The sequence below is a fragment of the Streptomyces sp. NPDC006450 genome (genome assembly GCF_040612195.1).
In the GTDB taxonomy this organism is placed as follows: Bacteria; Actinomycetota; Actinomycetes; order Streptomycetales; family Streptomycetaceae; genus Streptomyces.
In genome coordinates this window covers 1-57,105 of sequence record NZ_JBEXPT010000003.1, presented here as the reverse complement: position 1 = coordinate 57,105, position 57,105 = coordinate 1, and the positions used below count along the sequence as shown (strand labels likewise).

Genomic DNA, 57,105 nt, shown 5'->3' with positions numbered 1-57,105 from the left:
CTGGTGGAGCGGATCCCGGCGGGCGCGGTGGTCGTCGCGGTGGACCTGCCGAGCGGGGTGGACGCGGACACCGGGGAGGTGGCCGGAGCGGCCGTGACGGCTGACGTGACGGTGACCTTCGGGGCGTACAAGCAGGGGCTGCTGATCGACCCGGGCGCCTCCCGGGCGGGTGCGCTGCACCTGGTGGACATCGGGCTGGGCGAGGTGCTGCCCGCCCCCGGCGCGGAGGCGTTGCAGCACGCCGACGTGGCGGGCCTGCTGCCGGAGCCGACGGCGGCCAGCGACAAGTACCGGCGCGGCGTGCTCGGGATCGTCGCCGGGTCCGCGCGCTACCCGGGCGCCGCGGTGCTCGCGGTGGCGGGGGCGCTGCGGGGCGGCGCGGGCGCGGTGCGCTACGTGGGCCCCCCGGCGGTGGCGGACGCCGTACTGGCCCGCTACCCGGAGACGCTGATCGGGACCGGCCGGGTCCAGGCGTGGGTGGTCGGGCCCGGGCTGGGCGACGAGGGCGGCCCGGAGGTGCGGGAGGCACTCTCGCAGCCGGTGCCGGTGCTGGTGGACGCGGACGGGCTGCGCGGGCTGGACCCCGCGGAGCTGCGGGCACGGGCGGCCCCGACCCTGCTGACCCCGCACGCGGGGGAGGCGGCCGCGCTGCTGGGGGCCGCGCGCGAGACGGTCGAGGCGGGGCGGCTGGCGGCCGTACGGGAGCTCGCGGAGCGGTACGGGGCGGTGGCGCTGCTGAAGGGGTCGACGACCCTGATCGCCCCGGCCGGGCCCGGCCCCGTACGGGTGAACCCGACCGGGACCCCGTGGCTGGCCACCGCCGGGAGCGGGGACGTGCTGTCCGGGCTTGCCGGGTCCCTGCTGGCGGCGGGCCTGCCGGCCGTGGACGCCGGGTCGGTGGCGGCGTACCTCCACGGCCTGGCGGCCCGCCTCACCGGCGGCCCCCTCCTGGCCCACCAGGTGGCCGAAGCCCTGCCGTCGGCGTGGCGAGAGGTGGGGCGCCCGTAGCCCGGCTCCGACAGGGCCGCCGGACGCCCGGGCCCGAGGCGGCCCTGCCCGTTCGGCCCGGCGGGCGGGGCTCTGAGAGACTGTGGGGGATGAACGAGACAGCCGCGCGCGTGTACGCCGAGATCGATCTTGACGCCGTCCGGGCGAACGTACGGGCCCTGCGCGAGCGGGCGCCCCGCTCCGCCCTGATGGCCGTCGTGAAGGCTGACGCCTACGGGCACGGGGCCGTGGCCTGCGCCAGGGCCGCGCAGGAGGCCGGTGCGAGCTGGCTCGGGACCGCCACGCCCGAGGAGGCCCTCGCACTGCGCGCCGCCGGGCTCGAAGGGCCCGTCCTGTGCTGGCTGTGGACCCCCGGCGGGCCATGGCGGGAGGCCATCGAGGCCGGCATCGACGTGTCCGTCAGCGCGATGTGGGCCCTGGACGAGGTACGGGAGGCCGCACGCGCCGCCGGACTGACGGCCAGGATCCAGCTCAAGGCCGACACCGGCCTGGGCCGCAACGGCTGCCAGCCCGCCGACTGGGAGCCCCTGGTGACCGCGGCCGTCGCCGCGCAGTCCGAGGGGACCGTCCGCGTCACCGGCGTCTGGTCGCACTTCGCCTGCGCCGACGAGCCCGGACACCCCTCCATCCAGCTCCAGCTGACCGCCTTCCGCGACATGCTCGCGTACGCGGAGAAGGAGGGCGTCGAGCCCGAGGTCCGGCACATGGCCAACTCGCCGGCCACGCTCACCCTCCCCGAATCCCACTTCGACCTGGTGCGCCCCGGGCTGGCCGTCTACGGAGTCTCGCCCTCGCCCGAGCTCGGCACCCCCGCCCAGCTCGGCCTGCGGCCCGCGATGACGCTCAAGGCCACCGTCGCACTGGTCAAGACCGTGCCGGCCGGGCACGGGGTCAGCTACGGCCACCACTACGTCACCGAGCGGGAGACCACCCTCGCGCTGATCCCGGCGGGCTACGCCGACGGCGTCCCGCGGCAGGCGTCCGGGCTCGGACCGGTGCTCGTCGGCGGCCGCATCCGCACCGTCGCCGGGCGCGTCGCCATGGACCAGTTCGTGGTCGACCTCGACGGCGGGCACGCCCGCGTCGGGGACGAGGCCGTCATCTTCGGGGACGCGGAGCGCGGGGAACCCACCGCGGAGGACTGGGCTCAAGCGGCGCACACGATCGCCTATGAGATCGTCACCCGTATCGGGGGCCGGGTCCCCCGCGTGTACCGGGGCGGCTGAGTGAGGGCGGTCGACGTGAGCGAGAACTGGCGCAAGGCGGGCTGGGCGGGCGCCGCGATCGGCGTGATAGCCGCCGGGGCGGCGGCCGGGGTCGCGGTCGAACGGATCACCGTCGGCCGGGGCATGCGCATGAAGGCGCGCCTCGCGCTCGACGCGACCGGGGACTACGGATCCCTGCGCGGCGCCCCCGGCACCGCGCGGGCCGAGGACGGCACCGCGCTCTACTACGAGGTCGACGAGCTGCCCGAGGAGGGCAAGCGGCGCCGACTGCGCCGCAAGGCCCCGCTCCGGCCGACCGTGGTGTTCTGCCACGGCTACTGCCTCGGCCAGGACTCCTGGCACTTCCAGCGCGCGGCCCTGCGCGGCCTGGTCCGCGCCGTGTACTGGGACCAGCGCAGCCACGGCCGCAGCGCGCGCGGGCTGGCCCAGGCCGGGGGAGAGCCGGTCACCTTCGAACAGCTCGGCCGCGACCTGAAGGCCGTCATCGACGCCGCCGCTCCCGAGGGCCCGCTGATCCTGGTCGGTCACTCGATGGGCGGGATGACCATCATGGGACTCGCCCACGAGTTCCCCGACCTCGTCCGGGACCGGGTGGCCGGTGTGGCCCTGGTCGGCACCTCCAGCGGCCGGCTGGACGAGGTCACGTACGGGCTGCCCTCCCTGGGCTTCAGCACGGTACGGCGCCTGCTGCCCGGGGTGCTCAAGGCGCTCGGCTCCCAGGTGGAGCTGGTGGAGAAGGGCCGCCGGGCCACCGCCGACCTGTTCGCCGGCATGGTCAAGATGTACTCCTTCGCCTCGCGCGACGTCGATCCGGCCGTCGCACGCTTCGCCGAGCGGCTCATCGAGGCCACGCCCATCGACGTGGTCGCCGAGTTCTACCCGGCCTTCCAGGCGCACGACAAGACGGCGGCCCTCCAGCGGCTCGCGGACATCCCCGTCACCGTCATCGCAGGGGACCGCGACATGGTCACCCCGCCGGAGCACAGCCAGGCCATCAAGGACGCCCTGCCCTCCGCGGAACTGGTCGTCCTGGAGTCCGCCGGACACCTGATGATGCTGGAGCACCCGGACACCGTGACCCGGCTGCTCACCGAGCTCCTCGCGCGGACGGGGACGGTGTCCGTACCGGCTAACGTTGGCGGGCATGGAAGAAGTACCTGACACGGAAACGCACGTGACCGTCGGCTCGCCCGACGCCATGCAGGACCTCGGGCGCCGGATCGCCGGGCTGCTGCGCCCCGGCGACCTCGTCCTCCTGACCGGGGAGCTCGGCGCCGGGAAGACCACCCTGACCCGCGGGCTCGGCGAGGGCCTGGGCGTGCGCGGGGCCGTGACCTCGCCGACCTTCGTGATCGCCCGGGTCCACCCCTCGCTGACCGGCGGTCCGGCACTGGTGCACGTGGACGCGTACCGGCTGGGCGGCGGGCTGGACGAGATGGAGGACCTGGACCTCGACGTCTCGCTGCCCGAGTCGGTCGTCGTCGTGGAGTGGGGCGACGGCAAGGTCGAGGAGCTGTCCGACGACCGGCTGCACGTGGTGATCCGCCGGGCGGTCGGCCACGAGGAGGTCCTGGACGACGTGCGCGAGGTCGTCGTCCGCGGGGTCGGCGTCCGCTGGGCCGCCGGGGCGGGTCTGGAGAGCCTCGCGGGCGTCCTGTCGGAGTAGCCGCGCCGCCTGCGCGGCGGGGGCCCGGTGAGAAACGTTCCGACAAGTCGTCGGGAAGATGTTGCGCGGGCGGCGGGGCGCGTGGTCACATGGTACGGAGGGCTGGTTAGGCGTACCTAAGTGCGGGCTGGCCCCGGCCAGGAGGCAGCCATGTCGGCAACAGGAGCAGCGGGCGTCCCCCGCCCGTCCGCCGTGTCCATGGGAGTGCTGCTCGCCGCGGGCGCGGCCGCCAGCGCCGTGTCGACACCGCCCGCGCGCGAGCACGCCCCGGAGCCCGATCCCGTGCGGGACGGGGCGGAGGGCGGTGAACAGGCCGCCCCGGAGTCCGAAGCGGCCTGAACGCGGGGGACCGACCTGACGGCGGAGTCCCCGTACGAGTGAATTCGGCGTGTCGCGGCCGGGCCGGGAACGACTCCGGGGACCGGCTCGGCGGACCGGCGGAGGGCTAGGCTCGGGACCGGCTCAGGGAACGACGACGACCTTCGAGCCGATCGTCGCGAAGGCCCACATCGCGTCCCCGTCCGCGCGCAGCATGCGGACACCGCCGGTCTTCTTGGCCGGGTCGGGCGCCGGCAGCGTGTTGTCCACGCGGGCGCTGAAACCGACCGTGACCCCCTGCGGGCTCGCGAACCGCACGACGTGCTCGATCGGCACCCCGTCCGAGCCGGTCACCGCGCCCGTACGGCCGCCCACCGTGTAACTGCCGGGCGCCGGGTGCACCGTGCTCGGCACCACCGCGAAGGACTTCGGCTCCCCGGTGGCCCCCACCAGCCACACGCGCTTGGCACTGAGCGAGTACACGACGCGCACCCCGGTGCCGGACCTGGCCGGGAGGGCCGCCGGCTTCGCCGGGTCCGTCTTGGCGGCCCCGGCGTTGCTCGGAGCGGGCGCCGGGCTCTGCGCGGCGGCCTTCGGCGGGAGTTCGGGAGCGGAGGCGGAGGCCTGGTAGCCGAGGAAACCGACGACGGCGAGCGCCGCGACGGTGAGCCCGGCCACGATTCCCGAGCTGCTGCGTGCCACCTTGCTCCACCTCTCCGCATGGTCAGTCAGGTCAGTCGGGGTCAGGCGGACGATCACACCGGACGATCACACCTGACACCTGGTCCGAAGGTAGCAGCAGGGGTGCCCGCAGACCGGACGCAAGGGCCGGGGGCCCCGGAGTCGTAGGCTGTTCGCGTGCTCTTGCTCGCTGTAGATACCGCCACGCCCGCCGTCACCGTCGCCCTGCACGACGGCGAGTCCGTCCTCGCCGAGTCGAACCAGGTCGACGCCCGCCGCCACGGGGAGCTCCTGCTGCCCTCCGTCGACAAGGTCCTCGCCGAGGCGGGGGTCACGCTCGAAGCCGTCACGGGCATCGTCGTCGGCACCGGCCCCGGCCCGTACACCGGACTGCGCGTCGGCCTCGTGACCGCGTCCACCTTCGCCGCCGTCCTCGGCGTGCCCGTCCACGGGCTGTGCACCCTCGACGGTCTGGCCTACGCGGCCGGAGCGGCCGGGATCGAGGGCCCCTTCGTCGTGGCCACCGACGCCCGGCGCAAGGAGGTCTACTGGGCGCGCTACGAGGACCCCCGCACCCGGGCCGGCGAGCCCGCGGTGGACCGGCCGGCGGAGATCGCCGAGCGCGTCGCCGGACTGCCCGCCGTCGGGCAGGGCGCGCGGCTCTACCCGGAGGTCTTCACCGACGCGCGGGACCCCGAGCACCAGAGTGCCGGGGCGCTGGCCGCCCTGGCCGCGGAGCGGCTGGCGGCGGGGGAGGCGTTCCTGCCCGCGACCCCGCTCTACCTGCGCCGGCCCGACGCCGAGGTGCCGAAGAACTACAAGGTGGTCACCCCGCAGTGACAGCCACCTCAGCCGTCGTCCTGCGCGAGATGCGCTGGTGGGACATCGGGCCCGTGCTGGAGCTGGAGCACGAGCTGTTCCCCGAGGACGCCTGGTCCGCCGGGATGTTCTGGTCCGAGCTGGCCCATGCCCGCGGACCCGGCGCCACGCGCCGCTACGTCGTGGCGGAGGAGGCCGGCCGGCTCGTCGGTTACGCCGGGCTGGCCGCCGCCGGGGACCTGGCCGACGTACAGACCATCGCCGCGGCCCGCGACCAGTGGGGCACCGGGCTCGGCGCCCGGCTGCTGACCGAGCTGCTGCGCGCCGCCACCGCCTTCGAGTGCGCCGAGGTGCTGCTGGAGGTGCGGGTCGACAACGTCCGCGCCCAGAAGCTCTACGCACGCTTCGGTTTCGAGCCGATCGGCTTCCGGCGCGGCTACTACCAGCCCGGCAATGTGGACGCCCTCGTGATGCGCCGCATTTCCGACCCCGCACATCCCGACCCCGTGGACCCCGACCCCGCCCACTCCGACCCCGCATCCCTGCAAGGTGAGACGACCCATGGCTGACGAACCGCTCGTCCTCGGCATCGAGACCTCCTGCGACGAGACCGGCGTCGGCGTCGTCCGCGGCACCACGCTGCTCGCGGACGCCATCGCGTCGAGCGTCGACGAGCACGCCCGCTTCGGCGGGGTCGTGCCCGAGGTGGCCTCCCGCGCGCACCTGGAGGCGATGGTCCCCACCATCGAGCGCGCCCTGAAGGAGGCCGGGGTCAGCGCCCGCGACCTCGACGGCATCGCCGTCACCGCCGGCCCCGGCCTCGCGGGGGCCCTGCTGGTGGGCGTCTCCGCCGCGAAGGCCTACGCGTACGCGCTCGGCAAGCCGCTGTACGGGGTGAACCACCTGGCCTCGCACATCTGCGTCGACCAGCTGGAGCACGGGCCGCTGCCCGAGCCGACGATGGCGCTGCTGGTCTCCGGCGGGCACTCCTCGCTGCTGCTGGCTCCCGACATCACCTCCGACGTGCGGCCGCTCGGCGCGACCATCGACGACGCGGCGGGCGAGGCCTTCGACAAGATCGCGCGCGTCCTGCAGCTGGGCTTCCCCGGCGGACCGGTCATCGACCGGCTCGCACGCGAGGGGGACCCGAAGGCGATCGCCTTCCCGCGCGGGCTGACGGGCCCGCGCGACGCCCCGTACGACTTCTCCTTCTCCGGGCTCAAGACCTCGGTCGCCCGCTGGATCGAGGCGAAGCGCAAGGCGGGCGAGGACGTTCCGGTGCGCGACGTGGCGGCCTCCTTCCAGGAAGCCGTGGTGGACGTCCTGACGCGCAAGGCGATCCGCGCCTGCAAGGACGAGGGCGTCGACCACCTGATGATCGGCGGCGGCGTCGCGGCCAACTCCCGGCTGCGCTCGCTGGCCCAGGAGCGGTGCGACGACGCGGGGATCATCCTGCGCGTGCCGCGCCCGGGGCTGTGCACGGACAACGGTGCGATGGTGGCGGCGCTGGGCGCGGAGATGGTCAAGCGGAACAGGGCCGCCTCGGACTGGGACCTGTCGGCGGACTCCTCGCTTCCGGTCACCGACCCGCATGTTCCCGGCCATTCGCACGGCCATTCCGGTGGAGACGGCCACGGCCACGGGCACGGCCATGCGCACGACCACGACCACGTGCACGAGCTGAGCAAGGACAACCTGTACTCGTGAGCACCATCGCGCTGATGTGGGAGGCCCGGGCCGTGCCCGGGCGGGCCAACGAACTTCTGGAATGGGCCCGTTCGCGGATCCTGGCCCAAGACCCGGTGCGGCGCGAGGTGTTCAGCGCCCCGCAGGACCGGGTCCTCGTCATCACCTGGTGGGAGACCCCCGAGGGGATCGGCGCCGAACTGCCCGAACTTCCGGAGCCGGAGGCCGATTTGATCACGAGGGCGGTCCACCGCTGGCGCTTCGAATCGGTGGAGGTCGGGGAGCCGGACGGGAGCTGAGCCGGCGCCCAGAGGTCCGCCGGGACCCGTGGCGTGCGGTTATGGTCATGCGCATGCCCCGTGACCTGCCGCCGCCGCCCCCTCCCGCGCACCTGCGCGCCTGGTTCGACGAGCACGCCGTACGGGCCGTACGGGCCGACCGCGCCCGTTTCCTGGAGGAGCTCGCGCGGCGCAGTCTGGGCTTCGGCCGGCTCCTGCTCCTCTGGTCGGTCTCGGCGGTCTTCGCCCTGGGCTGGTCCTTCGTCGGCATGGCCCTGATGGCCGTCGAGACGCCGGACCCCTTCGCGTACCTCTTCGGCCTGATATTCGCCGCGCTCGGTGTGGGCGTGCTGATACCGGCCGGGTTCTGGTTCGCCTGGGGCGCCAAGCGGGACCGGCAGGTGCGCCTGCTGCTGTGCGCCTGGGCGGAGCTGGACCGGGACCCGCCCGTGGACGCCGCCGTACGTGCGCCGGCACGCAGCCTGATCTGGCTGCTGGCCTCCCTCGCCCTGGGCGGGACCGGACTCTGGGTGACCTTCGCGTCGGCGGCGACGGCCCGGCCCGGCGCCGACACCTACGGGGAGGTCGCCTACACCATGGGCCTCGGCATGATCCTGTGGATCACCGCCCTGCTGGGCGTCGGCAAGGCGGGCGCACACTACCGGTGGGCGCTGCGCGTCTTCGGGGGAGGCGGCCGCGGGCCCGGCGGACCGTCAGGGGCGGGCGGTCGGTGAGCCGATCAGCATCGAGGGGGCCCCGGCGACCCGGGTCAGGAACACCGTGGCGGAGTTCGGTCCCTGCGGCTTCACCTTCCTGCGCAGTTCCTCGGGCTCGATCGCGGAGCCGCGCTTCTTCACCGTGAGGATGCCGACCCCGCGTTCGCGCAGCAGCGCCTTGAGCTTCTTCAGCCCGAACGGCAGTACGTCGGTGATCTCGTACGAGGTCGCGTACGGGGTCTCGCGCAGCTCGTCGGCGGTGATGTACGCGATGGTCGGGTCGATCAGCCGCCCGCCCAGCTGCTCGGCGACCTCGGCGACGAGGTGGGCCCGGATCACGGCGCCGTCGGGCTCGTAGAGGTAGCGGCCGACGGGGCCGGCCTCGGGGTCGGGCAGTGGATCGGCGGTCGCCAGCGCGCGCGGGCCGGGCAGCAGGGTGGCGCGGATCTCGCCCGGGGCCGTCCCGAACCACAGCACGGCCTCCTTCACGTCCCCCTGGTCGGAGATCCACTCGGCCTGGGCCTCGGCGGGCACCGCCTCGTGCGGGATCCCGGGGGCGATCTTGATGGCGGCGACCTTCGCGGCGCGGGCGGTGGCGATCGCCCAGGACAGCGGCGGCGAGTAGGACTCGGGGTCGAAGATCCGGCCCCGCCCGCCCCGCCGGGCCGGGTCGATGAAGACGGCGTCGTAGCCCGCGGTGTCGACCTCCGTCACATCGGCTTCCCGGACCTCGATCAGGTCAGCCAGCCCCAGGGCTCCGGCATTGGCGCGCGCCACCGCGACGGTCAGCGGATCGTGGTCCACCGCCAGGACGCGGATGCCGAGCCGGGCCAGGGCGAGGGCGTCGCCGCCGATCCCGCAGCAGAGGTCGGCGAGGCTGCGTACGCCCAGCGCGGCGAGACGCTCGGCGCGGTACGAGGCCACCGAGGCGCGGGTGGCCATCTCCCCGCCGCCGGGGGTGAAGTACATCCGGTGGGCGTCCTCGGCCCCGAACTTCGCCACCGCGCGCTGCCGCAGCCGGGCCTGTCCGAGGGCGGCGGAGACCAGTGCGGCGGGGTGTTCGCGGCGCAGCCGGGTGGCGACGGCGAGCTCCTGGGCGGGGTCGTAGTCCCGGAGCGAGTCGAGGAGGGCGTGGCCCTCCGGGGAGAGGAGCGCGGCGAAGTCTTCGGGGGTCACGGGTCCATTGTCGGCCACGGTGGGCCACTCGGAGGAAGGCTGGATTCCCCTCGCGGTGTCGGCCCGGGTCCGTGCATGGCTGGTGTAAAGATGCCCAACTATGCAGCTAGTCCGACAAACGGTACATAAGACGCAACACGGTCACCGGATCGCGGCAGTCGCGCGCGGCCGGTTGGGTACGGCCGCGATGGCCGCACTGCTCCTCGCCGCACTCGGCACGGGGTGCGGAGCCGGTGGGTCCGAGACGCCGGACAAGGCCGCCAAGGCGAAGGCCGCCGCGGGCGCCGCCGGCGAGCAGGCCGGAGCGGCCGGGGCGCTCGGCACGTACGCCGAGAAGCTCAAGGCCCTCCAGCAGGCGCGGATCGTCGCCGCGAAGAAGTGGGGGCTGCTCAAGCCGCCGCTCGTGGCCCCGCAAGCGCCCAAGGAGAAGCCGGAGATCACCACCCGCGACGGCTTCGAGGTCGAGGGCCAGGACGAACTGCCGCCGGTCTTCACCACCGTCCCCACGGAGGAGAAGATCGTCTTCCTGACGATCGACGACGGCGCCGAGAAGGACCCCGAGTTCCTGAAGATGATGCAGGAGCTGAAGCTCCCGTACACCGCCTTCCTCAGCGACTACCTGGTCCGGGACAACTACCCGTACTTCAAGCAGATGCAGGCGGCGGGCGTCACGCTGAACAACCACACGCTCAACCACCGCTACATGCCGGCGCTCTCGTACGAGAAGCAGCGCCAGGAGATCTGCGGACAGCAGGACACGATCCAGAAGACGTTCGGAAAGCGGCCGACGCTCTTCCGGCCGCCGTACGGGAACTACAACGAGGACACGCTGCGCGCGGCCAAGTCCTGTGGGATCAAGGCCGTTCCGCTGTGGAACGAGGAGGCCTTCCCGAACCGGATGGACTGGCGGGAGTGGGACAAGGACCTGCACCCCGGGGACATCATCCTCACGCACTTCCGGGGCAAGGAAGACTGGAAGGGCAGCATGACTGACATGATCCGTCACGTCATGAAGACCGTCACGGCGAAGGGTTACGCCGTGGCCCGCCTGGAGGACTACTTGTGAAGCACGCGCGCCGGTTCGTAGCCGGAACGCTGACGGCCGGCGCGCTCGCGCTGTCCCTGACGGGGTGCGGGGACAGCGTGGACCCCATCGAACGGCTGGGGCGCAAGACCACGGAGGCGAGGGCGACTCCGTCGCCCTCGGGGGCGGCCTCCCCGTCCGCCGCGGGCAGGGGATCGGCGGCCGCGGCGGACGAGGCGTACAAGAAGTGGGGCCTCAGCGGCCCCCTCCAGTACGCGCCCAAGCCGACCGTCAAACCCCGGATTCCGCCGGCCGAGGCGGGCCGGGTCCAGGTCGTCGACCGAATACCCGTCCCGGCGGACGACAAGGTCGTCTTCCTGACCTTCGACGACGGAGCCGAGAAGAACCCCGAGTTCCTGAAGATGGCCGCCGATCTGAAGCTGCCGATCAGCATGTTCCTGACGGACACCATCGCCTCGTCGAACTACGGCCATTTCGAAAAGATCCGCGACAACGGCTCCGACAGCACGATAAACAACCACACCCTGACGCACCCGAATCTCCGGACCCTGTCCTTCGAGGCACAGAAGAAGGAGATATGCGGGCAGCAGGAACGCCTGGAGAAGCGCTTCGGCAAGCGGCCGACGCTCTTCCGCCCGCCGTACGGCAATCACAACGACGACACCCGCAGGGCCGCGCACGAGTGCGGGATATCCCAGCTCCTCCTGTGGCGCGTGTCGATGCAGATCAACAACTTCCAGTACGCCCAGGGCTCCGCCCTCGAACCGGGTGACATCATCCTGGCCCACTTCCGCGGCCCCTCGGAGCTCAAGGGTGCGACGGAGATCCAGATGGTGACCCGGATGCTCCAGCGGATACAGGAACAGGGGTACCGGATAGGGCGGCTGGAGGACTACCTCTAGGAACCCGCTGCCGCCATCACCGGCGTGATCGTCGTCTCCGCCGGGCCCCGGGCGTCCGCCTCGCGCTGTCTCTCGGTGCTGTCGGAGATGCGCAGCAGCAGGGCGATCATGATCCAGTTGGCGAGCAGGGACGAGCCGCCCGCGGCCAGGAAGGGCAGGGCCTTGCCCGTCAGCGGGATCAGCCCCGTGACGCCGCCCGCCACGATGAAGACCTGGAGGGCCAGGGCGGAGGACAGGCCGACCGCCAGCAGCTTGCCGAACGGGTCGCGCGCGCCCAGTGCCATCCGCAGCCCGCGCTGCACGAGGAGCGCGTACAGGATCAGGACGGCCATGACCCCGGCCAGGCCGAGCTCCTCGCCCACCGTCGTCAGGATGAAGTCGCTGCGGCCCGCGAACTTGATCAGCTCGGGATGGCCCATTCCCAGGCCCGTGCCGGAGATGCCGCCCGTGCCGAAGCTGAACAGCGCCTGCGCCGACTGGTCCGAGACGACGCCCGGCGGCCTGTCCTTCCAGTAGTACGACAGCGGGTTCAGCCAGGCGGCCACACGTGCCTTGACGTGCGGCTCCGTCGTGCCCACGACGAAGGCGCCCGCCGAGGCGAGGACCAGGCCGCACACGATCCAGCTCGTGCGTTCCGTGGCCACGTAGAGCATCACCACGAAGACGCCGAAGAAGAGCAGCGAGGTGCCGAGGTCGCGCTCGAAGACCAGCACGAGCAGCGAGACGATCCACACCGTGACGAGGGGGCCGAGCTGGCGCATCGGCGGCAGCCGCATGCCCAGGAACTTGCGGCCCGACAGGGCCAGCGCGTCGCGGTGGATCACCAGGTAGCCCGCGAAGAAGACCGCGATCATGATCTTCACGAACTCGCCGGGCTGGACCGAGAGCCCGCCGAGCTTGATCCAGCGCTTCGCCCCGTAGGTGTCCGCGCCGAAGAAGGCGGGCGCGATCAGCGCCACCAGCGCGACGACCATCGTGATGTAGATGAACCGCTGCAGCAGCCGGTGGTCGCGCAGCAGCCCCAGCACCGCGATGCAGGCCGCGACGCCGATCACCGTCCACATCAGCTGGCCGGGCGCCGTCGCCGGGGAGTTGTACCGCTCGATGTAGCCCTGGTCGAGGCGGTGGAGCAGCACCAGCCCCAGCCCGGTCAGCAGCAGGGCCAGCGGGAGGACCAGCGGATCCGCGTACGCCGCGAACCGGCGCACGGCCAGGTGCCCCACCAGTGCGAGCAGGGTCATGCTGACGACGAAGCCGGTGAGGCCGGGCGGGAGCTCGTCGTTCATCGCGAGGCCGGCGCACATGTGGCCGGAAATGGTCACGACGAGGACGAGGACGAGCAGCAGGGCTTCCGTGCGGCGGCGCGCCCCCGCCGTGGTCAGGGGTTTCAGTCCACGCACGGGACGCCGCCGCCGTCGATGGCGGGGGTTGAGCTGCTGCTCCGGGACGGCGCCGGCGCGGGCGCCGAGCTCCGGGGGGAGCTCTGGGCGGAGCCCTGCGGGACGGGCGGCGCGCCGCCCGGTGAGGAGGGAGCGGCGCCAGGCGCGCTCGGGCTCGCAGAGGCCCCGGGCCCGATCCGCTCGGCTATGAACCGCTTTATCTTCATATCGTCTACGACGTTTATCTCGGCGCCATGGTTCCGGTCGAAGCCCTCGATGGGAAGGGTCACAAACTCCACGTCGCCCCCGGACAGGTTCTTCGCCTGCTTCACGAACGACAGCAGGTCCCATCCCCGGTCGGTGACGACGTCCTGCTTCGCCGAGTCGATCAGCTTCAGCAGCTTCACCGGATCGGTGAAGGTCCCCGCCTGGTTCAGCTTGTACGTGGCCCCCGCCAGGAACGCCTGCTGCCGCTTCGTCCGGTCCAGGTCGCCCATGGCCAGTCCGTGCCGTTGCCGTACGAAGGCCAGCGACTGCTGCCCGTCGAGCGTCTGCCGGCCCGCCGGGAAGTCGGCTCCCGAGTAGCCGTCCTTCACCGGCCGCTTCAGACACACCGGCACGCCGCCCAGCGCGTCCGCGAGGTGGTAGAAACCGGCCAGGTTCAGCTCGGCGAAGTGGTCGATCGGCACGCCCAGGAAGGCGCGCACGGTGTCGAGCTCCGCCCTGCGGCCCGCCTCCCGCCCCTCGCGCTCCAACTGCCGCGGGTCCGCGACCCCCTGGGCGGCGAGCTGCTCCTCGACCGTGGCCTTCGCCCGCCCGTAGGCCTCCTTGATCTTGGCCTTGCCGGTGAAACCGGGCACGCCGCGCAGCTCGACGAAGTCGTCGCGCGGCACCGAGAAGGCCTTCGCCCGGCCCCCGTCGCCGGGGACGTGCAACAGGATCAGGGTGTTGGTGTTGTAGCCGCCCACGTCGGAGCTCGCGCCCGCGTGCAACGTGGCGAGGACCGCCGGGGGGAGGTCCTCGCCGTTCTGGTCCCGGCGGCTGTCCAGGCCCATCAGCAGGATGTTCACATCGCCGTACTTCGACTTCTCGGCGCCCTCCAGGGCCTTGGAGCTGCCGATGCTGGAGGCGAGGTCGTCGTACAGGTACCAGGCGGTCGCCGCAGCGAGCACCACGAGGGCGCAGCCGGACGCGAGCAGGGTGCGGGTGAGCCTGCGGCCGCGGCCGCGGCTCCGGCTCCGGCCGCGGCTGCGGGACGCGGGCACCGGGGACTTCGGTTCACGGGGCTTCCTGCGGTGGGCGCTCATGCCTGTCGATGCTGGGGGAGTCCTGCTGAAGAAACCCTGAGGGTCCTGAAGGCGCCTTCAGGGGCGGCCGGGCGCGGCGCTGTCGGGGATGCGCAGCACGAGCCGGGCGCCCCCGGCGGGCGCCGGGAGCGCGCGGACCTCGCCGCCGTGCGCCCGCGCGATCTCCCGGGCGATGGCCAGCCCCAGGCCGGTGCCGCCGCCGGCCCGGCCCCGGTCCGCGTCCAGGCGTACGAACCGTTCGAAGACCCGGTCCCGGTCCGCCTCCGGGATGCCCGGCCCGTCGTCCGTGACCTCCAGCAGCGCCCAGCCGTCCTCGGCGGAGGCCCGGACCACGACCCCGGTACGGGCGTACCGCAGGGCGTTGTCCACCAGGTTGGCCAGCGCCCGCTCCAGCCGCGCCGGATCCCCGGCGGCCGGTACGGGAAGCCGCGCGTCCAGCCGTAGCGCCACCCCGGGCCCGGGGCGCCGCGCCGCGTCCTCGGCGGCCAGCAGCGCGAGGTCCACCGGCTCGGGACGCGGCGCCGGCCCGCCGTCGAGGCGGGCCAGCAGGAGCAGATCGGCCGCGATGCGCTGGAGCCGCTCGGTATCGGCCAGCGCGGCGGCCACCGACTCCCGGTCGGGGCTGCGCAGCGCCACCTCCAGCCGGGACCGGACGGCCGCCAGGGGATTGCGCAGCTCGTGCGAGGCGTCGGCGGTGAACTGCCGCTGCCGGGCGTCGCCGCGCTCCAGCCGGTCGAGCGTGTCGTTGACCGTCCGGGCCAGCTGCGCGATCTCGTCGGCGCCGCCCGGGTCCGGGACCCGCCGGTCCAGCTCGCTTCCGGTGACCGCCGCCAGCCCGGTGCGGATCGCGGTGACCGGGCGCAGCGCGTGGCCCGTCACCCACCAGGCCAGGGCCGCCGAGAAGGCGATCAGCGGGGGCGCGCCGGCGAGCAGGCCGAGCGCGACGGCCCGGTTGGCGTCGTCCACGTCGCCGAGCACGGTCGCGGCGTAGACGGTGTGCGGGTCGTGCGCCCCCGGCGGGCCGGGCGCGTTCACGGCGACCACCACGCGCCGCTGCGCGCCGGGGCGCGCGGGCGGCAGGACGGCCGAACGCATGTCCTGGCCGGGCGCGGGGCTCAGCTCCGCGAGCTCCGGCGTGTCCTTCAGGTCCCCGCTGGTGGCCGTGACCGTACCGGCCGCGTTCCGTACGAGGACCAGGTCGACCCCGCCCTCGGGCGCGGGCAGCCGGCCCTCGGCCGGGAGGCTTCCGGTGTCGTACTGCGCGGCGGCCTTGCGGGCGGCGAGCTCGGTGCGGCCGGTGGTGTTCTCGATGAGGTTGGCGCGCAGCAGGGTGTAGAGCCACACCCCGCCGGCGGCCAGGACGGCGGCCATCGCGAGGGCGGCGGCCGCGGCGGCGCGGGCGCGGAGGCTGCCGAGCCGGCGGGGCCCGGGGCCCGAGCCCGCTTCAGCCACCGTCCGGGGCCATCCGGTAGCCGGTGCCGTGCACCGTGAGGATCGCTCGGCGGCCGAAGGGGGCGTCGATCTTGCGGCGGAGCGAGGAGACGTAGACCTCGACGATGTTCGGGTCGATGCCGTGCGGGGTGTCCCACACCTCGTCGAGGATGTCCTGCTTGGCGACGGCCCGGCCGGGCTGCTCCATCAGGCAGCCGAGGACGCCGAGCTCGCGGGCGGTCAGCTCGATCTCGTGCGTGCCGCGGCGGCAGCGGCGGCCGCGGGGATCGAGGACGAGGTCGCCGGCCTGCAGCACGCCGGCCCGGGCGGCGTCGTCCGCGGCGGCGGCGCGGCGGGTGAGGGCGCGGAGGCGGGCGGCCAGGACGACGAAGGAGAACGGTTTCGTCAGGTAGTCGTCCGCGCCCGAGTCCAGGCCCTCGGCCTCGTCGTACTCGCCGTCCTTGGCGGTCAGCATCAGCACGGGCGTGGCGAGGCCGTGGGAACGCATCCGGGTGCAGATCTCGTAGCCCGAGAGGCCGGGGAGCATCAGGTCGAGGAGGACCACGTCGTACGGGCCTCCGGTGAGGGCCAGGTCCAGGCCGCGGTGGCCGTCGTGGGCGAGGTCGATCCAGTGGCCGTCGGCGGAGAGGCCGCGCCGCAGTGAGTCGGCGAGGCTGACTTCGTCTTCGACGACCAGGATCCGCATGCCCCAAGCCTCACATACCGGGCTTTCCTCTCTTGGCGCACCGCTCGCACCACTCGGCCCCGGCTGGCCTCCTGGGCTTCGCGCCGCGGGGCCGGACTCCGTCCGGCGGTGCCGGTCGGCGTTGCCGCCACTGCCGTCCCGGCGCGGAGCGGGCGGGCGGGTCCGGGTGGCCGGGCCCTGCGGGGTGAAGTCCCTACCCGCCCTTCCGCCGTTCCCCGGGCGCCGCCCGGGCCCGCGCCTCAGGCGCCGGACGGCTGAAAGTGCTCCGCGCCTCGGCCATTCCAGCCCCTGCGGCGTTTGAGGAGCAGGGGTCCGGGGACTGGTCCCCGGCAGCGGTGCCGCGCGTGCAGGCAGGGGTTCGGGGGCACCCCGAGGGGGCGCGCTCCGGGGCGGATCCAGGCGGCCCCGGCTGCGAAACCAGCGGCGCGTATTGGCACTCCGCTTGACCGAGTGCTAATCCCCGGAATAGTCTCGCGTCTGGCACTCGCCCCTGGTGAGTGCCAACACAGCGACAGGCAGATCCGGCACCCGCGACGACGGATCGACCTGGTCGCCACCTCAGACAGTTAACCCCGGATCTCCGAAGGGGGAGGTCGGATCGTGACGACCACCAGCTCCAAGGTTGCCATCAAGCCGCTTGAGGACCGCATTGTGGTCCAGCCGCTCGACGCCGAGCAGACCACGGCCTCTGGCCTGGTCATCCCGGACACCGCGAAGGAGAAGCCCCAGGAGGGCGTCGTCCTCGCGGTGGGCCCGGGTCGCTTCGAGGACGGCCAGCGTCTCCCGCTGGACGTCACCGTCGGCGACGTCGTCCTGTACTCCAAGTACGGCGGCACCGAAGTGAAGTACAACGGCGAGGAGTACCTCGTCCTCTCGGCCCGCGACGTGCTCGCGATCGTCGAGAAGTAATCACTTCTCCAGTTTTGCTTTGAGCTACGCCCCTGGTCACCCCTGCTGATGCCGGGCGGCGAGGGGCGTAGTTCGTGTCTGACAGGCGGTCGCGGTGAGCGGCCGGGGATAGCAACGAGAGGGCTGAACCGCTCCCATGCCGAAGATTCTCAAGTTTGACGAGGACGCCCGTCGCGCCCTTGAGCGTGGCGTCAACAAGCTTGCCGACACCGTGAAGGTGACGATCGGTCCCAAGGGCCGCAACGTCGTCATCGACAAGAAGTTCGGCGCTCCCACCATCACGAACGACGGTGTCACCATCGCGCGTGAGGTCGAGCTCGACGACCCGTACGAGAACCTTGGCGCGCAGCTCGTCAAGGAGGTCGCGACCAAGACCAACGACGTCGCGGGTGACGGCACCACCACCGCCACCGTCCTGGCGCAGGCGCTGGTCCGCGAGGGTCTGCGCAACGTCGCCGCGGGCGCTTCCCCGGCCGCCCTGAAGAAGGGCATCGACGCCGCGGTCAAGGCCGTCTCCGACGAGCTCCTCGCGACCGCCCGTCCGATCGAGGACAAGTCCGACATCGCCGCCGTGGCCGCGCTCTCCGCGCAGGACCAGCAGGTCGGTGACCTCATCGCCGAGGCGATGGACAAGGTCGGCAAGGACGGTGTCATCACCGTCGAGGAGTCCAACGCCTTCGGCCTGGAGCTCGAGTTCACCGAGGGCATGGCCTTCGACAAGGGCTACCTGTCCCCGTACATGGTCTCCGACCAGGAGCGTATGGAGGCCATCCTCGATGACCCGTACATCCTGATCAACCAGGGCAAGATCTCCTCCATCCAGGACCTCCTGCCGCTGCTCGAGAAGGTCATCCAGGCCGGCGCCTCCAAGCCGCTCCTGATCATCGCCGAGGACGTCGAGGGCGAGGCGCTCTCCACCCTCGTCGTCAACAAGATCCGTGGCACCTTCAACGCCGTCGCCGTCAAGGCGCCCGGCTTCGGTGACCGCCGCAAGGCGATGCTCCAGGACATGGCCACCCTCACCGGTGCCACCGTCATCGCCGAAGAGGTCGGCCTCAAGCTCGACCAGGCCGGTCTGGACGTACTGGGCTCCGCCCGCCGCGTCACGATCTCCAAGGACAGCACCACCATCGTCGACGGTGGCGGCTCCTCCGACGAGGTCCTCGGCCGCGTCAACCAGATCAAGGCCGAGATCGAGTCGACCGACTCGGACTGGGACCGCGAGAAGCTGCAGGAGCGCCTGGCGAAGCTCGCCGGCGGCGTCTGCGTCATCAAGGTCGGCGCCGCCACCGAGGTGGAGCTCAAGGAGAAGAAGCACCGTCTCGAGGACGCCATCTCGGCGACCCGCGCCGCGGTCGAGGAGGGCATCGTCTCCGGCGGTGGCTCCGCTCTCGTCCACGCCGTGAAGGTGCTGGAAGGCAACCTCGGCCTGTCGGGCGACGAGGCCACCGGTGTCGCGGTCGTGCGCCGCGCCGCCGTCGAGCCGCTGCGCTGGATCGCCGAGAACGCCGGCCTCGAGGGCTACGTCATCACCTCGAAGGTCGCCGAGCTCGACAAGGGCCAGGGCTTCAACGCCGCCACCGGCGAGTACGGCGACCTGGTCAAGGCCGGCGTCATCGACCCGGTCAAGGTCACCCGCTCCGCGCTGGAGAACGCCGCTTCCATCGCGTCGCTGCTGCTCACGACCGAGACCCTGGTCGTCGAGAAGCCGGCCGACGACGAGGGCGACGCCGGTCACGGCCACGGTGGCCACGGCCACAGCCACTGACCTCGTCAGTCGGCAGTCGGCAGTACGCAGTACGAAGTAAGCACGGCAAAGCCCCGGTCACCGCTGCCAAGCGGAGGTGACCGGGGCTTTCCCGTGTGCTATCCGGGCATCATGCCCAACTGGCGCATCAGGCCCGGGGCGTCGTAGTGCCACCAGCCTTCCTTGATCATGCCGTCCTCGCACCGGAAGATCGTCGTGCCGGTCATCGTGCAGGTCTTTCCGGTCGGGGCGACCCCCATGAACTCGCCCTTGTGCGTGCCGGTCATCGTCCACAGGGTCGTGACGTAGTCGTCCTGCGCCATCTGGACGTCACGGGTGAAGCTGAAGTCGAAGGCGTCGCGCCACATCGTGGTGTCTTCGGTGATGGCTCCGTGTCCGATCTTGTCCACGGGGTTGCTGATGTCGTGGTCGTGGTAGTCGGCCGCGAAGATCTCGGCGACGACGGACATGTTGCCGTTCATCGCGATCTCGTCGAAGAAGCGGTTCACGAGCAGGGTGTTGAGGTGCTCGTCCCGGACGACGTCGAGGTTGGTGAAGGTGGGCATTCCTTCGCAGAGCGCCACCATCTCCTGGAACATCCGGTCGGTCTCCGGGAGCTGAGAGTTCTTCATGGCGGCTTCGTACGACGGGAATTCGACGAGGTCGACGAAGTGGGTCTTGGAGTCGCGGTCCTGTGCGACGCGGCTGGCGAGGACCGTGCGCCTGCCCTGGGTCTGCTCCACGTAGCGGTCGAGGAGATCGTTGACCGCATCGGGCTGGGTGGTCTCGTAATCGACTATCTGTACGAATGTCATGGCGTCTCCCGCGCTGGATGGGACACATTCAGTCTAGGGAGATTTCACCCATATGCCTCGTTTGACCGCTGGTCACCGCGCGGTCCGGTCGCCGCGGTCCGGTTACTGGGGCCCGTACTTGCGCCCCGTGCGCGAGGACACCCCGCCCAGCAGCCCCCGCGGGGTCAGCTTCACCACGCCCATCAGCGCCTTGTACCGCGGGTCCGGGATCGACACCGTCCTGCCCCGCGCCAGATCGGCCAGCGCCGCCGCCACCAGCTTGTCGGCGTCGAGCCACATCCAGCCGGGGATGTTGTCCGTGCCCATGCCGGCCCGCTCGTGGAACTCGGTGCGCACGAAGCCCGGGCACAGCGCCATCAGCCGTACGCCCGAGCCGGTCAGGTCCTTGGCCGCGCCCTGGGTGAACTGCACGACCCAGGCCTTGCTCGCCCCGTAGGTGCCGCGCGGCAGGAAGGCGGCCACCGAGGCCACGTTGATCACGCCGCCGCGCCCGCGCGAGCGCATCGGCTCCACGGCCGCCGAGGTCAGCCGCAGCACGGCCTCGATGTGGACCTTCAGCATGGTCAGCTCGTCGGCCATGGAGACTTCGAGGTAGCGGCCCTTGTTGCCGAAGCCCGCGTTGTTCACCAGCAGGTCCACCGGGTGCATGCGGTCGGCGAGGCGTGCCTCGACCGCCGCGATGCCCTCCTCGGTGGAGAGGTCGGCGGCCAGCACCTCGGCCTCGATCCCGTGCCGGTCGTGCAGCTCGGTGGCCTGCTCGCCGAGCCGCTTCGTGTCCCGGGCCACCAGGACGAGATTGTGCCCCTGGGCGGCGAGCCGCCGGGCGAATGCGGCGCCGATGCCCGCCGTGGATCCCGTAATCAACGCAGTCGTCATAGGCGCAACCTAGTCGCCCTGCTTCCCGTACTTCTCCACGTGGGCCAGCGCCTTGTCCCGAGCCTCCGGCTCCAGTGCGTCACCCGCCGCCAGCGTGCGCGGCAGCAGCTCCCGCTCGGTGGTGAAGGCGCGGAACCAGAACTCCACCGTCACCTCGTGGGCCGGGCGGTGCACGATCTCGATCGTGTCGCCGGGGGAGACCGACCCTTCCCTCAGGACCCGCAGGTAGGCGCCCGGCCGGGCTTCCCGGGTGAAGCGCTTCACCCAGGCCTTCTCACCGAGCATCCCCTGGAAGGTCCGGCACGGGATGCGGGCCGAGGCCACCTCCAGGAGCAGGTCGGGGCCGACCCGCCAGCGCTCGCCGAGCAGTGCCCCGTTCACGTCGAGGCCGGAAGTGGTGAAGTTCTCGCCGAAGATCCCGCCGGGCAGTTCGCGGCCGAGCTCGCCCTCCCACCACTCCAGGTCCTCGCGCGCGTACGCGTACACGGCCTGGTGGTCGCCGCCGTGATGGCGCAGATGGCAGACCTCGTCGCCCTCCACGCCGCTCGCGCCGACACCCTTGGGGCCGGGTGCGAAGACCCGTACGGGGCCAGGCGCCGGAATCTTGCCGTGACCGGTCAGTCCGTGCGGGGCGTCGGTGTGGTCGACGGCCGTCGCGCGGCCGAGGTTCACGGAGATCAGATGCATGGCCCCACGCTAGCCGAATGGCCTCAAAGTAGCCGGTGATTATTCGCGCCCACATCAAAGCACCCCTTATGCTCGAAGGGTGATCGAGGCACGTCATCTCCGAGTTCTGCGCGCTGTCGCCGGAACCGGGTCCTTCTCCGCCGCCGCCCGCGAGCTCGGCTGCACCCAGCCGGCCGTCTCCCAGCAGATGAAGGCGCTGGAACAGTCCGCGGGCACCCCGCTGCTGATCCGCACCGGGCGCGAAATGCGGCTCACCCAGGCCGGTGAGGCGCTGGTCCGGCATGCCGCCGGGATCCTCGCCGGGCTGACGGCCGCCGAGGAGGAGGTCGCGGCCATCGCCGGGCTGCGCGCCGGCCGGGTCCGGCTGGTCTCCTTCCCCAGCGGCAGTTCCACGCTGGTGCCGACCGCGCTCGCGGCGATGCGCGCCGAGCACCCGGGCACCCGGATCTCGCTGGTCGAGGCGGAGCCGCCGCGCTCGGTGGAGATGCTGCGCGAGGGTGACTGCGATCTCGCGCTGGCCTTCCGCTACGGCGGCGCCTCCGGGTCGGCGGCCGAGTGGGAGGACCTCGTGGTCCGGCCGCTGCTGACCGACCGGCTCGTCGGGCTGGTGCCCGAGGGGCACCGGCTGGCGGGCGCGGAGCGGGTGGGCATGGCGGAGCTGGCCGACGAGCCCTGGATCGCGGGCTGCCCGCGCTGCCGCCGCCATCTGGTGGAGGTGTGCGAAGCCGTCGGCTTCACCCCGCGCATCGACTTCGCCACCGACGACTACCCGGCCGTGGTCGGCCTGGTCGGGGCGGGGCTCGGGGTCGCGGTGCTGCCGGAGCTCGCGGTGGAGTCCGTACGGGCCAAGGGCGTGAGCACCCTCGTCGTGGAACCGGCCGTCGAGCGGGAGGTCGTCGCGCTGACCCTGCCCGACCTGGCCAGGGTCCCGGCCGTGGCCGCGACCCTGGCCCAGCTGGAGCGCGCCGCCCGGCGCTGACGGCCTGCCCGGCGCTGACGGCCTGCCCGGCGTCGCCCGGCCGCCCGGTTACCGGGTTACCCGGCCACACCGGCCCACCCGGTCCATCGGCGCCGGACGGGGCCGGACGGGGCCGCCAGGCGAAGGACCGTACGGCGGTACGGCCAGTCGGGTGGCGGCCCGGTCCGGTACGCGACGCGTCCCCGCGTGCCGGTGAATCGAAGAAACGTTCCTTCGGTCGTTTCGTTTGCCGCTCAGTGCGGAGTGATCGGCGTGCTCGGTCCGATCGCGCTCGCCGCCGGGATCAGGCGATGGCGGGCGCGGCCCATCAGTTCTTCGCGTTCGTCCTCGGTGAGGCCGCCCCACACCCCGTAGGGCTCGCGGACGGCGAGAGCGTGCGCGGCGCATTCCGAACGCACCGGGCATCGCATGCAGACCTCTTTAGCCGAGGCCTCGCGCGCGCTCCTGGCCGCGCCCCGCTCGCCTTCCGGGTGGAAGAAGAGGGAGCTGTCGACCCCGCGGCAGGCAGCCAGCAGCTGCCAGTCCCAGAGGTCGGCGTTCGGTCCGGGGAGGCGGGAGAAATCTGCCATTGGTAGTCCTCTTGGGGCCGGTACTGAGGCGGATACGGTCCATGTCTCCACACCTACTGTCGTAGTAGATGTAAATATGACTCATTGGGAATCTAGCCTCAGACATGCGCCAAACGGAAGGAAAGCCGCCAAATAGGGCATAACGCCAGATGGAGGACACGCGGCGAGTGGCTCCTCCCTTGTGTTCGCTTCCTCACGTAGAGTGCCGAAGGTGTCCGTCCGACCCGTAACTCTTTCGAGTGACCATCGTTGAGAGTGCGAAGGCGGTTGAACCAAGAAGTTCTCGGACAGGTGTCCGGGGGCATCGACCGCACAGGTGACGATACGTACCAGCCTGGAGGCTCAAGGTGACGCGCATCAGCAGCTGCGGAGGGCGGTCATGACATCCGTCCTCGTCTGCGACGACTCCCCGCTTGCCCGAGAGGCGCTCCGTCGCGCGGTTGCCACCGTGCCCGGCGTCGAGCGTGTGACGACGGCTGCCAACGGCGAGGAAGTCCTCCGCCGCTGGGGTGCCGACCGCTCCGACCTGATTCTGATGGATGTACGGATGCCCGGGCTCGGCGGTGTGGAGACGGTTCGCCGGCTGCTCTCGGCCGACCCCGGCGCCCGCATCATCATGCTGACGGTCGCCGAAGACCTGGACGGCGTGGCCCTCGCGGTCGCCGCCGGCGCCCGGGGCTATCTGCACAAGGACGCCTCGCGCGCCGAACTGCGGGCCACGGTCACCCAGGCCCTCGCCGACCCGACCTGGAGGCTGGCCCCGCGCCGGCTCCGCTCGGCCGAGATGGGCGCCGCGCCCACGCTCACCGCGCGCGAGATCCAGGTGCTGGAGGGCATGAGCCACGGCCGGTCCAACGCGGAGATCGGGCGCGAGCTCTTCCTCTCCGAGGACACGGTCAAGACCCACGCCCGCCGGCTGTTCAAGAAGCTCGGTGCGTCCGACCGGGCGCACGCCGTGGCACTCGGGTTCCGCTGGGGCCTGGTCCGCTGACCGCGCGACCGCCGGCCCTCACCGGCCGGCGGTGCCGCGGCCGGGCCCGCCCGGCTCCCCGGACCTCGCGGCCCCGGACGCCCTCCGGAATCTCCCGCCGTCCGATCCGCCGCACCCTCGTGCACATGGGGGATTGACGGTGCACAATCCGGGGGACGTGTCGCTTCGGGCGCGATGCCGCATGCTTGAGGGTGTGGCGCATCCTGGAGATGTCGCCGCGGGGACGATTCGGCCGAGCGGGAGGGGAGGGGCCAGGGCATGAGTTCCGGTGCACCCACCCCGCACAACCCGTCGACGCATAACGCTTCGACGCACAACACGGGCCGCGGTGCCGCGAATACTCCGGCGCCAAGGCACCATGGATTGATGCGCCAGGACTGCGAAGACCCAGCCCCGGGGTCACCCGCGACCGCAGGCGGTAGCGGCGCCTCCCGGAACAGCGGTGACAGTACCGTCAGCGCGCTCGTACGCCGTGCGGTGGAAGGCGACGAGCAGGCCACCCACGACCTGCTCGCCTTCGTGCACCCCCTCGCCATCCGCTACTGCCGCTCCCGCCTGTCGCGACTTCCGGGTGACGCTCGTCACTTCGTGGAGGACCTGGCGCAGGAGGTCTGCGTCGCCGTCCTGATGGCCCTGCCGCGCTACCGCGACACCGGACGCCCCTTCGAGGCCTTCGTCTTCGCCATCGCCGCGCACAAGGTCGCCGATCTCCAGCGGGCCGCCATGCGCCATCCGGGCAGTACGGCCGTGCCCTCCGACGAGATGCCGGAGCGGCCCGACGACTCCCTGGGGCCCGAGGAGCGCGCGCTGCTGAGCAGTGACGCCGCATGGGCCAAGAAGCTGCTCGCCAACCTGCCGGAGAACCAGCGCGAGCTCCTCGTCCTGCGCGTGGCCGTCGGACTGACCGCCGAAGAGACCGGGCAGATGCTCGGAATGTCTCCCGGGGCCGTGCGCGTCGCCCAGCACCGGGCGCTGAGCCGGCTCCGTGCGCTCGCCGAGCAGTAGGCCGTACGGGGTTTTTCCCGTAGGAAGCTACGAATCTTGCCCTTGATCTTGGTCGTGGAATGAGACGCGTCGGGATCCCGTTAGCATGGACATCCGCGCTGAGCAAGACCATCTTGGAAGGTGTCATGACTGTGAACGCCGACGGAGTGCCCGACAAATTCGCCACGCTCGGCCTCACTTATGACGATGTGCTGCTGCTCCCGGGGTCGTCGGACATGTCCCCGGACGCCATCGACACGTCCTCGCTCATCTCCCGCAACGTCCGTGTGAACGTCCCGCTGCTCTCCGCCGCGATGGACAAGGTCACCGAGGCACGGATGGCCATCGCCATGGCCCGCCAGGGCGGCGTCGGCGTGCTGCACCGCAACCTCTCCATCGCCGACCAGGCCAACCAGGTCGACCTGGTCAAGCGCTCCGAGTCCGGCATGGTCACCGACCCGATCACGGTGCACCCCGACGCGACCCTGCGCGAGGCCGACGAGCTCTGCGCCAAGTTCCGGATCTCCGGCGTCCCGGTCACCGACCCGGCGGGCAAGCTGCTCGGCATCGTCACCAACCGCGACATGGCCTTCGAGTCGGACCGCAGCCGCCAGGTGCGCGAGGTCATGACCCCGATGCCGCTGGTCACGGGCAAGGTGGGCATCTCCGGCGTGGACGCCATGGAGCTGCTGCGCCGCCACAAGATCGAGAAGCTGCCGCTCGTCGACGAGTCCGGCCACCTCAAGGGCCTCATCACGGTCAAGGACTTCGTCAAGGCCGAGAAGTACCCGAACGCCGCCAAGGACAAGGACGGCCGGCTGCTCGTCGGCGCGGCCGTCGGTGTCGCGGGCGACGCGTACGAGCGGGCCCAGGCCCTGATCGAGGCGGGCGCCGACTTCATCGTCGTCGACACCGCCCACGGCCACTCCCGCCTCGTCGGCGACATGGTCTCCAAGATCAAGTCGAACTCGACGGTCGACGTCATCGGCGGCAACATCGCGACCCGCGACGGCGCCCAGGCCCTCATCGACGCCGGCTGCGACGGCATCAAGGTCGGCGTCGGCCCCGGCTCCATCTGCACCACCCGCGTCGTCGCCGGTATCGGTGTCCCGCAGGTCACCGCGATCTACGAGGCCTCGCTCGCCGCCAAGGCGGCCGGTGTGCCGGTCATCGGCGACGGCGGCCTGCAGTACTCCGGCGACATCGCGAAGGCGCTCGTCGCGGGCGCCGACACCGTGATGCTCGGCTCGCTGCTCGCGGGCTGCGAGGAGTCCCCGGGCGAGCTGCTGTTCATCAACGGCAAGCAGTTCAAGTCGTACCGCGGCATGGGATCGCTCGGCGCGATGCAGTCCCGCGGCGACCGCAAGTCCTTCTCCAAGGACCGCTACTTCCAGGAGGGCGTGGGCGGCGACGACAAGCTCATCCCCGAGGGCATCGAGGGCCAGGTCCCCTACCGCGGCCCGCTCTCCGCGGTCGTGCACCAGCTCGTCGGCGGCCTGCGCCAGTCGATGTTCTACGTCGGCGGCCGCACGGTGCCGGAGCTCCAGGACCGGGGCCGGTTCGTCCGGATCACCTCGGCGGGGCTCAAGGAGAGCCACCCGCACGACATCCAGATGACGGTCGAAGCGCCGAACTACAGCCGCAAGGGCTGATCGGAGCAGCACAGGAGGGGCGGGTCCGCGCGGGCCCGCCCCTCCGGCGTGCCCGGCGCCGTGAGCTGCCGCGGTGGGGCGCAGGGTGCCGCAGTCGTCCGTACAGCGGTCACCGGAACGCGACGTGCCGGGGTTCGGGGATACTGGACGGGCAGACCCAGAGGAAAGGCCACCACACGTGACTGAGATCGAGATCGGGCGCGGCAAGCGCGGCCGCCGGGCGTACGCGTTCGATGACATCGCCATCGTCCCCAGCCGCCGTACCCGGGACCCGAAGGAGGTCTCGATCGCCTGGCAGATCGACGCCTACCGCTTCGAGCTCCCGTTCCTGGCCGCCCCCATGGACTCGGTCGTCTCCCCGCAGACCGCCATCCGCATCGGCGAGCTCGGCGGCCTCGGCGTGCTGAACCTCGAAGGCCTGTGGACCCGGTACGAGGACCCGCAGCCGCTGCTGGACGAGATCGCGGAGCTGGACGAGGAGTCCGCCACCCGCCGTCTCCAGGAGATCTACTCCGCCCCCATCCAGGCGGACCTGATCCGCCAGCGCATCAAGGAGGTGCGCGACTCCGGTGTCGTCACCGCCGCTGCGCTCTCCCCGCAGCGCACGGCCGAGTTCTCCAAGGCCGTTGTCGACGCGGGCGTGGACATCTTCGTGATCCGCGGCACCACCGTGTCGGCGGAGCACGTCTCCGGCGCCGCCGAGCCGCTGAACCTCAAGCAGTTCATCTACGAGCTCGACGTCCCGGTCATCGTGGGCGGCTGCGCCACCTACACCGCGGCCCTGCACCTGATGCGCACCGGCGCGGCCGGTGTCCTGGTCGGCTTCGGCGGCGGCGCCGCGCACACCACGCGCAACGTGCTGGGTATCCAGGTGCCGATGGCCACCGCCGTCGCCGACGTGGCCGCGGCCCGCCGCGACTACATGGACGAGTCCGGCGGGCGCTACGTGCACGTCATCGCCGACGGCGGCGTGGGCTGGTCCGGCGACATCCCGAAGGCCGTCGCCTGCGGCGCCGACGCCGTGATGATGGGCTCCCCGCTGGCCCGTGCCACCGACGCGCCCGGCAAGGGCAACCACTGGGGCATGGAGGCCGTCCACGAGGACGTGCCGCGCGGCAAGAAGGTCGACCTCGGCACGGTCGGCACCACCGAGGAGATCCTCACCGGCCCGTCGCACTCCCCGGACGGCTCGATGAACATCTTCGGGGCGCTGCGCCGCTCGATGGCCACCACCGGCTACAGCGAGCTCAAGGAGTTCCAGCGGGTCGAGGTCACCATCGCGGACTCGCAGCACAGCCGCTGACGGTTCTTCCGTACGCACGCCGGAGGGCCGGCGCCCCTTGGTGGGGCGCCGGCCCTCCGGCGTGTCCGGTGGAACTGCTCCGCGGGTGGGCGCGGCTACCTGCGGCCCGAGGTCCGCAGCCTCAGGCAGACGGCCCAGGGGATCAGGGAGGCGCCCGCGACGAGCAGCCACTTGAACAGGAACCAGGCGTCGTCCGGTGCCAACTGGCCGTGCTCGTCGCCCATGGTCATGCCGAGGAGCAGCACGGCGGCTCCGATGACCATGCCCGGGAGACCGAGCACCCACAGCAGGACGGTGAACCAGGGGGCGGTCGGGGCGGCGGGCGCCGGGGCCGGGGCCGGGGCCTGTGGGGCGGTGCGCGGGGCCCGGGCCGGGGAGCGGGGCGGCATCGCGAGGAGCGCGGAGCGCGGAACACCCTCGTCGATCGGCGCCAGCTCGGCAGCGGTGATCCCGAAGCGGGTCGGCTCGACGGTGAGCGTGAACCCGTCGTGGCCGACCAGGTGGCGGGCGCCGTCCGGGTAGGCCTGCACCAGGGAGCACTCGGCGTAGCGGACGGTGATCCGGCCGGCCGGGCCGACCAGGCCCACCCCCTCGGCGGACACGGTGAGGATGGTGCCGGGATCGTCCAGGGCCGGGTACGCCTGCCCGCAGATGCTCTGCGTGGACCCGGTGGGCGCGGCCGAGAGCCCTGCCCCGTCCGCGCTCCCGCGGGGCGCCCGCAGCAGGGCGTCCGCCCACAGGGCGTGCGCGACCTCGTGCAGGGCCTCGGCGGTGACCGCCTCCAGCTCGGCCCGCTCCTCGGCGAGGGTGCGGAGGGTGCGGTCCAGCAGCAGGTCCGCGGCCCGCGCCGGGAGCCGGGCCGCGGCGAGCCCGGGGGTGTCGAGCCGCGCGAGCGCGGAGGCCCGTACGGCTTCCAGAGCGGACGGGTCGACGCGGCCGGTGCGGAGCTTCGCGAGGACGTCCACGAAGGCGCCGGCCATCGCGTCCTGGTGCTGCGGGAGCGCCTCGGCGCGGGCGACGACGGTCGCGGAGCCGGCGTCGCGCGGGAGGTACGTGGCGGTCGCCGTGTACGCGTACCCGCTGTCCCGGCGCAGTTCCCTCAGCAGCTGTTTGCCGAGGACCTCGGTGAACAGGCTCGCGGCGGCGGAGCGCGGCAGTACGGAGGTCAGCGTGACCGAGCCGTCGTCACCCGGGAACCGGGCGGGCAGCTCGGGCAGGGCCGAGGTGGCCTCGGGCGCGGGGAGCCGGCCGCCGGCGGGGAGGGTGAGGTCGAGGCCCTCGGGGACGGTGCCCGCGGTGATCCACAGGACGGCGTTCCCGGTCGTGAACCGGGTACGGGCCCAGTCCCGCACCTGCTCCGCGGTGAGGTGCGGGAGCCCGACCTCGGCGTAGCCGGTGAGGCCGTAGGAGCGGGAGCCGTAGCGCCACTGGGCGCAGCGGCCGGCGGGGTCGGGGGCGCGGTCCGCCGGGGCGGTGCGCAGGATCTCCTTCAGGGTCTCCAGCCGCTCGACGGGGAGGTCGCGCAGCGCGGCACAGACGCCGCTCAGGTGGGCCGCCACTTCGGCGGGGGTGCCGGTGACCTGGAACCCGGTGAAGGTGGCGGCGGGCGCGGGACCGTCCTCGTCGGGCGGGTCGCCCGGGCCGAGCCGGTGCAGGGCGAGGTGGCGGACGAGGCGGGTGATGCCGCTGGTGGCGAGGGTCTCGTCGGCGCGGCCGACGCGGAAGAGCAGCCCGGCGGTGACCGGGCCGGGCTGGTGGGCGAGGAGCACGGGGACTCCGTCGACGGTGCTCTCGGTGATCATGTGGCTCCTCGGCCCGTGCGGGGGCCGTCGTGTGGTGGTGCGGCTCGTGTCGGGGGGCGCCGGGCTGTGGGGCGCGGCTCTCGGATCAGGCCCGGCCGCGGTCGCGCCGGCGTACCTGGGTGACGCACAGGGCGGCGGCGCCCGCGGTCACGAGGGCGGCGGCCTTGACCGGACGCCAGTCCCGGTCGGCCTTGGAGACGGACCGGTCGGTCACGTGGAACCCGAGCGCGAAGGTGAGGACGGCCAGGGCCGCGGCGAGGACGCCCAGTCCCCAGATCGCGGCGGTGACCGGCCAGGCACGCGGGTCCTTCAGGGCCGTGGCGAAGCCCGGCTCGGTCGCTCGCGGGATCACCGAGGGGTCCCGGGGCTCCATCGCCACTACGGCAGACGGGGGAACGGAGCGGTCGGCGGGTTCGTACACGGGCCGGCCGAGCGGGGGGTGAGCGGACACGCGCGGATCATATGACCGGTGGTCGTGCGGGCGACAGGGAATTGAGCCCGGGATCCCGATCATGGGAGCGGCAGATCGGGAGGGGTGCGGGAGGGGAAGTCGGCCGTACGGTCCCGCGGAGTGGGCCGGTCCGGCTCGCTTCCGTACCCGGCTCGGTGGTCCGGGTACGGAGAGCGCGGAGCGAGGGGCTGCCTCAGTCGCCGATCTTCTTGGCGGTGCTGAATCCGGTGAAGGCGCCGAGGGCCAGGAACAGGAAGTTCATGATGTCGGCGTCCTCCTTCCAGATGTCGACCAGGCCGGAGACGCCGAGCGTGCTCAGCACGTCGCCCAGGCCGGCGCCGGTGCCCCCGGCGATCACGAGTGCGTAGAAGAACAGCTCGCCGAGGAAGACGGAGACCACCGAGAGGCCCGCGCTGACGAGCGGAAGGATCGGGTTGCGGCCTCCGAGCTTGCCCGCGGCGAAGCCGACGACGGCGCCGACGCCGACCGCCGCGTAGCCGATCTCGCGTTCGAGGGCGTTCATGATGCCGCCGTACGCCGCGGCGGCGGCCAGGGTCGCGACGACCGCGGCGACGATGCCGAGGCCCACGTTGTTCGCGCGGGCCGGTGCGGCCGGGGCCGGGGCCAGGAAGGAGGCGCCGCTCTGGGCCGGGACGCCGGCCGCGACCGGGGGCGCCGGGACGGCCTCGGGCGTGGGCGTCGCGGACTCGGGCGCGGGCGACTGGAACTGCTGGCTCATGGAGAAATCCCCCCCAGGGATTTTGGGCACACGGGGCCCGCACGGCTGACGTGGGGGTGTATGCGCGAGATAAGTCGCCGCAGGCTAGCAGCAGCCTGCGACATCCGTGGAGGGGTTTCGGGTGGGCGGACCGGGCGGCAGGGCGTGCCCTAGAGGCGGTGCGCGGCGCCCGCCGGGCTGGCGCCGCGGGTGTCCAGCAGCAACTGGGCCTTGACCGCCAGGCCTTGGAGATCGTAGGTGCGGTGGTGCTGGAGCAGGATCGTCAGATCGGCGTTGGCGGCGGCCTCGTACAGCGACTCGGCACGGGGGACCGGCTGGTCCCTGACGCGCCATCCGGCGATGTACGGGTCGTGGTAGCTGATCAGCGCACCGAGGTCGAGGAGGCGGCTGGCGATCTCGCGCGCCGGGGAGCCCTCCTGGTCGGCGAGGTCCGGTTTGTAGGTGACGCCCAGGAGGAGGACGCGGGCGCCGCGCGCGGACTTGCCGTGCTCGTTGAGCAGGGTGGCGCTGCGCTGGATGACGTACTGGGGCATCCGGTCGTTGATCTCCTGCGCCAGGCCGACCATGCGCAGCGGGTGTCCCGGGGTGCGGGTGGTGTGGGGGAGGTAGTTGGGGTCGAGGGGGACCCCGTGGCCGCCGACTCCGGGGCCGGGGCGGAAGGCCTGGAACCCGTACGGCTTGGTCTCCGCGCAGCGGATGACGTCCCACAGGTCCACGCCCAGGTCGTGGCAGAGCACGGCCATCTCGTTCATGAGGGCGATGTTGACGTGCCGGTAGTTCGTTTCGAGGAGCTGGACCGTTTCGGCCTCGCGCAGGCCGCGGGCGCGGACCACCTTCTCGGTGAGGCGGGCGTAGAAGGCGTGCGCGGACTCGGTGCAGGCGGGGGTGAGGCCGCCGATGACCTTGGGGGTGTTGGAGATGCCGTGCGTGCGGTTGCCGGGGTCGAGGCGGCTGGGGGAGTAGGCCAGGTGGAAGTCCCGGCCTGCGCGCAGGCGTGAGCCCGATTCGAGGATCGGGCGCAGGTACTCCTCGGTGACGCCCGGGTGGGCCGCCGATTCGAGGATGACGGTGGTGTGCGGGCGCAGCCGGGCGGCGAGCGTGCGGCCGGCCTCGCCGACCGCGGAGAGGTCGAGTGCGCGGTCGGCGCCGAGCTGGGTGGGGGCGCAGATGACGGCCGTGCGGACCCGGCCCAGCTCGGCGGGGTTGGTGGTGACCCGGAAGCCGGCCGCCGACATGCGGCGGATCTCGGCGGCGGTGAGGGTGGAGTCCGTCGCCGGACCGCTGTCGTAGCCGACCGTCTCGATCCCGGCGGCCACGGCTGCCTGGGCGAGCGGGAGGCCGAGATGGCCGAGTCCGATGACGGCGAGATCTGCGGGCATGGGGGTGCCGTCCCTTCCCTTCCCTGACATGCATGAGGGGGCGGAGCGCGCAAGTCCTGTGGAGGAGGAAAGCTGGCGCAATGTCAGACTAGGCGTATATATGACAGATATGTCGTATTCAGGGGTCTTGGTCGCCTCCGTGTTATCCACAGGCGGTGGCTGATGTGGATGCGGCCGGTCAGAATCATGAACGGGCGATGTGAGCGGGATCACCCATAACCGGTGGGATGACCGCACAGGGCGGACGGGGCGACCCGCGTCAACGGGAGGCAGGCAGCCGTGAGGACTGGGACTGGGACGGGGACAGGGGCCGGTACGGGCGCAGGGGCGGGTACGGGGATGGGGACGGGAGGAGGCGGTGGGCGGGCCTCGCTGGGGCCCGCACAGCGGGCCGAGGCGCTCGCCGGGATGGCCGAGCGGGAGCTGGACGTGCTGGTGGTCGGGGCCGGTGTGGTGGGCGCCGGTACGGCCCTCGACGCCGTCACCAGAGGCCTGTCGACCGGGCTGGTGGAGGCGAGGGACTGGGCTTCGGGCACCTCCAGCCGTTCCAGCAAGCTCATCCACGGTGGGCTCAGATACCTGGAGATGCTCGACTTCGCCCTCGTGCGGGAGGCGCTCAAGGAGCGCGGCCTGCTGCTGGGGAGGCTCGCCCCGCACCTGGTGAAGCCGGTGCCGTTCCTCTACCCGCTGCAGCACAAGGGGTGGGAGCGGTTCTATGCCGGTTCGGGCGTCGCGCTGTACGACGCCATGTCGCTCTCCAGCGGCCACGGGCGCGGACTGCCGACGCACCGGCACCTCTCCCGCAAGCGCGCCCTGCGGATCGCGCCGGCGCTGCGCAAGGACGCGCTGGTGGGCGCCCTGCAGTACTACGACGCCCAGATGGACGACGCGCGCTACGTGGCGACCTTGGTCCGGACGGCCGCTGCGTACGGGGCGCAGTGCGCCAACCGGGCGAGGGTCATCGGCTTCCTGAGGGAGGGCGAGCGGGTCGTCGGCGCGCGGGTGCGGGATGTGGAGGGCGGCGGGGAGTACGAGATCCGGGCGAAGCAGGTCGTGAACGCCACGGGGGTGTGGACGGACGACACCCAGGCGCTGATCGGGGAGCGCGGGCAGTTCCACGTGCGTGCTTCGAAGGGCATCCACCTCGTCGTTCCCAAGGACCGGATCCACTCCTCGACCGGGCTGATCCTGCGGACCGAGAAGTCGGTGCTCTTCGTCATCCCGTGGGGCCGGCACTGGATCGTGGGCACCACGGACACCGACTGGGACCTCGACAAGGCGCACCCGGCGGCGTCGAGCGCGGACATCGACTACCTGCTGGAGCACGTGAACTCCGTGCTGGCCGTCCCGCTGACCCGGGACGACGTCCAGGGGGTCTACGCCGGCCTGCGGCCACTGCTGGCCGGCGAGTCGGACGCGACGAGCAAGCTCTCGCGCGAGCACACGGTGGCACACCCGGTGCCGGGGCTGGTGGTGGTCGCCGGCGGCAAGTACACGACGTACCGGGTGATGGCCAAGGACGCGGTGGACGAGGCGGTGCACGGGCTGGACCAGCGGGTCGCGCCGTGCGTGACGGAGGACGTGCCGCTGGTCGGGGCCGAGGGGTACCGGGCCCTGTGGAACGGCCGGGCACGGATCGCCGCGCGGACGGGACTGCACGTGGTGCGCGTCGAGCACCTTTTGAACCGGTACGGCTCGCTGGTGGAGGAACTGCTGGCACTGATCGCGAAGGATCCCACGCTCGGGGAGCCGCTGACGGGAGCCGACGACTACCTCCGCGCCGAGGTGGTGTACGCGGCCTCGCACGAGGGGGCGCGGCACCTGGACGACGTGCTGACCAGGCGGACGCGGATCTCGATCGAGACCTTCGACCGGGGGACGCGATCGGCGCGTGAGTGTGCGGAGTTGATGGCTCCGGTCCTGGGCTGGGACGAGCAGCAGATCGAGAAGGAAGTGGAACACTACGAGAAGAGAGTGCAGGCGGAACGGGAATCGCAGCGCCAGCCGGACGACCAGACGGCGGACGCGGCGAGGTTGGGGGCGCCGGACATCGTCCCGTTGTAACTCCGCGATGTCGCGGGCGGAACCGCGGACCCGGGGCTCCCGTCCGTTGCGGAGTAAGGGACAATGAGGGTTCTGCCGGGGCGGGTTACCGGGCACCCCGGCCGCTGCCAGGGCAACCGGAGCAGGCGGCACGAACGCAGAGGGGACGCATGTCGAAGCCGGAGCACACCGAGTCGCCGGAGCCGTCTGTCGGGACGGGATCGCCGGTGCCTCCGGCGACACCCCCGACGGACCCGAAGTCTCGCGCCGAGACGCCTGCCGCGGGAGCCGCGAAGCGTGCCGCGGCGGGGACCGCGAAGGCCGGCGGCGATTCGGCCGCCGACCCCGCCGACCCCGCTGACGCCGCAGCCGATGCCGGCTCCGAAGCCGGAGCGGCCGGCCCCGAGGATGCGAAGCCCGCGGCTTCCGCGTCGAAGCCGGAGCTGCGCAAGCCCGCTGCGGCGAAGGCTGCCGGCGGGGCCGAGCCGGAGGATGCGAAGCCTGTCGGTGTGGCCGCCGGGTCCGGGGATGCGAAGCCTGTCGGTGCGAAGGCCGAGCCGGTGGATGCGAAGCCCGTCGGTGCGAAGGCCGAGCCGGTGGATGCGAAGCCTGTCGGTGCGAAGACCGAGCTGCGGAAGGCTGCCGTCGTGCGGACGGACGGTGGGGGCGAGGGCGCCAAGCCCGTCGCGGTGAGCAAGGCCGACGAGGTCGCCGCCGCCGTCAAGGCCGCCGCGGCCAAGGCGGGAGAGGGCGCTCAGGACGAGGGCCGGCTGCTCGCCGGCCGGTACCGGCTCAGTGACATCCTCGGCAAGGGCGGCATGGGCACCGTCTGGCGCGCCCAGGACGAGACCCTCGGCCGGACCGTCGCCGTCAAGGAACTCCGCTTCGGCAGCGGCGTCGACGAGGACGAGAAGCGCCGCCTCATCACCCGCACCCTCCGCGAGGCGAAGGCCATCGCCCGGATCCGCAGCGGCGGCGCCGTGACCGTCTACGACGTCGTCGACGAAGACGGCCGGCCCTGGATCGTCATGGAGCTCATCGAGGGCCCCTCGCTCGCGGAGTTCATCCGCGAGAGCGGCCCGCTGACCCCCCGCCGCGCCGCGGAAGTCGGCCTCGCCGTGCTCGACGTACTCCGTGCCGCCCACCGCCAGGGCATCCTGCACCGGGACGTGAAGCCCTCCAACGTGCTCCTCGCCGACCACGGCAACGGCCGCGTGGTGCTGACCGACTTCGGCATCGCCCAGGTCGAGGGCGACCCCTCCGTCACCTCCACCGGCATGCTCGTCGGCGCGCCCTCGTACATCTCGCCCGAGCGGGCCCGCGGTCAGCGCCCCGGCCCGCCCGCGGACATGTGGTCGCTCGGCGGCCTGCTGTACGCCGCCGTCGAGGGGGTTCCCCCGTACGACAAGGGGTCGGCGCTCGCGACGCTCACCGCCGTGATGACCGAGCCCGTAGAGCCGCCCAAGAACGCCGGCCCGCTGACCGAGGTCATCTACGGCCTCCTCGTCAAGGACCCCGCCCACCGGCTCGACGACGACCGCGCGCGGGCGCTGCTCACCGCCGTGATCGACGCGCCCGAGCCGCCGGCTCCCGTACTCGCCCCGGAGGTCGAGGAGACCCGGCAGATATCGCTCGCCGAGGCCCGGGACGCCGCCGAGAAGGCAGCCGAGGACAAGGCGGCCAAGGCCGCCGAGAAGGCGGAGAAGAAGGAACGCGAGCGCCGTGAGCGCGAGCAGCGCGAGCGCGCCCGCGCGGCGTTGAAGTCGGCCCGCAAGGCTGCGGCAGCCAGCGCCGCGGCCGCGGCCGCCGCCACGACCGCGACCGCCGCCGAGTCCCCGGCGCCGCGCCCGTCACCCGTGGCGGCCCCGCTCACCGACGTCATGCCGCGCCGGACCATCGCGCTCGCGATCGCCGGCGTGGTCGTGGCGCTCGCCCTCATCGGCTCGGTCATCGCGTACGCGGTCAGCGGCGACGACGAGAAGGGCGGTTCCACGAAGGACGGCAAGGGCGGCAGCTCCGCGGCCGCATCGAGTCCCGTGGCCGGCTCGCCGCCCCCGCCTTCGCCCTCTCCGTCTCCCTCTCCCTCGCCGAAGTCCGGCGAGCCGTCCGGCGGAAGCGCCGGTTCGCCGGACCCGGGCACGTCACAGGGCTCGGGGACCAATCCCGGCCAGGGAGCCACGCCCGGCGGCTCCCTGCCCGGGATCCCGCCCGGCTACGCCCAGGTCGACGACCCCGGGTTCCACTTCGCGATGGTCATGCCCGAGGGCTTCAAGCAGACCGGCGTGATAGGGAACAACGACGGCGTCATCTACAGCCGCGACGGCGGTTTCCCGCGCATCCAGATCGACTTCAACAGCTCGCCGAAGGACGACGCGCGCGCCGCCTGGCTGGCGCTGGCCCCGAGTGTGGCCAGCAGCAGCAGCAACTACAAGCTGCTGCGCCTCGAACCGGTCTCGTACCGCGGGTACCCGACCGTGGCGGACTGGGAGTTCGAGCGGGACCAGAAGGGCGTACGGGTCCGGGTGCTCGACCGCGGGTTCAGGATCGACGCGAAGCACGGCTACGCCATCATGATCACCTGCCTCGCGGACCAGTGGGACGCGGCGGAGTGCACGCAGCTGCGCACCACGGCGTTCGACACCTTCCAGCCACGGGGCTGATACCCGTCCCCGAGGGCTCGGGGTCAGCCTCTCCAGGGCCGGGACGCGGGCGCCTCGGGCGTCGTATCGTGGCAGCGGGGCCTGGGGGACGGGTCCGCAGCACTCGGGGGAGGCGATGTGGAGGACTACGCGGGCCGGATCCTGGCCGAGCGCTACCGTCTGCCGCTTCCGCCGTCGGATGCTTACGAACTGATCGAGACGCGGGCCTTCGACACGCGCAGCGGCCAGGAAGTCCTCGTACGGCAGGTGCCGTTGCCGGAGGTCGTCGACGCGGAGCTGCTGGACGGCACGCGGGACGGTCCCCCCACCGCCGGGGGCCGGCGCGTACCGCACGGTGAACTGCCCGCCGTCCGCAGGGCGATCGAGGCGGCGCAGGCGGCGGCGTCCGTGCCGGACCATCCGCGGCTGGACCAGGTCTTCGACGTGTTCGCGGAGGGCGGGTCGCTGTGGATAGTGAGCGAACTCGTCCCGGCCAGACCGCTGGCGGCACTGATCGCCGACGAACCGCTGAGCCCGTACCGGGCGGCGGAGGTGGCGGCCGACGTGCTGACCGCCCTGCGGGTGCTGCACGCGCACGGGTGGACGCACCGGAACATCACCATGCGGACGGTGCTGATCTGCGAGGACGGGCGGGTCGTCCTGACCGGGCTCGCGGCGGGAGCCGCGGAGGACGCCCTGTGCGGGTACGACCCGGTCCCCACGCGGGACGGTACGGGCGACTCCGCGGGGCCCTGGCCGGGCGGTGAACCGGGTGCCGGCGGTGCGGGGTTCGCCGCGGGCCGGCCGGTGGGCGGCGGTGGGTACGGAGACGGTTTCGCAGACGGGTACGGCGGCACCGCGTCGGCCGGGCCGGGGGCGGGCGGGGGACACGGCGGTTCCCCGGGCGGCTTCTGGGGCGGGCCGGCGGCGGATGCCGGGTACGGGCAAGGGGAGGCCGGGCCGGAGACCGGACCCGGCGCGGGGCCCTTCGGCGGGCAGCTGGGCGGGCAGTCGGGTGGACATGCGGGCGGGGAGCCCGGCGAGCGGTACGACGACCCCTACGGGGGCGGGTCCGCCGAGCGTTCCGGGTGGGACGCCGGTGCGGATGCGGGTGCGGCCGTCCAGGGGGGTGGGAACGCGGCGCAGTACGCGCCGCTCGTGGCTCCCGGGTACGACACCGGGCCGCGCTACCGGGACCACATAACCCCCGGCTCCGCGAGCGGTCCTGATGATTCCGGCACGTCCCGCACCCCCGGCGCTGCGAGCACGCCCGGTGCCCCCGGCACTTCTGCCGCTTCCGTCACCCCCGGGACCACCGGTGTCCCTGGTTCCCCGGGCGGCGCCGCGGACCGGCCCGACCTGAAGGCCGCCGCGCGGGCCGGGGCCGTCGCCGCGTACCGGGCCGGGGCCCGGGCCGCCGCGCGGATCACCGAGCAGCGCAGGGCGGGCGTGGAGCCCGCGCCGGGGCAGGAGGCGGAGCCGAGGCCGGAGGGGTCGAAGCTGCCGCAGGGGTACTCGTACCCGTACGGCGGCCCGGACAGCGGAGCGAACTGGCACGGAGCCACCCCGCGCCGCCAGGCCCTGCCCCCGGCCGAAGCGGAGCCGCCGGCCCGGGCCGCGCTGCCGGCGCAACTCGCGCTTCCGCACGGCTACCAGCAGGCGGACGCCTCGGACGGCGGCGCACCCGGGCCCTCCGACGACGGCCGGCACCCCGGGCAGCCGACGGCGCCGGGCGGCGGCCAGGCGCACCCCCAGGACGGCACCGAGCACCGGGCGGTCCCCGGGGCGCGGCACGAGCCCGGCCCCGGGCAGCCGTCGCCGGGATCGGGCCACCGGGATCGGGCGGGCTTCGGCCAGCCGGTCGCCCGGCCCGGAGCCGACTCCGCTGGCCGGCCCCGGCCCGGGCCCGGCCACCCGGAGGCGGGCCCCGAACAGCGTGGTGCGCAGAGCGGCGCCGGGTACCCGACGGCCTCCGGGACCCGCGGCCCCGGCCGGGCCGGCCCGCAGGGCGCCCCCGGGCACGCGCTGGTTCCCGGGTCCGGTGGGTACGGCCAGGGCGGCCCGCAGGCGGCCCCCGGGCATGTCGCGGTTCCGGGGCCCGGCGCGCATGGCCAGGGCAGGCCGCAGGGCGCCCCCGGGCACGCCCTGGTTCCCGGGTACGGCCAGGGCGGTCCGCAGGGTGCCGCCGGGTACGCGGGGGTGCCCGCGGGCGGCGGTGACGGGGCGTCCCGCCCCGGCGGCGGCGTCGCGGGGTGGGGGAGCGGGCCGCGGAGCGGGCTCGATGCCGAGCGGGCCCGGCAGACGCGGATGGCCGTGGTCGGGGCCGTCACCGAGCGGTGGGCTCCCGAGCAGGCGCAGGCCGTGCACGGGCCGTGGCAGCTGGCCGCGCCGGTCGGGCCGGCCACCGACCTCTGGGGGCTGGGCGCACTGCTGTACCGGGCCGTGCAGGGCCATGCCCCGTACCCCGAGGACAGCGTCGCCGAGCTGGTGGAGATGGTCTGCGCCGAGCCCCCGGCCTTCGCCGAGGAGTGCGGTCCGCTGCGCCCGATCGTGGAGTCCCTGCTGCGCCAGGACCCGACCGAGCGGCCCGACTTCGAGGAGCTCCGCGGCTGGCTGCGCTCCCTCGTGCGGTCCGCCCCGGAACCCGACGGCGGCTTCGCCATGCTGCCGCCGGTGGTGGAGGACCCGGCCAGGCTGCCCGTCGTACGGCGGCGAGCCGACCTGCACGGCCGGCACCGCAGCGCCGAACACCCCCGCAAGCCGCGCTCGCTGGGGCGTTCCCTGTTGCTCGGGATCCTCGTCCTGCTCTCGGGAGCGGTGGCCTACGCCCTGTTCTTCATGCCCCGCTCCGTCGATCCGCAAGGCGGCGGGCAGAAGGCCGCCGGAATGAAGCCGCCCGCCGCGACCTCGTCACAGAGCCCGGGCCGCGGGCCCGGCCAGAGCCCGAGCCCGAAGCCGAGCGGGTCCGGCCGGGCCCCGGCCCCCTCCGCGAACCCGTCCGAGTCCAGGCCCGCCCCGCAGACCAACGCCCCCGCTCCGGCCGGGTACACCGCCCAGCAGGACGCCGAGCACTTCTCGATCAACGTTCCGAACGGCTGGGAGCGCCGCGGAATGAACGAGTCCGGTCAGGTCCGCTACACGGAGGGGGACTTCGTCCTGATCGTCGTCCCCGGCCGGGACAAGGTCGAGGGCAACCCCGACCCGGCCACCTACCAGAAGGACAAGGAGCCCGAGCTGGCTCCGTACCGCTCCTCCACCTGGTCGAGCGTCAGCGACATCAGGTCCACCAAGGTCGGCAACCAGCTCCGCGTCACCGGCCGGTACACCTGGATCGACGGCAACGGCCGTTCCGTCGTGGCCCGCAACTTCGTCGTCGCGCTCGGAGGTACCTACCACGTCGTCATGGTCACGGGCCCGCAGGACCAGGAGGGCAAGGTCACCGAGACCTTCGAGCAGGCGACGGCCAGCTACAGGAGCGGCGGCTGACGAGCTATCAGTACGGCGATTGCGTCACAGTGCGGCCCAACCGCCTCCTAGTGGTTCCGTCGCCACCCGCGATCTCCGTAGTCTGACCGGAAGTGCACAGAGCGGCGGCGGGGATTCGTGGAACAGCAGACAGGTGCGGGTGCGGTGCTCGCGGGCCGGTACCGGCTCGTGGAGCCCATCGGCAGGGGCGGCATGGGCAAGGTGTGGCGCGCCCACGATGAGCTGCTGCACAGGACGGTCGCCGTCAAGGAACTGACGGCAGGCCTGTACGTCGCCCAGGCGGACCGGGACGTCCTGCACGCCCGGACGCAGAAGGAGGCCCGGGCCGCGGCCCGGATCCAGCATCCGGCGGTCGTCACCGTGCACGACGTACTGGAACACGACGACCGGCCGTGGATCGTCATGGAGTACATCGACGGTCCTTCCCTCGCGGACGCGGCGAAGACGGCCGGCCGGATCGAACCCCGCGAGGCGGCCCGGATCGGGCTGCACGTGCTCGGCGCGCTGCGCGCCGCGCACGCGGTCGGCGTACTGCACCGGGACGTGAAGCCGGGCAACGTGATGCTCGCCAAGGACGGCCGGGTGATGCTCGCCGACTTCGGCATCGCCGCGATCGAGGGCGACTCCTCCATCACGCGCACCGGCGAACTCGTCGGCTCCATCGACTACCTGGCCCCCGAACGGGTCACCGGCGGGTCCCCCGATCCGGCCTCCGACCTGTGGTCGCTCGGCGCGACGCTGTACACGGCCGTCGAGGCCCGCTCGCCGTTCCGCCGCACCTCGCCCATCTCCAGCCTCCAGGCCGTGGTGAACGAGGAGCCGCCCGCCCCGACCCACGCGGGCGCGCTGGCCCCGGTCATCACGGCGCTGCTGCGCAAGGATCCGGCGCACCGGCCCTCGGCCGACGAGGCCGAGCAGATGCTGCTGCAGGCGATGGAAGGCCGCGAGCCGAAGGCGGCGCAGGCGTACGTACCCACGCGCGCGATGGGCTCCGAGGAGCTGGGCGCCGCCCGGAACGAGCCGGCGGACACGGCCGAGCTGTCCGGGAACGGCGAGCCGGGACCGGACCAGGGACGGTCCCCGCAGCCGGAACAGGAGCCGGCGCTCGCCACCCGCTCCGAGGCCGGGCCGGGCGGACCGCGCGGACCGGGTCGCCGGGACGCCGGAGCCCCCGGCCGGATCGGACGCGCGGTGGTCGTCGCCGTGGTGGCGGCGCTGCTCGGCGGCGCCGGGGTGTTCGGGATCCTGAAGTACACCAGCGACTCGGACACGGACGGCGGGATCCCGGGCCGGACGGCGGGTGCCTCGTCCGGTGCCTCGTCCGGCGGTGTGGACGCCAAGGCGCAGGAGGAAGAGGCTCCGCCGGCGGGCTGGAGGAAGGTGGTCGACAAGCAGGGCTTCTCCCTCTTCGTCCCGGACGGCTGGAAGCGCCGGGAGGACGGCTCGCAGATCGACTACACCGGCGACGGCGGCAAGCACTTCATCCGGATCGCGATGGACCGCAAGCCGACGTTCAGGGATCCGTACGCGCACCTGCTGGACCTGGAGAAGCAGGTCGCCAAGCGCTCCGACTACACGCGCCAGACCCTGCACCCGAACACCTTCCGGGGGCAGGTCAAGGCCGCCCTGTGGGAGTTCGCCTGGACGGAGAAGAGCGGGGCGTTCACCGGGCCCCGGCAGGCCATCGAGCAGATGTACTACGCGCCGGACGGCACCGAGTACGCGGTGTACATGTCGGGTCCCGTGTCGGACTGGGACACGACCCGGTCGCAGTTCGACGTCGTGCTCAGCGGCTGGCAGCCCGCCCCGGCCCGCTGAGACCGCCCCGCGGCACCCGGATTCCGCCATCCCGCCAGCGATCACTGGCAGAAATGGCAAAATCCGGTTACCGGCGGGTACCCAAAGCACCCCCGGGCGCAATACGCTCACGGCCATGACGGACACGCAGGCCCCGGCCCCCCTCCGCAGCGCCCCGCAGCCCACCAATCCGGTCGCCCCGGCCCCGGTCGGCGCCCGGAGCGCCGCCGACGTGGTGACCCCCGAACTGGTCGCCCGGCTGACCCGCGGAGTGGCCGGCTCCGGCCGCACCGCCAACCACAGCCCCTTCACCGGGGACCGGCTGGCGGAGCTCCCCGAGGCCACCCCCCAGGACGTGGCGGCGGCCTTCGACGCGGCCCGCGCCGCGCAGACCGCCTGGGCCGCCGTGCCCGTCCGCGCCCGTGCCGCCGTCCTGCTGCGCTTCCACGACCTGGTCCTGGACCGGCAGGCCGAGGTGCTCGACCTGATCCAGCTGGAGACCGGCAAGGCCCGCCTGCACGCCCACGAGGAGGTGCAGGCCGTCTCGATCGCCGCCCGGCACTACGGCCGCAAGGCGCCCTCGTACCTGCGCCCCAAGGGCCACACGGGCGCCATGCCCACCCTCACCAAGGTCACCGAGCTGCGCCAGCCGCGTGGGGTCATCGGCCAGATCGCTCCCTGGAACTACCCCCTCGAACTGTCCATCGGCGACGCCCTGCCCGCCTTCGTCGCGGGCAACGCCGTCGTGATGAAGCCCGACACCGAGACCGCGCTCACCGCCCTGTGGGCCCGCGACCTGATGATCGAGGCGGGCCTGCCGGCCGAGGTGTTCCAGATCGTCCTCGGCGAGGGCCCGGTCGTCGGCCCCGAGGTGGTCCGGCACGCCGACTACGTTTCGTTCACCGGCTCCACGCGTACCGGCCGCGAGGTGGCCCGGGGCGCGGCCGCCCGCCTGGTCGGGGCCTCCCTCGAACTCGGCGGCAAGAACGCCATGCTCGTCCTGCGCGACGCCGACGTGGAGAAGGCCGCCGCCGGCGCCGTCCGCGCCTGCTTCTCCTCGGCCGGCCAGCTCTGCATCTCCATCGAGCGGCTCTACGTCCACGCCTCGATCGCCGACGAGTTCGTCGCCCGGTTCGCCGCCCGCACCAAGGCCATGCGCCTCGGCTCCTCCCTCGCCTACGGCGCCGACATGGGCTCCCTGGCCGGCGAACGCCAGCTGGAGGCCGTACAGCGCCACGTGGACGACGCCGTGGCCAAGGGCGCCACCCTCGTCACCGGCGGCGTCGCCCGCCCCGACATCGGCCCGCTCTTCTACGAGCCGACCATCCTCGACGGCGTCGAGGCCGCGATGGCGGTGTGCGGGGAGGAGACCTTCGGCCCGGTCGTCTCCATCTACCGCTTCACGGACGAGGACGAGGTCATCGAGGAGGCCAACGGCACCTCCTACGGCCTGAACTCCAGCGTGTGGACGAAGGACGCCCGCCGCGGCCACGCCGTCTCGGCCCGCCTGCGCACCGGCACCGTCAACATCAACGAGGGGTACGCCCCGGCCTACGGCAGCGCCCAGGCGCCCATGGGCGGCATGAAGGAATCCGGCCTCGGCCGCCGCCACGGCTCCGAGGGCATCCTCAAGTACACCGAGGCCCAGACCGTGGCCCACCAGCGGCTGCTGCCGATGGCGCCGTCGTTCGGGATGGACGACGAGAAGTACGCGGCGTTCATGACCCGCAGCCTCAAGGTCATGAAGGCCTTCCGGCTCCGCTAAGCAGGTCCGTTCCGTTTGGGAGGCACCGCAGTGTCGTACGACTACGACGTCATCGTCATCGGATCGGGTTTCGGAGGGTCGGTCTCGGCGCTGCGGCTCACCGAGAAGGGGTACCGGGTCGGCGTCCTGGAGGCAGGACGCCGCTTCACCCGCGAGACCCTGCCGAAGAACAGCTGGGACCTGCGCAACTACCTGTGGGCCCCCGCCCTCGGGCTGTACGGGATCCAGCGCATCCATCTCCTCGGCAACGTGATGGTCCTCGCGGGCGCCGGGGTCGGCGGCGGCTCCCTCAACTACGCCAACACCCTCTACGTGCCCCCCACCGCCTTCTTCGAGGACCGGCAGTGGGCGTCCATCACGGACTGGCGGGACGAGCTCGCCCCCTACTACGACCAGGCCAAGCGGATGCTGGGGGTCCGGCTCAACCCGACGACGACCCCCTCCGACGTCCACCTCAAGGCGGCCGCCGCCAAGATGGGCGTCGCCGACTCCTTCCACATGGCCCCGGTCGGCGTCTTCTTCGGGGACGGCGGAGATGCCGAGGGCCAGGGCAGGGTCCGTCCCGGTGACGAGGTCGCCGACCCGTACTTCGGCGGCGCCGGCCCCGCCCGCAAGGCCTGCACCGAGTGCGGCGAGTGCATGACCGGCTGCCGGCACGGCGCGAAGAACACCCTGGGCGAGAACTACCTGCACCTCGCCGAGCGGGCCGGCGCCGCCATCCACCCCATGACGACGGTCACCGCCCTCTCCGAGCACCCCGACGGCGGCTACCGCGTCCGCACCGTCCCCACCGACCAGCGACGCAGGAGCGGCAAGGGCACTGCCAAGGTGCTGCGCGCCCGCTACGTGGTCGTCGCGGCGGGCACGTACGGTACCCAGACCCTCCTGCACACGATGAAGGACCTCGGCGAGCTGCCCCGCCTCTCGGACCGGCTCGGTGATCTGACCCGGACCAACTCCGAAGGCCTCGTAGGCGCGCAGACCGACGACCGCCGCTACCGAAAGCGGCACGGCAAGGACAAGCGGGCCGACTTCACGCGGGGCGTGGCCATCACCTCCTCGGTGCACCCCAACGCCGACACGCACATCGAGCCCGTGCGCTACGGCAAGGGCTCCAACGCGATGGGGTTCATGACGATCCTCCAGGTGCCCTACTCCGCCCACCGGGTCCGCGCCTGGTTCGGGCGCACGGCCCGGCACCCCGTGCAACTGCTGCGCTCCCTGTCCAACCGGCGCTGGTCGGAGCGGACCATCATCGGCCTGGTCATGCAGTCCCTGGACAACTCCCTGACCACCTACCGCAAGCCCGGCGGCATAGGCAAGGGCCTGCTCACGGCCCGCCAGGGCCACGGCGCACCCAACCCCGTACAGATCGCCGAGGCCACACGGGCGGCGACCCTGCTGGCCGAGGAGATCAACGGGTTCCCGGGCAGCAACATCGGCGAGCTGATGGGCACGCCGCTGACGGCGCACTTCCTCGGCGGCTGCCCGATCGGCGCCTCGCCCGAGGAGGGCGTGGTCGACCCGTACCACCGGCTCTACGGGCACCCGGGCATCTCGGTGGTGGACGGCTCGGCGATCTCCGCGAACCTTGGGGTCAACCCGTCGCTGACGATCACCGCGCAGGCGGAACGGGCGATGTCCTACTGGCCGAACAACGGCGAGCACGACCCGCGCCCGGAGCAGGGGGCGGCCTACGCCCGCCTGGAGGCCGTGGAACCGGTCCGCCCCGCGGTACCGAAGGAGGCCTTCGGGGCGCTGCGCCTGCCGTTCCTGGCGGTACCGGAGGTTCCGCCGCGCACGGCGTCCCCCGCCGAGTAGCCGCAGCAGTCGCCGAATGACTTCGGCGGGCACCGCACTCCCCCTCCGAGCGCGGTACCCGCCGAACTCTATGGATGACACTCGTCCGCCCCGGATGGTTGTACCGGAACCCGGTGGCGGAGGTGTGGCGTCCATCACAGGGCGAAGGGGGCAACCGGACAGGGTCGTCGCTGGTCAACACCGGCATGAGAAAGCGCATCTCCTCCCTGCTGGCGGCAGCCGGCCTGGTGGCCGTCGGTCTGGCCGCCACCCCTGCGAACGCCGCGGATCCGGTGTTCACGCTCACCAGCCCGGCGGAGATCGGCCTGCGCCCGTACCCCGGGCAGGGCGGCAAGCCGCAGAAGACCACGGTCGACTTCCGTGTCGAGAACGAGACCGGGAAGCAGTTCAACGAGCGGATCACCTACACGATCGACCTGAGCGCGCTCAAGGGCGTCGCCGACGTGGCGCTCGACAAGGAGCAGGACTACGGCTGCACCCTCGCCGGGACGAAGGTCATCTGTGAGGACTGGGGGATCTGGCACGGAAGCAGCGTGGTGTCCCTGGACCTCACCGCCGCCAAGGGCAGCAAGCTCGGCACGGTCGTCGACCTGACGATGACCGGGGCGGCGGAGGGCGCCACCTTCAAGCCCGCCACCACCAAGGTCAAGGTCGGCGGACCCGACCTGGTGATGGAGAAGGCGGCCCTCAAGGCCAAGCTGAACCCGGGCCAGACGCAGCCGCTCCCGATCGTCTTCGGCAACACGGGAACCGAGTCCGTCGACGGCGTGGCGCTGGAACTGAACACCACGCACGGCATGGGTCTGGTCGAGCAGTACGACAACTGCGCCTACAGCGAGGACGACAGCGCCGGCCAGCCCTGGAACGTGGGCTGGGGCACGACGGTCTGCACCTTCGACAACGTGGTCAAGCCGGGCGAGGTCTACGAGATCGCCGGCGCGCTGACTCTCCGGGCCGCTCCGCACGCCTTCATCGAGGGACTGGTCTACGGGGTGCACGAGGCCGGCTCCCAGCCGAAGCCCACGCAGAAGCTCAGCACGCCCCGCACGGGCAAGAAGCTGGGCCTCAAGGTGCGCGCGGCCAAGGCCGCGCCGAGCGCCGCGGACCTGGACCCGTGGAACAACCGGCACGAGTTCGACTTCTCGGTGAAGAACACCGCCGACCTGGTGGCGTCCGGCACCTCCCTGAAGGGCAAGGCGGGCGAGACGGTCAAGGCCGAGCTCGGTTTCCGCAACGAGGGACCGGCGTGGATCGCCTACCTCCGCTCCGGCGAGGACGTGGCCATGGCGGACATCGTGATCCCGGCCGGAGCGAAGGTCACCAAGGTGCCCGAGCCCTGCAGGGCCGTCACGGCCTCGGGTGACTACCCCGAGCAGCAGCTGGGCGCCCCGCGCTACCTGTGCCGGACCTCGCACGTCATCGGGGAGAAGGAGAAGTTCGCCTTCCCGTTCGAGCTGAAGATCGAGAAGGTGGTCGCGGAGGCCACCGGCTCCGTCACGGTCGGCGCCTGGTCGCCGATCGGCACCACGCCGGCGAGCTGGGACCCGGCCCACGCCAACAACAAGGCCGCCTTCGTGATCAACGGCAAGGGCCCCGCCCCGACGCCGACCACGGCTCCGACCACCGCCGGCCCGACGCCGACGGCTCCCACGAGCCCGGCGGCCACGCCGGGTGCGAGCGCCACTCCGAGCCCGGGTGCCACTACCGGCAACGGCAAGACGCCCAACGGCGGCCTCGCCGAGACCGGCTCCGCCGCCGGGCTGGTCCTGATGGCCGGCGCGGTGCTCGTGGCCGCCGGCGCCGCGGTGTTCCTGGTGTTCCGTCGGCGGGCCACCGGCCGCGCGTGACGGCGTAGGCAGAGGGGCCGAGCGGGGGACGACGGGGGAACCGACGGGGGAACCGACGGGGGAACCGACGGGAGAACCGACGGGGGAACCGACGGGGGAACCGACGGGGGAAACAGAAGAACGGCCGGTCCGGGGCGTCCCCCGGGCCGGCCGTCCTTGTGGGGTGACCGGGCTGCTGTCCCCTGCCGTCCGGTCACATGAAGGAGCGAGGTCCCACGACGCACGCCCGGTAGGGGGTGCGTCTCATCGCTCCAGCGAGCCACGCGTGGTGCTGCGGTCCCGCACCTGGCTGGCACGGTCATCCGCATCAACGAAGGGCCGTGGGGCCGGTCACGGTCCGGACGGGTGACGAACAGGCGTCACGGGCACGGCCGCGGCCTCAGCCTCAGCCTCACACCCGGCCCCGGCACAGCTCCAGCAGGGTCATCGCGAGCGCGGTGCCGGGCTTGCCGAGGGCGTCGCTCCAGTGCCCCAGGACCTCCATCTCCCGGGACAGGTGCACCCGGCGCCCGCCCGAGCCGATCCGGGCCTCCTGGATGACGGTCGACACGGCCATCCGTTCCTGGATCAGGCCGATGATCCGGTCGTCGATGGCGTCGATCCGCTCGCGGGAACCGGCGATCAGCTGCTCGGGGGTGGTGACGGACATGGGGTTCTCCTGTGGGTGAGGGCCCGGCAGGAGCGGAAACGCCGGAGCGCCCCGGTCCTGTCGGACCGGGGCGCTCTGGGAAGTCAGTGGCTCAAGCGAGCATCACGATGACCCATGGCGACCGGACCGGCCGGTGCCATAGGTAAAGAGGAAGCTCAGCTGCTTGCGCATGGAGGGATTATTACCCTCTGTCCCGCTCCGTGCCAAGCCGGTTCGGACGGTGAGACGAAGAGGGCTGTCCGTCCCCCGTTAGAATCGACAAAACAACCCCCTCTTTCCGCCGGAAGGCCTGCCCCGTGCCAGAAGCCACCTTCGCCACCCACGACAGCGCCCCGGACACGGTTCTCGTCGTCGACTTCGGCGCCCAGTACGCGCAGCTCATCGCTCGCCGCGTCCGCGAGGCACGGGTCTACTCCGAGGTCGTGCCCAGCACGATGCCCGTGGCCGAGATGCTCGCCAAGAACCCGAAGGCGATCATCCTCTCCGGCGGCCCGTCCTCCGTGTACGAGGAGGGCGCCCCCCAGCTCGACGGCGCGATCTTCGAAGCCGGCGTCCCCGTCTTCGGCATGTGCTACGGCTTCCAGCTCATGGCGGTCACCCTCGGCGGCACCGTCGACAACACCGGCTCGCGCGAGTACGGCCGCACCCCGCTGGCCGTCTCCAAGACCGGATCCACCCTCTTCGAGGGCACCCCCGAGAACCAGTCGGTGTGGATGTCCCACGGCGACGCCTGCTCCGCCGCTCCCGAGGGCTTCACCGTCACCGCGTCGACCGACGTCGTCCCGGTCGCGGCCTTCGAGAACGACGAGAAGAAGCTCTACGGCGTGCAGTACCACCCCGAGGTGATGCACTCCACGCACGGCCAGCAGATCCTGGAGCACTTCCTCTACCGCGGTGCCGGCCTGCAGCCCACCTGGACCCCCGGCAACATCGTCGAGGAGCAGGTCGCCCTCATCCGCGAGCAGGTCGGCGACAAGCGCGCCATCTGCGGCCTGTCCGGCGGCGTGGACTCCGCGGTCGCCGCGGCCCTCGTGCAGAAGGCCATCGGCTCGCAGCTCACGTGCGTGTACGTGGACCACGGCCTGATGCGCAAGGGCGAGACCGAGCAGGTCGAGAAGGACTTCGTCGCCGCCACCGGCGTGCAGCTGAAGGTCGTCGACGCGCAGGAGCGCTTCCTGAACGCGCTGGCCGGCGTCTCCGACCCGGAGACCAAGCGCAAGATCATCGGCCGCGAGTTCATCCGCGTCTTCGAGCAGGCCCAGCTGGAGATCCTCCAGGAGGACGGCCCGGCGGTGGCCTTCCTGGTCCAGGGCACCCTGTACCCGGACGTCGTCGAGTCCGGCGGCGGCACCGGCACCGCCAACATCAAGTCCCACCACAACGTGGGCGGGCTCCCCGAGGACATCGAGTTCGAGCTCGTCGAGCCGCTGCGCCAGCTGTTCAAGGACGAGGTCCGGATGGTCGGACAGGAGCTCGGCCTGCCCGCCGAGATCGTCCAGCGCCAGCCGTTCCCCGGCCCCGGCCTCGGCATCCGCATCGTCGGCGAGGTCACCAAGGAGCGCCTGGACCTGCTCCGCGAGGCCGACGCCATCGCCCGCCACGAGCTCACGGCGGCCGGCCTGGACCGCGAGATCTGGCAGTGCCCGGTCGTCCTGCTGGCCGATGTCCGCAGCGTCGGCGTCCAGGGCGACGGCCGTACCTACGGCCACCCGATCGTGCTGCGCCCCGTCTCCTCCGAGGACGCCATGACCGCGGACTGGACGCGCATGCCCTACGAGGTGCTCGCGCGGATCTCCACCCGCATCACCAACGAGGTGCCGGACGTGAACCGCGTGGTCCTGGACTGCACGAGCAAGCCCCCGGGCACCATCGAGTGGGAGTAGTCCCCCCTGCCGCCGTACTGACGAGGCCGCCGCTCCCGCACCGGGAGCGGCGGCCTCGCCGCGTGTATGGCCTCTTCGGCCGGTCGCCGGTACTTTGCGCCGCGACCTTGAAGGAGGGGCCATGACCGACCGACCCGCACCCGCACCCGCACCCGTGCCCGTCGAGCGGCTGCGCTTCGAGATGCCGCCGGTGTTCGCCACCGCCGCGCAGGAGCGCGCCCACCGCAAGGAGCGGCTCGCCGGGGTGCTGCGGCTGCTGGGGCGGCTCGGGTACGAGGACGGGGTGGGCGGGCACGTCAGCGCCCGGGACCCGGAGTTCGAGGACTGCTACTGGGTGAACCCCTTCGGCCGGGCCTTCGCCGCGATCGGCCCCGAGGACCTGCTGCTGGTCGACGGGGAGGGGCGGGTCCGCCAGGGGGAGCGCAGGGTCAACCAGCTGGCCTTCGCCGTGCACGCGGCCGTCCACCGGGCCCGGCCCGCCGTGGTGGCCGTGGTCCGCACACAGGCCCCGTACGGCAGGGCGCTCGCCGCGCTCGGCGAACTGCTCGCCCCCGTCACCCTGGAGGCCTGCGCCTTCTACGAGGACCACGCACTGCTCGACGAGTTCTTCGGCGGCGGGGCCGTGGACGGCGCGGACGCCGAGCGGATCGCGGGCGCGCTCGGCCCCTACAAGGCGCTGGTCCTGCGCAACCTCGGACTGCTGACGGTCGGCGACTCGGTGGAGGCGGCCGCCTGGTGGTTCATCGCGGCGGAGCGGGCCGCGCAGGTGCAGCTGATCGCGCGGGCGGCCGGGAAAGCGGTGCTCATCAGCCACCACAGCGCCCTCGCGACCCGGGAGCGGTTCGGGTCCGATCTGGCGGCGTGGGTGAACTGCCAGCCGCTGCTGGAGGCCGCCGGAGCGGGTGCGTCAACATCATGAACGGTTAATCACCTGCTCTGACATCGTGCGCAATCCGGAACACTGCCGCAGTGGTGCACAATTCGCTGGCATTGCACCGTAGTTCAGAGAGGCGGCACGTTCGTGGCTGTCCAAGAGATGTCCAGAAGCACCCATACCGCGGCCTGTGCCTGCGAGGACTGCACACGAGAGGGGCACCGCCGCGCGGTCGCAGCGTTCCTGGAGAAGCGCGACGAGTTCGCCTCGGGGCAGGGGGTGCCGGCCGCCGTGGCCCACTCCCTCGGAGCCTCCCGGCAGTGGGTCTCCGACGAGCTGACCCTGTCGGCCCGGACGGTCGCCGACCGGGGCCGGGAGGCGGGCAGCTCCTGGCTCTACCTCTTCTCCCGGCGGGCGGTCCTCGCCGTGTGGATCGCCGCGGGGGTGCTGCTCCTGGTCCAGGTCGGCACCGCACTCGGCACCGGCTGGTCCACGGCGCGCACCGCCGGGCTGCTGGCCGCGCTCGTGCTGGCCGCCCTGCTGACCGTGGCGGCCCGCGCGCAGACGCTCCGGGGCGGTCTCCTCGCCCCGCTCGTCGGCGAGGACAACCGGCTGTCCACCTCGAAGACGGTACCGAGCGCCTGGCTGGTGCTCACCGCCTTCGCGACGCTGCTGCCCGCGCTGCGGCTCGCGGCCTCCTCACCGGGACCGGAGCGCCAGGCGCTGTACGAGGGGCTCGCGCTCGACCGGGCGCTGCCGCTGCTGGCGGTGCTCGGGCTGACCTCGGGGGTCGCGGTGCTGGTGCGCCGGGTGGTCTCCGTACGGATCATGGGGCAGCGGCTGCAGAAACTGCCGGCGGACCGCCCGACCGGGGCGGACCTGCTGACGGACGACGCGGGCCGGGGCTCCTTCCCCGACGCCCAGTACATCCTGGTCTCCACGGTGGTGCTGGCCTTCGCGGGGGTCTCGCTGGCCCGGTTCCCGGACCGGCTGCCGGCGCTGCCCTGGGCACTGGCCCTGCTGGTGGCGCTGTCGGCGGCCGTGTACCTGGCGGCGAAGTACGCCGAGGGCAGCCGCCCGCTGGTCCTGTCGGTGGTGCGCAGACGCGAGCCCGGGGATCTGGACGCGGCGATCCGGCCCGGGGACGACATCGAGATCCGCGGAGTGGGCTTCGTCCCGCCGGGGGCACAGACGCCGGAAATGCTGGCCCGGCTGGTGGTCCGAGTGGGTGCGGTCCATGTGCACGTACCGCTGGTCCCGGTGGCGGGCGGTTTCACCAACCCGTCCGACGCCGTGCTGACCGTGCCCGTCCCGGCGGAAGTGGAGCCGGGGCGGATCGAGATCCAGGTCGTCACCGCCGCCGGGGTGGAATCGAACCGGTGCACCATCGACGTGGCGGAGTGAAGCGGGTACACATGACGCGTGACCCGAACTGACGTCCCCTCCGGCGCCCCTGACGCTCCCACCGGACCGAGCGGCCTGCGCGAGCTCGCCGCCCGTCACGCGCTCCTGCCTCTGCGGATCTTCCTCGGCGTGACCTTCGTCTACGCCGGCCTGGACAAGCTGACCGACTCGGCGTTCCTCTCCGCCACCGGCAGCGGCTCCATCGGCGAACTGATGAACGGGGTGCGCGACACCTCGGCGATCCCCGCCCTGGTGGACATGGCCCTGAAGGCGCCCGTCGGCTTCGCCGTGGCCCTGGCCATCGGGGAACTCCTGGTCGGCCTGGGGGTCCTGGCCGGACTGCTGACCCGGATCGCGTCCGTCGGCGGGGCCCTGATCTCGCTCAGCCTGTGGCTCACCGTGTCCTGGGCGGTGACCCCCTACTACTACGGCAACGACCTGATCTACCTCATGGCCTGGACCCCGCTGATCCTCGCCGGGGCGCCCTACCTCTCGCTGGACTCGCTGATCCGCTCGCGCCGGTCGCGGCGCACGGCGTAGGTCACCAGCCCGACGACGGCGGCGAAGGCGAGACCGCCCGCGGTCATCATGAGGACGAAGAACCAGGGCGGATCGGCCTCGCCCGCCGCGCCGAGGAGATAGAGCACCCCGGCCGCCGTCAGGACCAGTCCCGCGATCAGCCGTCCCGGCTGGAACTCATGACGCCGCACGGGCCACCTCCACCTGTCCCACACCCGCGCTGAGGTGCAATGCGATCGTGCCGCCGGCCTTGGTGCCCGGGGCGGGGGGCAGGGTTGCCTGCCGGGTTTCGGTGCGGTTGCGCACACGGACGTCCTCGCCGGTGTCGCCGGGCATCTGGATGTCGCCCAGTCGGACCGTCGCCTCCGTCTCAGCGGTGACCTCCCTCGGGAGGATCACCCGCAGCCGGCCCGCCTCGATGGAGGCGCGGACGGGCACGGTGGTGCCCTTGGGCACGTCCACGTGGCTGAGGTCCAAGGTGGCGAGCCCGGTGCCCGCCTCGTAGACCGGCGCCACCTCGGCCACCGCCGTCGGATGCCAGTCCACGACGCGCCAGTCGGTACCGATGTCCTTGGGCAGCGCGACCGAACCGGCCAGCAGAACGGCCGTGATCACCGAGAACAGCACGGTGCCGAACCCGGTGCGCCCCTTGACCGAACTCACCACGAGCCCGAGGCCGAAGACGACGAGACCGGCGGCGAAGCCGACCTGAAGGGCGTGGCTCAGGGTGCTGCCCTCCCAGACCGCGGCGGTGGCCGTGCTCCCGGCCAGCGCGGCCAGCACGAACACCCGGCCGCCGATGCCGCCCCGGGGCTCCCTGGAAACGCGCTGCCCGGACGGTGGAGCCGCGGCCGGGCCAATGCCAGCGGTGACCTCGACCGAGTCCTCGGGGCCCCACAGGTACCCCGTCGAGCCGACCGGCCCCGTGGTCCCGTCCTTGACCAGCGGATCCCGCCACCACGACGGACCCCCGGGCGCGGGCGGCGCCTGGGTCTCGGGCGGCGCCGGACTGTGCGCGGTGCGGTGCCCGGTGCGGGTGGCCGCCGGATACACGAACTCGGCGCCCGGCGCGGCCTTCTCGTCCTCTCCCGGCTGGAGCCGTCCGCCGAGCCCGCTGCGCCGCCGCTGCGACCAGTACGCCGCGGCGCCCAGCGCCAGGACGGCCAGGACGGAGAAGACCGCCAGCCCGCTGTTGTCCAGCATCGACAGGAACAGGGCGCAGCCCACCAGCGCGGCGAAGACCGCCGCCAGAGTCGAGCCCTCGACCCGGCCGGTCAGCAGCTTCTTCGCCTCGCTGTCCTCCTCGCCCTCCTGGGGCAGCAGCAGCCACGCGAAGCCGTAGAAGATCAGACCGACGCCACCGGTGACGGCGAGGACGCCGAGCACGATCCGGAAGATCACCGGGTCGAGCCCGAAGTACCGGCCCAGGCCGCCGCACACGCCCGCGAGCACCTTGTCCCGCTTGCCGCGGCGCAGGGGAGGGCGCTCGGCGAGCGGAGAAGCGGAGCCGGCGCCCGCGCCGGCCCCGCTCGTGCCGGCTCCTGCGTCCGGCGGCGGGGAATCGTGTACCTCGGTCATGCGTACATGGTGACGGCCCGCCGCCGCCGCAGGCATCCGGATCTACCCTGGCGCAACCCTGATATCCCCCCGAGAGAACTGGGGGGCTGCCCTGATGCCACGGGCACCGCGTGCGTGTGACCATCGGTGACATGCCCGTAGCAGCCGCCCCCCGCACGCCGTACGCACCGGACTCCGACGAGACGCCGCAGCGCAAGCTCTACCGCAGCGCCGACGGCCGGATGCTCGGCGGAGTCGCGCGCGGGCTCGCCGGGCACCTGGGCCTGCCCGTCGTCTGGGTCCGGCTCACCTTCCTCGGCCTGTTCATGTGGGGCGACGGCCTGGGCGTGCTGCTCTATGCCGCGTTCTGGGTCTTCGTACCACTCGGCGTCGGCGGCCGCAGCGGCCACCGCTCCTACTTCGACACCCTCCCCGACGGCACCCGGCGGCTGCGCAAGCCCGAGCGGGGCCAGATCATCGCGCTGATCGCGCTGTGCGTCGGCGCGGGCATCTTCATCTCCCAGGTCCAGGTCGGCGGCAGCTCGGGACGGTACGTCTGGCCGACCCTGCTCGTCGGAGCCGGCGTGGTCCTCGTCTGGCGCCAGGCCGACAACGCCCGCCGCGCCCACTGGAACGCCGCGGCGGGCCGGCACGCCCGGCTGCTGCAAGTCGCCCGCGCACTCGCGGGCGTCGCCCTGGTCGGCGTCGGCCTGACCGTCTTCATCGTGGTCCGCGGCTCCGCAGCCCAGCTGGGCAACGTCATGACCGCCACCCTCGCCGTCCTGGTCGGCGTCGCCCTCCTGGCGGGACCCTGGCTGATCCGGATGACCCAGGACCTCTCCGAGGAGCGCCTGATGCGCATCCGCGCCCAGGAGCGCGCCGAGGTGGCCGCCCACGTCCACGACTCCGTGCTGCACACCCTCACCCTGATCCAGCGCAACGCCGAGGACGCCGGAGAGGTGCGCCGCCTCGCCCGCGCCCAGGAGCGGGAGCTGCGCAACTGGCTGTACAAGCCCGAGGGCACCGGCAAGGACGAGGGCGAGGAGCCCACGACACTGGCCGAGGCCGTGAAGAAGACCGCCGCCGAGGTGGAGGACCACCACGGCGTCCAGATCGAGGTGGTCGTCGTCGGCGACTGCCCCCTCGACGAGAAGCTGGCCGCACAGATGCAGGCCGCGCGCGAGGCGATGGTCAATGCCGCCAAGTACGGTGGCGACGGCGGCCCCGTCCAGGTGTACGCCGAGGTGGAGGGCCAGACGGTGTTCGTGTCCGTACGGGACCGCGGACCGGGCTTCGACCTCGACGCGGTACCGGACGACCGGATGGGCGTACGAGAATCGATCATCGGCCGGATGCAGCGCAACGGCGGGACCGCCCGACTGCGGTCCGCGCCCGACGGCGGCACGGAAGTCGAGCTGGAGATGGAGAGGGCGGCGAAGGCAGCATGACCGAGGACAGCGCGAGCACCGGCGGCGTGACCAGGAGGGTCCGGGTGGTGCTCGTCGACGACCACCGGATGTTCCGCACCGGGGTGCAGGCCGAGATCGGCGAGACCGAGCGGACCGGGGTCGAGGTCGTCGGCGAGGCCGCCGACGTGGACCAGGCCGTCACCGTCATCACCGCCACCCGCCCCGAGGTGGTGCTCCTCGACGTGCACCTGCCCGGCGGCGGCGGCGTCGAGGTACTGCGCCGCTGCGCCCCGCTGATGGGCGCCGTCGAGGACCCGGTACGGTTCCTGGCCCTGTCGGTGTCGGACGCCGCCGAGGACGTCATCGGGGTCATCCGGGGCGGCGCCCGCGGCTACGTCACCAAGACGATCACCGGCACCGACCTGGTCGACTCGGTCTTCCGCGTCCAGGACGGGGACGCGGTGTTCTCGCCGCGGCTGGCGGGCTTCGTGCTCGACGCCTTCGCCTCGACGGACGCCCCGCCGGTCGACGAGGACCTCGACCGCCTCACCCAGCGCGAGCGCGAGGTCCTGCGGCTGATCGCGCGCGGATACGCGTACAAGGAGATCGCCAAGCAGCTCTTCATCTCGGTCAAGACCGTGGAATCCCACGTCTCGGCGGTGCTGCGCAAGCTCCAGCTCTCCAACCGCCACGAGCTGACCCGCTGGGCGACGGCCCGCCGGCTGATCTGACCCAGGGACGGGCCCCCACCAGGCCACCCGGGTCCCCGGACCCCCGCCCGGGGCCTCTCCGGAACTCAGGCGGGCCGCGAGGCTCCGGCCCAGGGCATCGAGTCGATCGGCGCGAGGCGGACCGTGGAGCCGGGACGCGGGGCGTGGACCATCTGGCCGTTGCCGACGTACATGCCGACGTGCGTCACGCCGGAGTAGAAGAACACCAGGTCACCGGGGGCCAAGCGGTCGCGGGAGACCCGCTGTCCCGCGTTGATCTGCGTGTAGGTGGTGCGCGGCAGCGACACCCCGGCCGCACGCCAGGCCGCCTGGGTCAGACCGGAGCAGTCGAACGAGCCCGGGCCCGTCGCGCCCCACACGTACGGCTTGCCGATCGCCCCGTACGCGAACGCCACCGCGCGGGCCGCGCGGGAGCCGTCGGACGGCGGCGGAGCCTGGGCGGCGGGGCCGCTCG

General features: G+C 72.8%; 50 protein-coding genes and 1 pseudogene (1 of these 51 only partly in view). 33 read left to right on the top strand and 18 right to left on the bottom strand.

The window, feature by feature from the left end; genetic code table 11:
• The 5 genes from ABZY57_RS02165 to ABZY57_RS02145 all read left to right on the top strand — a co-directional run.
• Nucleotides 1-1,008 carry the 3' portion of an NAD(P)H-hydrate dehydratase gene (locus tag ABZY57_RS02165; protein WP_356507256.1) on the top strand. 396 nt of this gene lie to the left of the window's left edge, so 1,008 of the gene's 1,404 nt are visible here — the last part of the coding sequence; the start codon falls outside the window, past its left edge; the stop codon is at nt 1,006-1,008.
• Nucleotides 1,009-1,097: 89 nt separating this feature from the next.
• Nucleotides 1,098-2,234, top strand: a complete 1,137-nt coding sequence (alr, locus tag ABZY57_RS02160; RefSeq protein ID WP_356507254.1) for an alanine racemase — start codon at nt 1,098-1,100, stop codon at nt 2,232-2,234.
• Nucleotides 2,235-2,249: 15 nt separating this feature from the next.
• A complete protein-coding gene (locus ABZY57_RS02155; RefSeq protein WP_356507252.1) occupies nt 2,250-3,395 on the top strand; it encodes an alpha/beta hydrolase in 1,146 nt (381 codons plus the stop codon).
• On the top strand, nt 3,379-3,900 hold the full coding sequence (gene tsaE / locus ABZY57_RS02150) for a tRNA (adenosine(37)-N6)-threonylcarbamoyltransferase complex ATPase subunit type 1 TsaE (protein WP_356507250.1): 522 nt from the start codon (nt 3,379-3,381) through the stop codon (nt 3,898-3,900). Before ABZY57_RS02155 ends, tsaE begins: the two co-directional genes overlap by 17 nt.
• Nucleotides 3,901-4,050: 150 nt before the next feature.
• Nucleotides 4,051-4,239 carry a hypothetical protein gene (locus tag ABZY57_RS02145; RefSeq protein ID WP_356507248.1) on the top strand — a complete coding sequence of 63 codons (189 nt, stop codon included), beginning with the start codon at nt 4,051-4,053 and terminating at the stop codon, nt 4,237-4,239.
• A gap of 123 nt (nt 4,240-4,362) precedes the next feature.
• Here the strand turns inward: ABZY57_RS02145 and ABZY57_RS02140 are convergent, their stop codons facing one another.
• Entirely contained in the window at nt 4,363-4,920 is a 558-nt protein-coding gene (locus tag ABZY57_RS02140) for a hypothetical protein (protein ID WP_356507246.1), read from the bottom strand.
• Nucleotides 4,921-5,076: 156 nt separating this feature from the next.
• Between ABZY57_RS02140 and tsaB the strand changes: the two genes are divergently transcribed.
• Genes tsaB through ABZY57_RS02115 form a run of 5 tightly spaced genes read left to right on the top strand, consistent with a single transcriptional unit; the run spans nt 5,077 to nt 8,416 of the window.
• On the top strand, nt 5,077-5,739 hold the full coding sequence (tsaB, locus tag ABZY57_RS02135; protein ID WP_356507244.1) for a tRNA (adenosine(37)-N6)-threonylcarbamoyltransferase complex dimerization subunit type 1 TsaB: 663 nt from the start codon (nt 5,077-5,079) through the stop codon (nt 5,737-5,739).
• A 29-nt stretch (nt 5,740-5,768) separates the two neighbouring features.
• On the top strand, nt 5,769-6,287 hold the full coding sequence (gene rimI, locus ABZY57_RS02130) for a ribosomal protein S18-alanine N-acetyltransferase (protein ID WP_356507411.1): 519 nt from the start codon (nt 5,769-5,771) through the stop codon (nt 6,285-6,287).
• The gene (gene tsaD / locus ABZY57_RS02125; RefSeq protein ID WP_356507242.1) at nt 6,280-7,425 is read left to right on the top strand and encodes a tRNA (adenosine(37)-N6)-threonylcarbamoyltransferase complex transferase subunit TsaD; all 1,146 of its coding nucleotides are present in this window, start codon (nt 6,280-6,282) and stop codon (nt 7,423-7,425) included. The genes rimI and tsaD overlap by 8 nt, the downstream gene beginning before the upstream one ends.
• A 14-nt stretch (nt 7,426-7,439) precedes the next feature.
• Nucleotides 7,440-7,703 carry a hypothetical protein gene (locus ABZY57_RS02120; RefSeq protein WP_356507409.1) on the top strand — a complete coding sequence of 88 codons (264 nt, stop codon included), beginning with the start codon at nt 7,440-7,442 and terminating at the stop codon, nt 7,701-7,703.
• Between the two features lie 53 nt (nt 7,704-7,756).
• The gene (locus tag ABZY57_RS02115) at nt 7,757-8,416 is read left to right on the top strand and encodes a hypothetical protein (RefSeq protein WP_356507240.1); all 660 of its coding nucleotides are present in this window, start codon (nt 7,757-7,759) and stop codon (nt 8,414-8,416) included.
• Here the strand turns inward: ABZY57_RS02115 and ABZY57_RS02110 are convergent.
• A complete protein-coding gene (locus tag ABZY57_RS02110) occupies nt 8,396-9,574 on the bottom strand; it encodes a methyltransferase domain-containing protein (protein ID WP_356507238.1) in 1,179 nt (392 codons plus the stop codon). The genes ABZY57_RS02115 and ABZY57_RS02110 overlap by 21 nt on opposite strands.
• A 187-nt stretch (nt 9,575-9,761) precedes the next feature.
• Here ABZY57_RS02110 and ABZY57_RS02105 point away from each other — a divergent pair, with 187 nt between their 5' ends.
• Both ABZY57_RS02105 and ABZY57_RS02100 read left to right on the top strand, forming a co-directional pair.
• Nucleotides 9,762-10,640 carry a polysaccharide deacetylase family protein gene (locus ABZY57_RS02105; RefSeq protein WP_356507236.1) on the top strand — a complete coding sequence of 293 codons (879 nt, stop codon included), beginning with the start codon at nt 9,762-9,764 and terminating at the stop codon, nt 10,638-10,640.
• On the top strand, nt 10,637-11,521 hold the full coding sequence (locus ABZY57_RS02100) for a polysaccharide deacetylase family protein (RefSeq protein ID WP_356507234.1): 885 nt from the start codon (nt 10,637-10,639) through the stop codon (nt 11,519-11,521). Before ABZY57_RS02105 ends, ABZY57_RS02100 begins: the two co-directional genes overlap by 4 nt.
• On the opposite strand, the gene ABZY57_RS02095 is transcribed toward ABZY57_RS02100, so the two are convergent.
• Genes ABZY57_RS02095 through ABZY57_RS02080 form a run of 4 tightly spaced genes read right to left on the bottom strand, consistent with a single transcriptional unit; the run spans nt 11,518 to nt 16,344 of the window.
• Entirely contained in the window at nt 11,518-12,921 is a 1,404-nt protein-coding gene (locus ABZY57_RS02095; RefSeq protein WP_356507232.1) for an FtsW/RodA/SpoVE family cell cycle protein, read from the bottom strand. The genes ABZY57_RS02100 and ABZY57_RS02095 overlap by 4 nt on opposite strands.
• On the bottom strand, nt 12,909-14,207 hold the full coding sequence (locus tag ABZY57_RS02090; RefSeq protein WP_356507230.1) for an LCP family protein: 1,299 nt from the start codon (nt 14,205-14,207) through the stop codon (nt 12,909-12,911). The genes ABZY57_RS02095 and ABZY57_RS02090 overlap by 13 nt, the downstream gene beginning before the upstream one ends.
• A 57-nt stretch (nt 14,208-14,264) precedes the next feature.
• Nucleotides 14,265-15,659, bottom strand: coding sequence for a HAMP domain-containing sensor histidine kinase (locus ABZY57_RS02085; RefSeq protein WP_356507228.1), 1,395 nt, complete (start codon nt 15,657-15,659; stop codon nt 14,265-14,267).
• On the bottom strand, nt 15,652-16,344 hold the full coding sequence (locus ABZY57_RS02080) for a response regulator transcription factor (protein ID WP_356507226.1): 693 nt from the start codon (nt 16,342-16,344) through the stop codon (nt 15,652-15,654). The genes ABZY57_RS02085 and ABZY57_RS02080 overlap by 8 nt, the downstream gene beginning before the upstream one ends.
• 600 nt (nt 16,345-16,944) lie before the next feature.
• Between ABZY57_RS02080 and groES the strand changes: the two genes are divergently transcribed.
• Nucleotides 16,945-17,253: a co-chaperone GroES gene (gene groES, locus ABZY57_RS02075; RefSeq protein WP_008739621.1), complete on the top strand. Its 309-nt coding sequence runs from the start codon at nt 16,945-16,947 to the stop codon at nt 17,251-17,253.
• Nucleotides 17,254-17,389: 136 nt separating this feature from the next.
• Nucleotides 17,390-19,021, top strand: coding sequence for a chaperonin GroEL (gene groL, locus ABZY57_RS02070; RefSeq protein ID WP_356507223.1), 1,632 nt, complete (start codon nt 17,390-17,392; stop codon nt 19,019-19,021).
• Between the two features lie 98 nt (nt 19,022-19,119).
• Here groL and ABZY57_RS02065 read toward each other — a convergent pair whose 3' ends face one another.
• From ABZY57_RS02065 to ABZY57_RS02055, 3 genes are all read right to left on the bottom strand, one after another.
• On the bottom strand, nt 19,120-19,815 hold the full coding sequence (locus ABZY57_RS02065; RefSeq protein ID WP_356507221.1) for an ester cyclase: 696 nt from the start codon (nt 19,813-19,815) through the stop codon (nt 19,120-19,122).
• A gap of 102 nt (nt 19,816-19,917) precedes the next feature.
• A complete protein-coding gene (locus tag ABZY57_RS02060; RefSeq protein WP_356507219.1) occupies nt 19,918-20,691 on the bottom strand; it encodes an SDR family oxidoreductase in 774 nt (257 codons plus the stop codon).
• A gap of 9 nt (nt 20,692-20,700) precedes the next feature.
• A complete protein-coding gene (locus tag ABZY57_RS02055; RefSeq protein ID WP_356507217.1) occupies nt 20,701-21,378 on the bottom strand; it encodes an MOSC domain-containing protein in 678 nt (225 codons plus the stop codon).
• 79 nt (nt 21,379-21,457) lie between these two features.
• On the opposite strand from ABZY57_RS02055, the gene ABZY57_RS02050 reads away from it, so the two are divergent.
• Entirely contained in the window at nt 21,458-22,357 is a 900-nt protein-coding gene (locus tag ABZY57_RS02050; RefSeq protein WP_243333430.1) for a LysR family transcriptional regulator, read from the top strand.
• A 233-nt stretch (nt 22,358-22,590) separates the two neighbouring features.
• Here the strand turns inward: ABZY57_RS02050 and ABZY57_RS02045 are convergent, their stop codons facing one another.
• A complete protein-coding gene (locus ABZY57_RS02045; RefSeq protein WP_356507214.1) occupies nt 22,591-22,926 on the bottom strand; it encodes a WhiB family transcriptional regulator in 336 nt (111 codons plus the stop codon).
• A gap of 379 nt (nt 22,927-23,305) precedes the next feature.
• Between ABZY57_RS02045 and ABZY57_RS02040 the strand changes: the two genes are divergently transcribed.
• From ABZY57_RS02040 to ABZY57_RS02025, 4 genes are all read left to right on the top strand, one after another.
• Nucleotides 23,306-23,917 (top strand): response regulator transcription factor, encoded by a 612-nt coding sequence (locus ABZY57_RS02040; protein ID WP_003948568.1) that lies wholly within the window; start codon nt 23,306-23,308, stop codon nt 23,915-23,917.
• Nucleotides 23,918-24,283: 366 nt separating this feature from the next.
• Nucleotides 24,284-24,922, top strand: coding sequence for a sigma-70 family RNA polymerase sigma factor (locus ABZY57_RS02035; protein WP_356507212.1), 639 nt, complete (start codon nt 24,284-24,286; stop codon nt 24,920-24,922).
• A gap of 125 nt (nt 24,923-25,047) precedes the next feature.
• A complete protein-coding gene (guaB, locus tag ABZY57_RS02030; RefSeq protein ID WP_356507210.1) occupies nt 25,048-26,553 on the top strand; it encodes an IMP dehydrogenase in 1,506 nt (501 codons plus the stop codon).
• A gap of 178 nt (nt 26,554-26,731) precedes the next feature.
• Entirely contained in the window at nt 26,732-27,856 is a 1,125-nt protein-coding gene (locus ABZY57_RS02025; RefSeq protein WP_243333436.1) for a GuaB3 family IMP dehydrogenase-related protein, read from the top strand.
• A gap of 95 nt (nt 27,857-27,951) precedes the next feature.
• On the opposite strand, the gene ABZY57_RS02020 is transcribed toward ABZY57_RS02025, so the two are convergent.
• The 4 genes from ABZY57_RS02020 to ABZY57_RS02005 form a co-directional block, all read right to left on the bottom strand.
• A complete protein-coding gene (locus ABZY57_RS02020) occupies nt 27,952-29,658 on the bottom strand; it encodes an insulinase family protein (RefSeq protein ID WP_356507208.1) in 1,707 nt (568 codons plus the stop codon).
• Between the two features lie 85 nt (nt 29,659-29,743).
• The gene (locus tag ABZY57_RS02015) at nt 29,744-30,109 is read right to left on the bottom strand and encodes a hypothetical protein (protein ID WP_356507206.1); all 366 of its coding nucleotides are present in this window, start codon (nt 30,107-30,109) and stop codon (nt 29,744-29,746) included.
• A gap of 193 nt (nt 30,110-30,302) precedes the next feature.
• Nucleotides 30,303-30,848, bottom strand: a complete 546-nt coding sequence (locus ABZY57_RS02010) for a hypothetical protein (protein WP_356507204.1) — start codon at nt 30,846-30,848, stop codon at nt 30,303-30,305.
• Between the two features lie 149 nt (nt 30,849-30,997).
• Complete coding sequence (locus tag ABZY57_RS02005) at nt 30,998-32,227, bottom strand: nucleotide sugar dehydrogenase (RefSeq protein ID WP_243333440.1); 1,230 nt, start codon at nt 32,225-32,227, stop codon at nt 30,998-31,000.
• A gap of 339 nt (nt 32,228-32,566) precedes the next feature.
• On the opposite strand from ABZY57_RS02005, the gene ABZY57_RS02000 reads away from it, so the two are divergent.
• From ABZY57_RS02000 to ABZY57_RS01965, 8 genes and pseudogenes are all read left to right on the top strand, one after another.
• Nucleotides 32,567-34,291: a glycerol-3-phosphate dehydrogenase/oxidase gene (locus tag ABZY57_RS02000; RefSeq protein ID WP_356507201.1), complete on the top strand. Its 1,725-nt coding sequence runs from the start codon at nt 32,567-32,569 to the stop codon at nt 34,289-34,291.
• Nucleotides 34,292-34,440: 149 nt separating this feature from the next.
• Nucleotides 34,441-36,930 carry a serine/threonine-protein kinase gene (locus ABZY57_RS01995; RefSeq protein ID WP_356507199.1) on the top strand — a complete coding sequence of 830 codons (2,490 nt, stop codon included), beginning with the start codon at nt 34,441-34,443 and terminating at the stop codon, nt 36,928-36,930.
• Between the two features lie 117 nt (nt 36,931-37,047).
• Nucleotides 37,048-40,395 carry a hypothetical protein gene (locus ABZY57_RS01990; protein WP_356507197.1) on the top strand — a complete coding sequence of 1,116 codons (3,348 nt, stop codon included), beginning with the start codon at nt 37,048-37,050 and terminating at the stop codon, nt 40,393-40,395.
• 117 nt (nt 40,396-40,512) lie between these two features.
• Nucleotides 40,513-42,213, top strand: a complete 1,701-nt coding sequence (locus ABZY57_RS01985; RefSeq protein ID WP_356507195.1) for a serine/threonine-protein kinase — start codon at nt 40,513-40,515, stop codon at nt 42,211-42,213.
• Nucleotides 42,214-42,328: 115 nt separating this feature from the next.
• Nucleotides 42,329-43,957: a succinic semialdehyde dehydrogenase gene (locus ABZY57_RS01980; RefSeq protein WP_356507193.1), complete on the top strand. Its 1,629-nt coding sequence runs from the start codon at nt 42,329-42,331 to the stop codon at nt 43,955-43,957.
• Between the two features lie 15 nt (nt 43,958-43,972).
• Nucleotides 43,973-45,778, top strand: coding sequence for a GMC family oxidoreductase (locus ABZY57_RS01975; RefSeq protein ID WP_356507191.1), 1,806 nt, complete (start codon nt 43,973-43,975; stop codon nt 45,776-45,778).
• Between the two features lie 185 nt (nt 45,779-45,963).
• Nucleotides 45,964-47,625 (top strand): peptidase, encoded by a 1,662-nt coding sequence (locus ABZY57_RS01970; RefSeq protein ID WP_356507189.1) that lies wholly within the window; start codon nt 45,964-45,966, stop codon nt 47,623-47,625.
• Nucleotides 47,626-47,665: 40 nt separating this feature from the next.
• Nucleotides 47,666-47,974, top strand: a pseudogene (locus ABZY57_RS01965) (PT domain-containing protein); the annotation flags it as partial.
• Nucleotides 47,975-48,016: 42 nt separating this feature from the next.
• Here ABZY57_RS01965 and ABZY57_RS01960 read toward each other — a convergent pair.
• The gene (locus tag ABZY57_RS01960; RefSeq protein ID WP_356507187.1) at nt 48,017-48,274 is read right to left on the bottom strand and encodes a chorismate mutase; all 258 of its coding nucleotides are present in this window, start codon (nt 48,272-48,274) and stop codon (nt 48,017-48,019) included.
• Between the two features lie 296 nt (nt 48,275-48,570).
• On the opposite strand from ABZY57_RS01960, the gene guaA reads away from it, so the two are divergent.
• The 4 genes from guaA (at nt 48,571) to ABZY57_RS01940 (ending at nt 52,975) form a co-directional block, all read left to right on the top strand.
• Nucleotides 48,571-50,157: a glutamine-hydrolyzing GMP synthase gene (gene guaA / locus ABZY57_RS01955; protein ID WP_356507185.1), complete on the top strand. Its 1,587-nt coding sequence runs from the start codon at nt 48,571-48,573 to the stop codon at nt 50,155-50,157.
• A 121-nt stretch (nt 50,158-50,278) separates the two neighbouring features.
• Complete coding sequence (locus ABZY57_RS01950) at nt 50,279-51,076, top strand: class II aldolase/adducin family protein (RefSeq protein WP_356507183.1); 798 nt, start codon at nt 50,279-50,281, stop codon at nt 51,074-51,076.
• Between the two features lie 102 nt (nt 51,077-51,178).
• The gene (locus ABZY57_RS01945; RefSeq protein ID WP_356507181.1) at nt 51,179-52,435 is read left to right on the top strand and encodes a hypothetical protein; all 1,257 of its coding nucleotides are present in this window, start codon (nt 51,179-51,181) and stop codon (nt 52,433-52,435) included.
• A gap of 18 nt (nt 52,436-52,453) precedes the next feature.
• Complete coding sequence (locus ABZY57_RS01940) at nt 52,454-52,975, top strand: DoxX family membrane protein (RefSeq protein ID WP_356507179.1); 522 nt, start codon at nt 52,454-52,456, stop codon at nt 52,973-52,975.
• On the opposite strand, the gene ABZY57_RS01935 is transcribed toward ABZY57_RS01940, so the two are convergent.
• A complete protein-coding gene (locus ABZY57_RS01935; RefSeq protein WP_356507177.1) occupies nt 52,921-53,145 on the bottom strand; it encodes a hypothetical protein in 225 nt (74 codons plus the stop codon). The two genes, ABZY57_RS01940 and ABZY57_RS01935, sit on opposite strands and share 55 nt — an antisense overlap.
• Entirely contained in the window at nt 53,132-54,532 is a 1,401-nt protein-coding gene (locus ABZY57_RS01930; protein ID WP_356507175.1) for a PspC domain-containing protein, read from the bottom strand. The genes ABZY57_RS01935 and ABZY57_RS01930 overlap by 14 nt, the downstream gene beginning before the upstream one ends.
• A gap of 131 nt (nt 54,533-54,663) precedes the next feature.
• On the opposite strand from ABZY57_RS01930, the gene ABZY57_RS01925 reads away from it, so the two are divergent.
• Both ABZY57_RS01925 and ABZY57_RS01920 read left to right on the top strand, forming a co-directional pair.
• Nucleotides 54,664-55,959, top strand: coding sequence for a PspC domain-containing protein (locus ABZY57_RS01925; RefSeq protein WP_356507174.1), 1,296 nt, complete (start codon nt 54,664-54,666; stop codon nt 55,957-55,959).
• Nucleotides 55,956-56,651 carry a response regulator transcription factor gene (locus ABZY57_RS01920; RefSeq protein ID WP_243333471.1) on the top strand — a complete coding sequence of 232 codons (696 nt, stop codon included), beginning with the start codon at nt 55,956-55,958 and terminating at the stop codon, nt 56,649-56,651. The genes ABZY57_RS01925 and ABZY57_RS01920 overlap by 4 nt, the downstream gene beginning before the upstream one ends.
• A gap of 65 nt (nt 56,652-56,716) precedes the next feature.
• Here the strand turns inward: ABZY57_RS01920 and ABZY57_RS01915 are convergent.
• Nucleotides 56,717-57,105, bottom strand: a 389-nt coding sequence (locus ABZY57_RS01915; RefSeq protein WP_356507171.1) for a C40 family peptidase, incomplete at its 5' end; no start/stop codon positions are given.

Excerpts from the sequence above, each read along its gene's own strand:
- alr (WP_356507254.1), top strand. The coding sequence starts at position 1,098 with ATGAACGAGACAGCCGCGCGCGTGTACGCCGAGATCGATCTTGACGCC.
- tsaE (WP_356507250.1), top strand. The coding sequence starts at position 3,379 with ATGGAAGAAGTACCTGACACGGAAACGCACGTGACCGTCGGCTCGCCC.
- ABZY57_RS02145 (WP_356507248.1), top strand. The coding sequence starts at position 4,051 with ATGTCGGCAACAGGAGCAGCGGGCGTCCCCCGCCCGTCCGCCGTGTCC.
- rimI (WP_356507411.1), top strand. The coding sequence starts at position 5,769 with ATGCGCTGGTGGGACATCGGGCCCGTGCTGGAGCTGGAGCACGAGCTG.
- tsaD (WP_356507242.1), top strand. The coding sequence starts at position 6,280 with ATGGCTGACGAACCGCTCGTCCTCGGCATCGAGACCTCCTGCGACGAG.
- ABZY57_RS02120 (WP_356507409.1), top strand. The coding sequence starts at position 7,440 with ATGTGGGAGGCCCGGGCCGTGCCCGGGCGGGCCAACGAACTTCTGGAA.
- ABZY57_RS02115 (WP_356507240.1), top strand. The coding sequence starts at position 7,757 with ATGCCCCGTGACCTGCCGCCGCCGCCCCCTCCCGCGCACCTGCGCGCC.
- ABZY57_RS02105 (WP_356507236.1), top strand. The coding sequence starts at position 9,762 with ATGGCCGCACTGCTCCTCGCCGCACTCGGCACGGGGTGCGGAGCCGGT.
- ABZY57_RS02090 (WP_356507230.1), bottom strand. The coding sequence starts at position 14,207 with ATGAGCGCCCACCGCAGGAAGCCCCGTGAACCGAAGTCCCCGGTGCCC.
- ABZY57_RS02080 (WP_356507226.1), bottom strand. The coding sequence starts at position 16,344 with ATGCGGATCCTGGTCGTCGAAGACGAAGTCAGCCTCGCCGACTCACTG.
- groL (WP_356507223.1), top strand. The coding sequence starts at position 17,390 with ATGCCGAAGATTCTCAAGTTTGACGAGGACGCCCGTCGCGCCCTTGAG.
- ABZY57_RS02065 (WP_356507221.1), bottom strand. The coding sequence starts at position 19,815 with ATGACATTCGTACAGATAGTCGATTACGAGACCACCCAGCCCGATGCG.
- ABZY57_RS02060 (WP_356507219.1), bottom strand. The coding sequence starts at position 20,691 with ATGACGACTGCGTTGATTACGGGATCCACGGCGGGCATCGGCGCCGCA.
- ABZY57_RS02055 (WP_356507217.1), bottom strand. The coding sequence starts at position 21,378 with ATGCATCTGATCTCCGTGAACCTCGGCCGCGCGACGGCCGTCGACCAC.
- ABZY57_RS02045 (WP_356507214.1), bottom strand. The coding sequence starts at position 22,926 with ATGGCAGATTTCTCCCGCCTCCCCGGACCGAACGCCGACCTCTGGGAC.
- ABZY57_RS02040 (WP_003948568.1), top strand. The coding sequence starts at position 23,306 with ATGACATCCGTCCTCGTCTGCGACGACTCCCCGCTTGCCCGAGAGGCG.
- ABZY57_RS02035 (WP_356507212.1), top strand. The coding sequence starts at position 24,284 with ATGCGCCAGGACTGCGAAGACCCAGCCCCGGGGTCACCCGCGACCGCA.
- guaB (WP_356507210.1), top strand. The coding sequence starts at position 25,048 with ATGACTGTGAACGCCGACGGAGTGCCCGACAAATTCGCCACGCTCGGC.
- ABZY57_RS02020 (WP_356507208.1), bottom strand. The coding sequence starts at position 29,658 with ATGATCACCGAGAGCACCGTCGACGGAGTCCCCGTGCTCCTCGCCCAC.
- ABZY57_RS02010 (WP_356507204.1), bottom strand. The coding sequence starts at position 30,848 with ATGAGCCAGCAGTTCCAGTCGCCCGCGCCCGAGTCCGCGACGCCCACG.
- ABZY57_RS02005 (WP_243333440.1), bottom strand. The coding sequence starts at position 32,227 with ATGCCCGCAGATCTCGCCGTCATCGGACTCGGCCATCTCGGCCTCCCG.
- ABZY57_RS02000 (WP_356507201.1), top strand. The coding sequence starts at position 32,567 with ATGGGGACGGGAGGAGGCGGTGGGCGGGCCTCGCTGGGGCCCGCACAG.
- ABZY57_RS01995 (WP_356507199.1), top strand. The coding sequence starts at position 34,441 with ATGTCGAAGCCGGAGCACACCGAGTCGCCGGAGCCGTCTGTCGGGACG.
- ABZY57_RS01980 (WP_356507193.1), top strand. The coding sequence starts at position 42,329 with ATGACGGACACGCAGGCCCCGGCCCCCCTCCGCAGCGCCCCGCAGCCC.
- ABZY57_RS01970 (WP_356507189.1), top strand. The coding sequence starts at position 45,964 with ATGAGAAAGCGCATCTCCTCCCTGCTGGCGGCAGCCGGCCTGGTGGCC.
- ABZY57_RS01960 (WP_356507187.1), bottom strand. The coding sequence starts at position 48,274 with ATGTCCGTCACCACCCCCGAGCAGCTGATCGCCGGTTCCCGCGAGCGG.
- ABZY57_RS01950 (WP_356507183.1), top strand. The coding sequence starts at position 50,279 with ATGACCGACCGACCCGCACCCGCACCCGCACCCGTGCCCGTCGAGCGG.
- ABZY57_RS01930 (WP_356507175.1), bottom strand. The coding sequence starts at position 54,532 with ATGACCGAGGTACACGATTCCCCGCCGCCGGACGCAGGAGCCGGCACG.
- ABZY57_RS01925 (WP_356507174.1), top strand. The coding sequence starts at position 54,664 with ATGCCCGTAGCAGCCGCCCCCCGCACGCCGTACGCACCGGACTCCGAC.
- ABZY57_RS01920 (WP_243333471.1), top strand. The coding sequence starts at position 55,956 with ATGACCGAGGACAGCGCGAGCACCGGCGGCGTGACCAGGAGGGTCCGG.